Source organism: Loktanella atrilutea (assembly GCF_900128995.1).
Taxonomy (GTDB): Bacteria; Pseudomonadota; Alphaproteobacteria; order Rhodobacterales; family Rhodobacteraceae; genus Loktanella; species Loktanella atrilutea.
Window position 1 is genome coordinate 1 of sequence record NZ_FQUE01000014.1, and the last position, 52095, is coordinate 52095.

Genomic DNA, 52095 nt, shown 5'->3' on the forward strand with positions numbered 1-52095 from the left:
GAACCTCCGGTGAATAGCGGTTGGCCATCTTGCTCTTTTCCATGACTCTCATCCTTCTCAGGTTTCAAGTCTCTGGCAAACCCGGCGCGGTTCAGCAGCGCAAGCTGGCACGCAAGAAGGCGGAGCGCGAAGGCCTCCTTTAAGCGCAAAAATAGACCGCGCAATGCGCAGAATGATTTGCACAACATAGCGCTCATTATATGCGACGTAGGGGCTCTATCGTGAGCAAAATCTACCCCGTACGTCAGTAATGCTGACTTATCGCATAAGGGAAATTATGTAATATATGTTCAAGTCTATCGGTCAGCTAGTTTCGCAACCGCAGCATTGTACGGGTTAACTTATCTATAATAGACTGCCGCCTACGAGTTGACGAAATGGTGGTTCCACGGTCAGCTAGAAAAGAGTGCCGAGAACTTTCCAAGTTTGTTCGACGATTGGTATCCTTGGACTGAGCGGCTGGCCGCGTACCGGAAACTGTATAAACTCTCCTTCGCCAGCCTGACCAACGTTTTCAAGATAGTAGATGGTTTCAGACCCTGGCATCGGTTTTCCTAGTCGCTTGAGATAGGCGAAATACTCCCCAGAAAACTCGTCGGCCTTGGTGACAATCGCTAGGATACGCCCATCGAGTAGCGCAAGGTTGGGCGCGGGACCCAAGAGGATATGCCCCGCGTCCAGCGCCACAGGGAAAGCACTGTCGCCCACGACGCGAGCCGCAGCGACGACCTGTCTGAGGATCGGCGAACAATCAGTCTCAATTGCCTCGTCCTGCGATTTCGTGGCCTTGCTTTCATCGAATAGCACGCCAATCACCTTGCTAAGGTTTGCGCTGCTACGCTGAATAAAGTGGGTCTGCGGGACGCGGGGGTTTGTCGATGGCATCGACTCCAGGGCGATCCGCGAGCGATCTGACTTATCAAGTCCAATTCTCCTTGCATAGGTTTTGCTATGAGTGCGAACAATCGCTAGATCGCCATTTTTCACCTCCGCTGTCGCTGACACTATTAGTGTTTGACCAGGAAAAGCTATCATTCCCAGTGTAGGTGCCCTCAAAGCGAACAGTGAAATGTCACCAAGCGATAACAGGTCTAGATGGTCCTCTGCTTGATCGATGTTGGTAAGCGGAGCTCCGGCAGCACGTGCGGCCAGTCTGCCAACGACTGGTATCGTGTCAGTTCGCAGCGGCACGAGAGTAAGAGCGGGGACAGCCATCTGAGCTTCAGCGACAGCTTCCTCTGGCGGCAACCTTCCCATGAATCTTGCGTAAGCGAGCCAACAGGCATCAATCGCAGAGAATACATCATTATAGCCTAGATTGACAATTTCGGCCTCGGCTGGCGTAATCTGATCAGCGCGCCCGTGGTGTGCTTTGTTGATGACATCTCGATAGGGAGCCCCAGGCTTCAGCGGCTGCAGTTCTAACAGCCGTCGAAATGGCTCTTCGTTAAACGGTTTTTCACCACGATTGCAGGCGTTCGCAATTTTACCAAGCAGATCACCCATCGTCGGGTCATGGAGGACTGCTGGATCAGAAGCGAGCAAGTCCCATAGCTTAATCTCTGTGCGCACCCGCACTGGATGGACAAACTCTCGGGCAAGACCCGTGTCGTTTGGGTCGGTGTTCTGCCATTTTTCGCACCGACCTCGCACCTCGTCCGCAACCGGAGCAAGACTTACTGTGCATTTTGATGTCGAGATGGCAGAGAATTCCCACGTTTCAGTCCGTGCCAAACCAGCCGCTCGCTTGTCTGCAGCTACAAACGCCTCGACGGTCGGAATGAAACCAAAATCGTTGCTGACGATCAATGGATTAATGCCTTCGGCCATCAACGATGGCACTGTGGCAGCTAAGTTCGCGACATTACCGGGATCTAGTAGGTCCTGGGGGTCATCCATCAAAAAGGTCGAAATGCCGCCAGATCTGGACCAGACTTGTTGCCAAAGAGCCAGTACAAATGCAGAGAGGAAGGCGCGAAGTGCCGAGGCATTCATAACGTGATGTGCCTCCACCAAATGCTTTCCTTGAGCTGCCAAGAACGTGAAACCGTCACTCTTGGCGGAGTCCAGCCCGGCATATTCCGGTGCTTGGACAAAATGTGCCCGATACATGCGCTGCGACCACAACGTCGCCTTCTCTTGGAGGTTCGAAATCAGCCCGGCGACTTGGTTGTGAACAAGATCTGGAAAGTCCTTAAATGGTTCGACGGCTTCGGCCGCCCGCGCTAACTTCTCAAGTCGTGTCCGGGCCTTGGCCCACCGCTCACAGGTTTCTTGGATTTGACTCAGTTGCCGGCGAATACCAGCAAAGACAGTGGCTGCATCGAGGTAAGCCTTAAGGACACTCAATTGTCCTTGGATACTCCTGTCGTTGGCCGGAACTGCGATTTCATTCAATTCGGCGCGCAGAACTTTTACAACAGCGCTTCTCACAAAATCGGCATTGGTGGCGCGATATCTTGAAAGCGAGATCGCTCGTCGAATGCGTCGTATCGCAGCGCGCAGCTTCTCTTCGTCAGGAATCTCAACAGGCAGATTGACTCCAGGTAATGGTTCGCGATCGGGAGCATCTCTCCAAGCCGAGGTGCAAAGGGCAGCGACCCCCTTGGCCATTGGCTTCAGTAGCTCCGGAAACTCGGCAAGCTGGAAGACTTCCTTCGACAAGGCTGCCCCGTAAACCGAGGCCAGATCGTCAGGGACGTCGTCATCAACGAACCGGCGGAGCATCTCGGGCAATTGATCACGCAGGCCCTTCTTCATGTCGCGCTCCCACTCCGCCGCCGTTTTCAGCATCGTGGTATCGGCTTTGCGGGCTTCTTCCAGCGCCTGAGCCACCGATTTGTCTAGCATGGCGTCAATGGGGATTGCCCCGGGTTTAAGGAGGTCGCGCTCGCAAACTGGGCAGGCCGTGAAAGCATGGCCCGGATGAGCTGTATCGTGCCACTTCGCCACCAAGCCATACAGACGAACGCGATCAGCACGTTCTGCATGCGAAAGATGCTCGACGAGAGTCGCGGCCTCCTGCTCGATGTCCCGCATCACAGTCTCAGCGTTGCTTAGGTCGTCATCGCTCATCTCGCCAAGCCTATGCGCGAGCTGCATTGACGGCAGTCCCTTCAACGCGGCGTTGCCAAAGCAACTCTCCGCAGCCTTAATAGCCCCGTCGAAGCGTCTGATCTCGCTATCGTTTGTGAGCTGCGGCAGTTTACCTAGAACTAGTCGGGCATCAGCAGCAGCTTGATCTTCGGCCGCCCGTAGAAGATCCTCGGCTTGCTTTAGACCGTCCTTCCAATTATCGGGGGCGGTCTCTTTGGGGGCGGAGACGCAAGACAGATCCGGCAGTCCTTCGCCTTCCTTTAAAAGATCCCATAACGTAGTCACCTGCTTGGCGGCATCGCCCTCGCATCGCTCTTTCTCCTCGGTTGCAAGCTTAGGATACTTTCCAGTCAGGCGATCGTGGAGGCGGATGCTGCGGCTCCCGAAGTGGGCTAATGGCCGCAAGCCAGTCAAAGTCGATATTGCCTGCGATAAAGTCGTCTTGTCATCAAACCGGGTCGCCGCAGCAACCCCCGGCATCAGGGTACCAACCTGCAGCGCCAGTTCCGGCAGTCCAAGTTTGGCGAGTCCAACAGCTGTGGTCTTGAAGTTCTTTTTGCCGTCTCGCTCAAGACGGCGCTCGACCTCGACTTCGCTGTTGTTGACTAGGGACCGAAACTTTAATCGCACCCAAGTATCGACCCGGGGCAGCCCATCGACGGCGAGTAGTTCTTTTTCTGTGGGGATCGGCACGATTGGCGGTAGCTCAAATGTTGCGTTGGGCTCAGCGCTCGAATTTCCGTTTTTGATCTGGACAGTGATTGGGACATGCAATGGCGAGGGGAGTCCCTGTGAACGATGGCCATATCCCGTCAAACACCAGCAAATAGCGCTGATCATTGAGGTCTTACCCGCGCCGTTGAAACCCCGAAACAAATTGGCCTGCTGAGACAATTCAAGCGTAAAGGGCTTTGGGTCGCCGCCCCTGTCATCGCAATGGCGATGTAGTCCGCGGAAACGGTGTGCTGTAATCCCGACTAACTTCCAGCGTTGTTGTTGGCCCGTCGGTCGCGTCGCCGGAGCGATTGCGTGGGCGGGTCTATCAAGCGCTTCTAGTAAGCGATCAATTTCTCCATCTAGGATACTGGTATCCTTTTCGGGGTTCCAATAGGCCTTCCGATTCTGATCGTAGAACACAAGCAAGTTACGGCTGTCTTGCATGGGAAGGGAAAAATCGACACCATCAGAAACCTGCAGAGCATTACCGGCTGCTAAATGTTGAACGACCTCGTCCAGGGTTAGATCTACAATCTCTATCGACACGGGCAAAGTCTCCGAAAATTGATGAGCTACGCTCACATTTCATATAGCTTTTACGACACGACCGTGTGGGTCGTGGTGCTGGAATTACCGCTTTGGCGAGTGCGGCCAAACTGATCGAAAGTTTGCAAAGGCCTAAATTTGACTACCTTATGTGAATTAATTTGGCTTGTTGCGGATCGTAGGTGTAATTTGAAATTGTCCCGTCTTTGATCTTCTCAACAGCGTCGTTGATCACTAATAAGGGTACCAAAAACCATTCTCGCGGCATCACAGGTCGCCCAAAACGATCCATGATTTCAACATCGAGCCGCGCAGGTTCAAAGATTCGGTGGATCAGATTTTCGAGTTTGGTCCGATTGATGTTGTACAGCTCATAGGTCGCGATGATCTCTACATTTGCCATGAGAAATGTCGGCTGAAGCTGTGCGCCGGCGATCCGTTTCTCCACGCTCATGTTAGTCACGCCGATCTTGTGAACCAGGTTGCGGTTCTCTGCTACCAGCGGGTGATCGGATTTACTCCGCAGGACGTAGATTGTACCACTTGCCTCATCGCCGTCGATGGTCTGGTCTGAAAACAATGGTCCCGCCGTGGGATCGGTGATCCTCCGTCCGGCTTCGTCCTTATTCAGCGCGCGCTGAAGTGAGCGCATGAGCATGCTGCTCTCTGTGCCGTTGTCGAAGATCACACGCAGCCGGGCGTCTGTGCGGCCTTGATCGGTGATGATCGTCTCACCTTTATCGGCGACATAGGCTTTCTGGCCACTCACGATGAAGAACCGTCCTTTTTCGATTTCAGCCTTCATCTCGAACGGACGTGTCTCCCTCAATCCGGAAGCCAGCTCCTTTTGGACCTGCTCAAAGAGCGGCTTAAAGGTCGCAAAATCTTCACATCTGTCTCGGTTTGCGATTTCATCGGCAGCTTTCTTTTCGGCCGTCGAGCGCACGTGTTTCAGTTCGGTGATCGGTAGTGCAGCGACTTCGATCCCCAGCGCGTTGAGCAGGGCGTCGTCGTCAAGATCATCTGTTTCCATGGCCTTAGTTTTTGGGACGTTGGCCAGGAGGCCCTGATTGTCCAGCGGCGCAACCAGTTCGCGGCAATTCTGTATGTCGCGGATCCGATCCAGCCGCACAGCATAAAGCCTTTCGAAGATATCGCGGTCTTCACCATGCTGCGGTGCCCGGCCATGTTCTTCGGTGAAACTCAATATCTCTTCAAACCCAGCAATGATGCGTTCTTCGCGTGGTGTACGGCTGACGTTCTTCTTGACCTCGACCTCAACACCAAGCTCTGCAAGTAGGGCGTCGTCGTCGTCTGTGAATCCCTTAGACATTGGCGGCCTCCTGCTTCATGCGGACGAGATATGCCACGCCTTCAGCCATTTTCTTTTCCCATGGGTCCGGTGACAAGATCGAAGGCAACCTGCCCCGCTCTTGCTGAAACTTGACGGCGCGACGGGCAAGGTCGCGCGCCTCTTCGGGGGAGAGCTGGACCTTCTTGGCAGAGATGATGACAGCGACCTGCTTCAGGCTTTCTTCGCTCATGCTCTTGGCCAGGATCGCGTAGGCTTCGCCGAAAGGGTTGATCCGATCAATCAGATCAATATCGAGCTCGCGCACGTCCATCGCAAATTTTCGCACCCCGTCGATCAGGGCGGTGTTCCCGCTCGCTTGGGAATCATCCTTGCTGGTAACTGCAATCTCTTTCGCTTTTTGGGTAAGGTTCAAAGCGGCCACCGCATGCTGGCGTATCGCCTCTTGATCCTCGGCCGCAAGTTCGGGGAACTTTGCGGCGACGATCTTTCCCATCCGCACTTGCGTCAGCTCTTCCGGCACAAGCTCTTCATCGAACAGGCCGCGTTCGATGGTGGTCTTATCCTGGACGAAGGCGGTAATCACCTCATTCAGATCCTCTTGGCAAATGCGCTTGGCTTCTTTGCTTTTCGGTTCCACCAGTCCTTTGATCTCGATCTGGAACTGGCCGCTTGTCTCGTTGAACCCAACATTTGTTTTGGTGGGGTCATAGCCATCTTCGCCGTAGTCAAACCCTTCGACCGGCCCGCTCTTTGGGCTTTTGGGTGTGAAATTGAACCGCGGGGCCAGTACCTGCTCCATGAGCAAGCTAGCCGCAATCGCTTTGAGCGTGTCGTTGACTGCCTCGGTGACATTTTCCGCAGACGCATCGGGTTCGGCAATCAGATTGGTAAACCGCGCAGTGGTCTTGCCTACCGCGTCGCGGGTCGCCCGGCCGATAATCTGCACAATCTCGGTCAGGCTGGCACGGTAACCAACCGTCAAGGCATGTTCACACCAGATCCAGTCAAATCCCTCTTTTGCCATGCCAAGTGCGATGATGATGTCCACATGGTTGCGGTTATTCTTCTGCGCCGGATCCTTCAACGCAGCAGATACTCTGTCTCGTTTAGCAGCTTCATCGTCGACCAGATCGGCAATCCTTAACACCCGCCCTTCTGGCGTTTTGACAAGCTGAAAGCCCGTCACCGGGTCTGCCCCCTGCCAGTCGCCTAAGGCGTCAATGATATGTTCGACCTCGCGATGCTTGTCCTTGGTGCTTTCACGGGAGTTCACATTGGGTATGTGGAGGATCGTCTTTTCGTTCGGATCGAGGACTTTCAGGATGTCGTCCGCGTAGGAGCCAGAGTAGAAGAAATATCCGATGTCGAGGGTCTTCAGATATTTGTAGCCGTTCAGCTGTTCGTAGTAGGTGTAGGTGACAGTGTCGAACTTCGCCTCATCCTCTGGCGACAGGACCGCAGCGGCATCGCCGCGGAAATACGATCCGGTCATGGCGACCACATGTACTTTGTCGCGGGCGACCAGTGCGCCCAGGTGTGCCCCCAGCTTATTTTCGGGGTTAGCGCTGACGTGGTGAAACTCGTCAACCGCAATCAGCCGGCCGTCGAAGGCTTCAATCCCGAACTTGTCTACGGCGAAGCGAAAGCTGGCATGGGTACAGACCAGAACCTTGTCAGCACTAGAAAGAAATTTGCCAACTGCTCCAACCTTGCCATCATCACCGCCGGGCGCATTACACAGGTTCCAGTGTGGCTGGACCACCCAATCGGCCCAGAATCCGAACTTGCTCAAGGGCTCATCGTTAAAGCTCGATCCAATAGATTTTTCCGGCACCACCACGATCGCCTGCTCCACGCCCTGATTTTGGAGCTTGTCCAACGCTATGAACATAAGCGCCCGAGACTTTCCCGAAGCCGGAGGCGATTTGATCAGCAAATACTGTTCACCACGCTTCTCGTAAGCGCGCTCCTGCATCGCTCGCATGCCCATCTCATTGGGCGCTTGGTCTCTGCCAGTCGTGGCGTAAGTGACGGAGACGGATGGGATTGCCTGTCTCGGTTGGCTGCTTTCTGATTGAGTTTCCATCAGAATACCCCCCATTCTCGACCACTCGTCATTTTGAAATTTGCACCGATAGCTTTGCTTTTCTTCAGCCACTTTAACTGATCTGTTTTAGTGCCAATTGTAAGATCAAACATATGAGCGCTGACCTCTTTAAATAGTAAAAACTGTGTGTCATATGCGGCGGGGCCGATAGTGCCCGGCATGGGAAGGTTTAATTTATCCATTTTGTTATCACTGTATGATAGTGTATATGAGGCGAATGGACCTCCGCTGTAGGATATATCTACGCTTCCTATTACAGTATTTTCTTGTAAGGCAGTCGGATCGTACCCAAAGAACACACGAGAAAGACGTTTCATCATAAGTTGATTGCCAGGCAAGTGGAGGCCGCGGTTCCTAGTGATGTTTCCCGCTTCAACCCAGAAATGAGTGCAAACTCTAAGCTTTTGCAGATCTTTACTGGTGAGAGCACCTTTAGTAATTTCGCCTCTAGCAAGGTCATCTTCAGTCGCGGAAGGCTGTGCGAGGTTCGGCACACTTTCAAAAAGCTTAACGTATTTTTTCAATAGTGCTGCATCCAATGGCACAGCATCATCCCAGGTGGCTTTGAACCATTGGTTTAAAGCATTTATAGAAGTCGCAGAAGTCTTCTCCACTGGTTTATCACGGCTGACTGCAAGTGTAAGACCCACCTCCACCCCTTTGGACAATCCAGATCGAGACAAATTACCGGAGCCAGCAAGGGCATAATCTATGTCTGCACCCCTAAAGAGGAAAGTTTTAGGATGGAAAGGTACCTGCGGCATTCCATCGTGCGCGAGGCAGAAATGCGCATCATATACTCGTACTAACGATGCAGGTAATGACAATAATGTTTCTAGAGCGACTGGCTGCGTACGGCAATAATCAAATGACGTAATCCATCGTTTCTTTACTTTACTCCAATCCTTCCCGAGCGTCGCATCAAGACATTTCAAAAGATCCCGGGTCCCACTGGATGTTATATAGGCAGCTGCTACATCAAGTTTAGTTGGCGAACTTATTCTTGAAATTTCCTCAATGGCGTCAAGCGTAGTTCGCGCGGCGGGCTGTGCGATAAAATTAATTTTGCTCATGTTTTTGCCTTTCCACCCGAAGAGGCATTATTAAAAAGATGGTTGCCTCTATTTACGTCAGCGTATAGACTAAATAATATTTCGAGACGTTCGGTATCATTTTTAAATTTCCTTCCGATATAAATACGTTCGAGGATTTCATCATTTTGGCTGTGTGCTTTCTGAACCAGGGGAAACTTTGTTTCGAAGTTGGATGGATCATATATTTCTCCGATTGTAGCCGGATAATAATGCTCCCTAGTCAATATAATTCGATTTGCCGCTTCGCTTAAGTCAGCTTTATTTTTCTCAGTGAGTATCGGTAGAGGAAATGTGTTCCAGCCTAAGGTGTTTGAGTAACGGTAATCAGTTTTCAACTTTCCGCAAACGGCTGCAATCCAGACTAAGTGAAGGCGTGAAGCGATCAGCGCCATATTCCAAAGTGGTGCATCATAAATAGCAAAAGCGCTATCGGCTATAACGGAACTTTTATTTAGCAAGCCAACAGGCAAGTAATAACGACGTTCGGAACTAACCCGAGGAATAATAAATGTGTATTTGTTAGCACTTCCCTGTATTTGTACAAACCGATATGGAGTTTTTGCAAAGTCGCGAGTAGAGCTGGCTTTACTCTCTGAGCGCATATGGGTCACCTCTTTCAAGCGCCGCGCGATCAGGGGAGATTCTAATGATGTTGAATATTGGTCTTTTTCTATCCATAAACAGTAACGTATTTTTCCCTGAATAAAGTCTTCGGACCCAACGAACGGCCTCAAATATGACTGAAAGATTGGATCCGTTTTGCCATCTTCTGTTCTCTGCTCGTGTGACACAATCAGATTGCCACCATCGCGCGGCATATTGCCAAATAACATATTAGCGGCGTCTTTGGGTGGTTCACGTCGACTTTGCACTACCAAATTTGGCCCATCGACAAGGTAAGGGTTGATATTGGTGCAAGTTTTTTCAAGTACCGCGCCTTTGGAGTCGGGCGAATATAGACGTTTCAGCCCTGAGCTTGTGTTTGAAATGCCGACAACAATCACGATTACGCCCGCATTGTAGCTGGCAAGATTTGCCCACTTGAATGAAGTATAAGCAAATATGATTTGTTGTCCGGCACTAAAGATTGCGGGCCAAAGTATCGGAACCTGCTGACCCTGGCAGAGGGAGTTGGTTGTTACAAAAGCGGAAACTGCTTTCGTTCGGGTACCGTAATCAGCAGCCTTCATGAACCACGCAGCTACATAATCAAGCGATTTCCATCCATCTATCCGACCTTCAAAAACTGCTTTAAGATCTTCCTTTTGTTCCGATGATTGCAGTTTGTTACCAAGATACGGTGGGTTTCCGCAGATATATGTTTCACCGCCCTCGTTCGCGAAGTCAATCTGAGCTTGATCCAGTGGCGACATGAAGAGGTCATCTGCCTGAAACTTCACGCCTGTCCCCGTAGGGGGGCAAACCGACAGCCAGTCAAGCCGCAGAGCGTTGCCACACGTGATCCAGTTATGCGCATCTAACGGCAGGAATTCGGCCAGAGCCTCCTTCTGGCCGCGGTAGGTGACGTCGCATTGGTATTCCGCGATGATCAGCGCCAAGCGTGCGATCTCTGCTGAGAAACTCCGAAGTTCGATCCCCCGGTAATTCGTTAACGGTATGTCGGTGCGACGGTCGGCCTCACCTCGGCGGCGGTTCACCTCTGCCTCTATCGCGCGCATTTCTTTGTAGGCGATGACAAGGAAGTTGCCCGATCCACAGGCGGGATCAAAGACGCGAACCTTGGCCATACGTGCTCGCAGATTGGCCAATTTCCGCGAGTTGTCTCCTGCCGCCGCAAGTTCAGTTGTCAATTCGTCGAGGAATAGCGGGTTCAGCACCTTTAGGATGTTTGGCACCGACGTGTAGTGCATGCCTAAGGCGGAACGTTCTTCATCATCAGCGACGGCCTGGATCATTGAGCCGAAAATGTCTGGGTTAATCTGAGTCCAGTCGAGGCCCCCGATATGCGACAAGTAGCGCTGTGCAATTTTGGAGAACTGCGGTGCATCAGTGTTTCCGGAGAAGAGACCGCCGTTCACATAGGGGAAAGCATCAGCCCAACGAGGCAACGTAGTCTCACCTCTTTTTGCGAGGGGTGTGTTCATTGCGCGGAAGATTTCGCCAATGACTTCGTGCGTGTTGGACCCGTCACGGTTCGACATCTTGTCGACCGTCGCGGTAAAGAGGTGATCGCTGGCAAAAATATCGGTGTCTTCTGCAAAGAAGCAGAAAATCAGCCGCGCCATGAAGTGGTTCATGTCCTGGCTTTTGTCCGCCTTTCCCCAAACGGGATTGTCCTTGATCAGCTCGACATAGAGCCGGTTGAGACGGCTCGTCGCGCGGATATCGAAGGCGCTTTCACGGATCTGCTTGACGGTCGAAATGCCCGCGAGCGGCAGGAAAAAGCCGAAGTGATCGGGGAAATCCGTATAGTTGCAGGCAATGGTTTCGCCGGTGGTAATGTCCTCGGCCTCCAAGTCGATGCCATCGGTGGCGAGGATGAATTTCGCCTTGGCCCGGGTGGTGGTGGGACTGGACTTGAGAGCGTCCAGCGTCGCGGCAACTTTTCCTACGGTGCAGGTCGCAAGGTGAATGTTGTTGGTTTGAAGAACGCCGCCCATGTCTGACTTATTCGACGCGCCGGTGCGCAGGCGCTTGATGGTCGTGTCCTTGTTTCCGAACGCCAATAGGAAGGCATAAGGAAACTCTTCAGCGTCGAAGGGCTGGTCCGCAAGTTCAGAAATAGCTTGCTCGATTTCGACAGCGTTCATGACTGTTGTTCCTTGGTTTGCCGGAAGTCATAACTGTCGCAGCAGTGTCGGCCTTGCGGGTTTTCTACCTGCGCAGGCCACGAGATTGTTGAATAGTTAGATGCTATTAAGGCGATATTTTGCAATGCTGATCAGGCGTGAAAACCGCTTCCTTGGGTTACTGTAAACGTTACGCCCTCACGTTGCTTGAGACGCGCCACCATTGCCAGCAGATTGTCCGCCCGAGGATTGCCCTTGGTGCTCAGCATGCGCATCAGGCTCTTCGGATCCATCTGCATGTCTTGAGCCAGGGCGTTGAAGCCAACGGTCGCGTTTACGTAGTCCCGCAGCAGCAGCTTGCCGGTTTCCAGATCATTACTCAGCAGCGCTTCGATAGCTTCCTTAAACAACCCCACGCGAAACACAGGGTCCCGATCGGCGCGGGCCCTGATCGTCTCTTTGAAACTTCTGGTGAGTGCCATGTCAGTCTCCTTTTGATTTTCGGGATTTGTAGTCGTCCCAATGGCCTTCGCCTGCTTAATGTCTTGTGGTTGGCGCCGCTTGGTGCCGCCGCACTGCAGGATTACAAGCTTATCTCCATCCTGTCCAAAGTAGACCCGATACCCTCGGCCAAAGGTGATGCGCCGCTCCGATACACCTTCTCCGACAGGCTTCACGTCTCCGAGGTTTCCAGTCTCGATCCGTGCCAAGGCTATTTTAACCTTCAAGGCGGCGGCCGTGTCCAGTCGGTCGACCAATCGGCGAACGGCGCCTTACCCGCTTCGGTGACGTAGATAACGAGTTCGTTCATAAGAAGTACTGGTGACATATGTGTTACTATATGTCAATTTGTACCACGTCTCACTTTAACGCATTGCGTTTGGTTGTGACCCTCCCCTGCCCCGCCCATTGTGTGGCTGTAGACAATTTACATCGCGTCTTTTTTCAAGGCTGCATAGAGTGCGGACTTACTGATCTTTATGCGTGCGGCCGCCTCGCGCACGTTTAGACCTGACGCCATGAGCTCGCGGGCGCGAAGAATTTTGTCGGTTGTGACTGCGATAGGCCTACCACCTTTGCGCCCTCTCGCAGCTGCGGCAGCTAGCCCAGCATTCGTTCTTTCGCGGATCAGATCGCGCTCAAACTGGCCAAGCGCCCCGAAGATGTGAAAAACGAGACGTCCAGTCGGCGTGGTGGTGTCAATATTTTCCGTTAGCGACTTGAAGCCAACACCGCGACCTTCAAGTTCTGCAACGGTTTGCAGCAGATGTGTCATCGACCGACCTAGACGATCAAGTTTCCAGACAACCATTGTGTCGCCTTCTCGCAGAAACGAAAGTGCGGCGGTAAGCCCCGGTCGCTCAGTCTTGGCACCGGAGATACCGCGGTCCTCGAAGATGCGGGAAGCCCCGGCGGCATTCAAAGCGTCGAGCTGAAGGGCAAGATCTTGTTCAGCGGTCGAGACCCGGGCGTATCCAATGAGCGACATGACAATCCGTTGGGCTTGAGGGCGCTATAATCAGCCCCTCCAGATCCATCTGTCCGCAAACTCATCCAAAAATCAAGTTGTCCAGTTACCCGTTGTAGGGACGTTGTCGGACTGGCCTAGTATTTGTCCATTAAACGCAAATTTTACGGAACTAACACCTTTGTGAGTAGCCCGAATTGACGGTCCCGGCAGCGATAAGTCAATATGCGGCCCACATCCGCAACAGATTGGACCTGGTTTTCAGCAGGGTCTCGCGCAGCTCGCCCGCGTCGAGCGCGACTATGCTGCGGTCCAGATCGAACAGAATCTCGCGCTGTTCTGCCGATCTGACCCAGCTTTGCGCCCAGCCGACCACCGCAAGGCGCGTGCCGCGTGTGACCGGGGCAACCCGGTGCAGCGAGCTCGAGGGATAAATCACAAGGCCGCCCGGTGTCAGGCGGATCGCCCGATCCTCCAAAGTGTCTTGAACAACCAGTTCGCCGCCATCGTAGGTGTCGGGGTCCGACAAGAACAAGGTAAAGGACACGTCGGTCCGCAGGCCCTGCATCAGCGCATCGTCGACATGACTGCCGTAGGTCTGGCCTTGGCCATAGCGCGACAGGATCAGCCGGGTCATGACCCGGGGCCGTACAGCGCTGGCAAAGACTGAATGCCTAGTTAGCGCACCGCTGACCTTTTCGTTCAAGGCATCCAAGGCGGGTGAAGGGCTCGCTTGGTCGTTGGCTTTGACCGCTTGCGCATAGCGCCCCGCGGTGGCCCGCCCGTCGCCAAAGGGCATTGAGCGGGCCGCTTGCTGGATCGCCGCAACCTCTGCCGCCGTCAGAAGATCAGGGATGGTCAGGAACATAGCTTACTTCACCGTCAGGGCGGCGAATTCGACCTGTGCGGCGGCGGCGGGCAGAAGCGCAGCGTCCAGCAGTTGCGGTGCGGCGTCGACATAGACGAAAGCGTCAAGCGCGGGCTGGATCGCGGCGAGCGCGGTTTCAGCCGCCGGGGTCACCCCGCCGTCGGCCAAGCGCCGGGCAATGTCAGCGGCGACAAGGGTGAAGCCATGCGCCTCTTCCCATGCGATCGGGTTGACGATCTTGCCGTCTGTCACGCTGTCATCGTATTCTTCCGCTGCGGCGGTCAGCAGTTCATAGACAGCGGTCAACTGACCCTTAGCGCTGACGGCATGATGCGCCATCGCCTCAGCGATCGCGGTCTGCGCAGTGGCATAAGCGGCTTCGACATCGGCCACAGGTTCCGCGTCAGTGATGGCTTTGGTCAGACCGTCGGTGGGCGTCATTACATCGGTATCACTGTCCGCGCCCAAGTCGTCGGAGATCTTTTTGCGGGCCTCTGCTACAAGAGATGCAGCCTTGTCGACATGGCCTTGGCGGTACACTTCTACTCCGGCCCGCAAGTAGCCGTCGACCTTTGCCAGCGTGTTCAGGTTGCTCTGCGCGTCGGTCGTGGACTGCGCGGCACCGCTTTCTCCTCCTTCGCCCCCTTCACCACCTTCGATACCGGGAGTGGTCGTCACAGACGGTACAGCAGTTTGTGCGGGCAGTGCCGTCGCATGGGTCAACGCAACCGTGGTCAGCATCAGCGCACCCCATTGGCGCGGCTTGACAGGACGGGGAATAGTCATGGAACTCTCCTTCAACGTTTTAACATCGTTAATCTGACAGAAACTGTCGGTCAATATCTATGATGAAAACATCAGGTCGGCGCTTGGTGGCCAGCAAGTTATGCGCGGGCGACGTGGTCTCACACTGTCTGCGCTGTGCTCATGGCATCAGTCATACCGGGGTTAAAATCTACCCCTTCCTGCCGTAAGGCATGACGGGCAAAAGCGGATCCTGAATATCTACGCATTCAACGCCGACGGCGTTTCTGTCGATTCAAATGAGTGAGTTTTAAATGACTGATATGATGAATGGTCCAATGACCGGCTTGATGATGGCAGGGTGCGGCGTCCTTATGCTCGTGGTAGGGGCGGTGTTGGTCCTGAGCGTAATGGCATTGATCAAATATCTGCGGCGGCCTGCATGAAGCCGGCCCTTTGATCAGTGGCGACACGCACGGCCATAGCACTTACGGGATCGCAGCTCTGGCACAGACCCAGAACGACGGGGTGACGTCGGATGATGAGATGCAGTCTGCGCAGCCTATCGCAGACTGGATCGTACAGGGAAAAGCCGTCTAGGAGAAGAACTGCGCCACTTGTCACGACACTAACCTTGAAGGTCAGCTTGACTGGCGTCGTCATCTGGACACCGGCCGCATGCCCGCGCCCCCGCACGATGAAAGCGGCCTTGGCACCCCACTGATCCAAAACGCCGCCTAGGTCTGGGTGTGCTGCATCTGAGTTCAGCACAACGTGTCTTGTCGCATCGCAGGGTTTCCCCCATAGGATGCTTCATGTGGCAAAATCTGCGCCTTTTCCTGTTGGTACTGATGATCGGTCTGGGCTTGGCGCAGTCCAATCAGGCGTCGATTTCAGCTGACAGTTCGTCTCATATGATGGCGATGCAGGAAGACTGCTGCCCTGACGACTGCCCGGACATGCCGGAGTGCAACGCGATCTGCGTCTCCTCGATACAGTGTCGTGCCATGCCATACGTTGCGGAGCCGACCCTCGCGCTTTCGCAAAGTTATCTGTTGTCAGAGCCTGCCAGCTTTCGGGCGGTGAGGCAGAACGATCGCCAGCAGTATGCCATGGAAGGCTTGCGTAAACCGCCAAAGATTTGATGGGACGGGTGCTTCAGGCACCCTGAACCTGCGCTTTTTCGTATCGTCATGACCAGTTCCGGTCGCGATGCAAAAGTGTGTCACTGCTGCCCGTCAATACAGGCCTTTCATGCCCCATTTCATCTTGCGCATCCTTGCGGCCCTTGTGGTTGCAACCCCGTTGTCCGTGCCGATGGCACAGGCTGCCGCATCCGATTACAGCCTCGTTCTTGTCGAGACGACCTACCCGTTCGGCAGCGGTGCGCTCCTCGATCTGCGCCTGACCGACAGACGCACCGATATGCCCATCGAAGGTGCCGTCATCTTTGCCACTCGTCTGGATATGGAGCCGGACGGGATGGAGACGATGACAACCCCGGTGGTGGCAGTGCCGACCGAAGAGCCGGGTCACTATCGCTTTTCTGCCGATCTGACGATGGACGGCAACTGGCAGTTTTCGGTTGCGGCCAAGGTGCAGGGCGAAGCGGAAACAGTGCAGGTGCAGATCGTGATCGAGGTGCAGCCATGAGCGTCCTTGGAAAAGTCGTGCTGATTGGCGCCGTCGGCGGAGCCGCGGGGTGGGCCGGTCTTGCGGCCGGCGACAAAGGCTGGACACCGGCGACACTTGCGGACGGAGTAAGGACACAGATCGCAGCCGTGGCGGGAACAAAAGCCGAAGCGATGACTGCCGCGGCCCCGGAGGCAACAGGTCCTGTCATCTATTACCGACACCCGGATGGTGTGGCGGACTGGTCTGCCACACCTGCAACGACGCCCGATGGCCGGTCCTTTATACCGGTTTTCGCCAGCGAGGATGTGTCGTTCGACCCGGCCGCGGCCGAAACGGTTGCGGCGGACGACGGCGAGCGCACCGTCCTTTACTATCGGCATCCCATGGGTCTGCCCGACACGTCACCCGTGCCGAAACTGGACTCGATGGGCATGGACTATCTTCCCGTCTTCGCCGATGAGGCCAGCGACACCGGAACGGTCACCGTCTCACCGGGAAAACTGCAGCGTACCGGTGTGCGCACGACGCTTGCGGTGCTCGCCCCCATGGCTACGACCATCCGCGCCCCGGGTATCGTAGCGCTGGATGATCGCACAGTCAGTGTCATCGCGTTGCGCGCCGATGCCTTCATCGAAACCGTGGAGGATGTGACGACTGGATCGCATGTCGTCGCGGGCGCACCGCTGGCGACGCTCTATTCGCCCGACGTTGCGGCCGCTGCGGCGCTTTACGTATCGGACCTGCGTAACGGAGAGGCACGCGCCGACGGCAGCCGCCAGCGACTGGCCAACCTGGGGGTGCCAGCTATCGTGATTGACAAGATTGCGGCAGACCGGCGCGCACCGGTGAGCATGCCTCTGACGGCTCCGCGATCTGGCGTCGTGTTGGAAAGGATGGCTGTCGAAGGTATGATGTCCGGCGCGGGCGAGACGCTGTTTCGGATTGCCGATACATCCATGGTCTGGATCATGGCCGATGTTCCTGAACGTGCGGTGATGGGGCTGGTCCGCGGCGATGCGGCAACGATCACCTTTCCGGGCCTGCCGGGCGAGACTTTTGTCGGCGTCGTCGGCGAGATCTACCCACAGGTGGATATGCAGACCCGGACGGCGCGGGTCCGTATCGATCTGGCCAACCCTGACGGACGGCTGTTGGTGAACATGTTTGCCGATGTGGCGCTGGCGAGCGGTGACGGGACGCCCGTGGTGCAGGTGCCGGAAACGGCGGTGATCGACACCGGTGACAGACAAGTGGTGATACGCGATCTTGGCGATGGCAAGTTTGCTCCGCAGGATGTCGTCGTGGGCCGGCAGGACGCCGGGATGATCGAGGTCCAGGACGGCATCGCGGCCGGTGACCGCGTCGTGACCACCTCGACGTTTCTGATCGACGCGGAAAGCAATCTGAATGCGGCGCTCGCGGCATTGACCGCACCGGAGGCGGACCAATGATCGGCCGCATCATCGCCTGGTCGGCCCGCAATCTGGTCCTCGTGTTCTTTGCCACGGCACTGATCGTGGCCGCCGGCGTCTGGTCGCTCCGGTCCCTGCCCATCGACGCCATTCCAGACCTGTCCGATGTACAGGTCATCGTTCTGACGGATTATCCGGGGCAGGCCCCGCAGGTGGTCGAAGATCAGGTCACCTATCCGCTGACGTCGGCCATGCTCACGGTGCCGCGGTCCCGCGTCGTGCGGGGGTTTTCGTTCTTTGGCATTTCCTTTGTCTACATCATCTTCGAGGATGGTGTGGATCCTTACTGGGCGCGCAGCAGGGTGTTGGAATACCTCAACGCCGCCGCTGCCCGCCTCCCTGACGGGGTGACACCCGCCCTGGGGCCCGACGCCACCGGGGTAGGATGGGTTTACCAGTATGCGATCACAGGGAAAGTCCTGTCACTGGCGGAGTTGCGGTCGTTGCAGGACTGGGTCGTCCGCTACGGTGCCAGCCGGGCTGACGGCGTGTCAGAGGTGGCCAGCGTCGGTGGTTTCGTCAAGCAGTACTCTGTGACGGTCGATCCGGTGCGGATGCGCGCACAGGGTGTGACCCTGTCTGATATCGGTAGCGCTATCGCCTCCAGCAACATGGACACAGGCGGTCGGACGGTGGAGTTGTCCGAATTCGAGTTCATGGTGCGCGGACGGGGATATTTGGCTGGGACAGAGGATATCGGTAATATCACCTTGCGAAGCGTCGCGGGGGTGCCGATCAGCCTGAAGGATGTGGCCCGCGTCGAAATCGTGCCCAACGAACGCCGCGGCATCGCCGAACTGAACGGCGACGGAGAGGTCGCAAGCGGCATTGTCTTACAGCGGGTGGGTGCGAATGCGCTCGATGTGATCGACAATGCCAAGGCTGAACTGGAAACTGTGGCCCAAAGCCTGCCGGAGGGTGTTGAGATCGTCCCCGTGTACGACCGATCCGAATTGATCCTCTCGGCGATCGAAACGCTCAAGAGTACCTTGCTGGAAGAAAGCTTGGTGGTGGCGGGGGTGACGATCCTATTCCTGCTGCACGTCCGCTCCGCGCTGGTTGCCATCATCATGTTGCCTGTTGGGCTGCTCATGGCCTTCACGGCGATGAAGTTTCTGGGAATCGGGGCGAATATCATGAGCCTTGGCGGTATCGCCATCGCCATTGGAGCCATGATCGACGCCGCCATCGTAATGATCGAGAACGCGCACAAACATCTGGAACGTGCAGATCCCGACACGCCACGCATTGAAGTCCTGATCAGGGCCGCGACGGAAGTCGGCCCGGCGCTGTTCTTCAGCCTGCTGATCATCACCGTATCGTTCCTGCCGATCTTTGCGCTGGAGGGCCAGGAGGGACGCATGTTCGGACCGTTGGCCTATACCAAGACATTTTCCATGGCGGCAGCAGCGTTCCTGTCGGTCACGCTGGTGCCTGCACTCATGGTGGTCTTCGTACGGGGGCGGATCATACCAGAACACCAAAACCCGGTGAACCGGGCGCTGATTGCCGTCTACCGCCCGATCATCTGTGCCGTGCTGAAGGCCAAGACGCTGACGATCATCGTGGCGCTTGCGGCACTGGCCGTCACGATCTGGCCCGCGCGGCAACTGGGGTCGGAATTCATGCCGGTCCTCAACGAGGGCACCTTGATGTACATGCCGACCACGTTGCCGGGACTGTCGGTGACAAAGGCGGCTGAACTGATGCAGACCCAGGACCGCATCATCAAGTCCTTCCCGGAAGTCTTGTCCGTCTTCGGCAAGGCGGGCCGCGCCCTGACGGCCACCGATCCCGCACCGACGGAGATGTTCGAGACGATCATCCAGCTCCGCCCTGAGGCGGAATGGCGCCCCGGTGTGACGACCGAAAGCCTGCGGCAGGAGATGGATGCCGCACTGCAGTTTCCCGGCGTCTCCAACGCCTGGACCATGCCGATCCGCGCCCGGATCGACATGCTGTCGACAGGCATCCGTACACCTGTCGGTATCAAGGTGTTTGGCACCAGCCTGACGGAGATGGAAAAGGTCGCCCGTGAGGTCGAGGCCGTCGTGCGCACAGTCCCGGGTACGACCAGCGCCTACGCCGAACGCGTGATCGGAGGCTACTATCTCGACATCACGCCGGACCGCGCGGCTCTTGGGCGTTATGGCCTGTCGGTTCAGGACGTCCAGGATGTGATTGGCATGGCGCTTGGCGCCAAAGCGATCACGCAGACCGTCGAGGGACGGGAGCGCTATGACGTCGCCGTCCGATATCCGGCGGCACTGCGATCGGATCCGGCCGCCATCGGACGCGAAGTGCAGGTCGCATTGCCGGGCGGCGGCACGGTGCCCTTGGGCGATGTGGCAAAGATCGAACGCACACGCGGCGCCACCTCGATCCGCACGGAAAACGGCCAGTTGGCGGTCTATATTTTCGTGGACATCGCAGGCCGTGATCTGGGTGGTTACGTGGCCGAGGCGCAGGCGGCGGTTGCGGCGTCCGTGACGCTTCCACCGGGGTATTCACTGGGCTGGAGCGGTCAGTTCGAGTACCTTGAGCGGGCCAAGGCGCGACTGGCGACGGTCGTACCGCTGACACTGGGGTTGATCTTCCTGCTCCTCTACCTGAACTTCCGCCGTTTGACCGAAACCCTGATCGTGATGCTGTCACTGCCCTTCGCCCTTGTGGGTGGTATCTGGCTGATGTGGTTCATGGGTTTCAACATGTCGGTCGCCGTGGCCGTTGGGTTCATCGCACTGGCGGGTGTCGCGGCGGAAACCGGGGTCATCATGCTGATCTACCTCGATCATGCACTCAATGAGGCCCGCGTTCGCAAAGGTGGTCGTGATCTGACCCGTGACGAGCTTTACGCCGCGATCATGGTCGGCGCGGTGGACCGTGTTCGCCCTAAGATGATGACTGTGGTCGCAATCATGGCGGGCCTGATGCCGATCCTCTGGGCTCATGGCACCGGATCGGAAATCATGCAGCGTATTGCCGTGCCGATGATTGGGGGAATGGTTTCATCGACGCTACTAACCCTGATCGTCATTCCGGCGGTATATGGCATCGTCAAGGGATGGAGACTCGAGAAAGCGAGCGAGGTCACGCCTCAGACGACAGAGCAACCGGCAGAATTATACTCGTGGGACAGGGAAAATGCCGCGGATATCGAACGCGATTTAGAGGTCAGCTCCGGACGAAAGATGGATGGGGGCTGCATCTGATCTCGACATCGCCGCAACACGTCCATCCGCGTGGTGGGGTCTGGCTCCTATGAGCCGCATACAAAAGGGAAAACGGGACATGAAAGATTGCGTTATCGTTGGTGGCGGTCCGGCGGGTCTGACCGCCGCACTTTACCTCGCGCGATTTCTGCGCAGCGTCACGGTTTTTGATGCGCGCGAGGGCCGGGCCAGAGTGATCCCGAAGACGCATAACTTTGCACCTTTTCCGGACGGCATTTCCGGGCCCGACCTACTGGACCGGATGCAATCGCATGCCGAGCGTTACGGTGCTGTCATCGAGACCTGTACCGTTGAAGCCGTCGAAAGGCAGGATGATGGCTTTTGCGTCACGACCGACCGGGGGCGTGAGACCGCACGATATGTCATATTTGCAGCGGGCGTTGTGAACCACAGGCCACCCCTGCCCGACACCGTTCATGATCGCGGCGTGGCCAGAGGATTGATCCGTTATTGCCCGGTCTGCGATGCGTACGAGGTCCGCGATAAACGCGTCGCGGTTCTGGGAAGTGGCACACACGGTCTCGCAGAGGCCCGCTTCATCCGTGATTATTCATCCACGGTCACACTCATTCGGCCGACTGGAAATCGTCCTCATGCGGCGGACAAAATTCATGTTCCGGATTCACCGATGAGCAGCATGTCGCTGTCGGAATCGGAGGTCATCGTCACGCTGGAAGACAGCACCATCGCGCATTTTGACACGCTCTACGTCGCTCTTGGCACATCCGCTTGTTCCAAGCTCGCGGAAACACTGGGCGCGACAATCGCTGAGGATGGGTGCATTGTGACTGATGTCCAACGGAAAACCAGTATCGACGGGTTATATGCGATCGGTGATATAACCGACGGGCTCGATCAGATCGCGCATGCGATGGGTCAGGCCGCCATCGCGGCCACGGCAATTCACAATGACATGTCGGGAAAAGATCAATCCTGATCGCAATCGCAGTCGGTTATTTATCTCTCGACGGCCCTCCTTGCGACCTGAGGGACTGGCCATTGTGCGCGGCAACTGTGCCCAAGCCAGTACGCGAAGCCGCGGGGGATGAGCTGCGGTGCGCGGCCGGAACTGCACCTGACAACAAAGTCCGGGTATCGGTTCGGTTTTCAGGGACGATTTTTGACGCCGACGCGAGGCGGGTTTCCTGACATGACCTGAAGCACGTAGCTGCCTGACGCGGTGATCATCAGAAACCCGACGAAAGCTTCAATGCCACCGATGAACCTCAGATGTCCCAAAGGTGTAATATCGCCACGTCCCAGCGTGGTGAAGTTTACCAAAGAGAAGTAAAAATAGTCCATCCACGACATCGGCTGATCGGTATCGAAAGAACCGATGTGGCTGATTTTGTCTGCGAACCAGAACCCGACCGCAAAGGCACCGGCCTCGAATATGTGCGCCACAGTGATGCAAACGACTGCCAGCGTGAGCCCGCGATAGCAGGGGCATCCCCACTGGAACAATTTCGCGCTCACCTTCCGAAGGACCACGTAGTGAACCGTCAGCGTTAAAAGTATGAGAGCTGCGCTTATCAACATGGCCGTCAGCATTGTTTTCTGCTCCCGTTATTTCGTGCTGTAACCTCATCAGGGTTTCGCGCTGCACCGATGTTAACCGGAGTATCTGCGACCCTGTGCTGCGGTACAATCGTGACAACACTTCGGTTTTGTCGATCATGTGCGCCTTGTGCAGCGTCTGAACTGCGAAGCTGTAACCCCGGGCCGTTCAGGCATTGGCCGATGACGAGAACGCGCGGAATTCGCCAGACGTATCTTTCGCGTGATCGAACCGACGTCACGCGGCGGACGCATTGGCTTCAATCCGGTATGGTGCTGCTTTGACGTTCTGAAGTGCCGTGATCGATGATCGGGGCGTGAAGAAATCCATGATTTCTGCGTAGCGAATCCTAGTGTCCTCGAGCGCCTGATAGTACGCAAATAGCTCCTTCAGAGGTGCAGAAAAGTCTTTGTGTGCCGCGAGTACGGCGACGAGGGCGCCGAGGCTGATACGCCCCTCGATCACGAAGTAGCCGCCAAGGGAATAGAAGAGAAACGGTGTCAGTGACGTCAGAAAGTTGTTCAGCGCCTTGATGAAAAACTTGAGCCTGAAGATGCGCCGGCGGATGCGTTCCAGATCCCGCAGGCTTGCCGCAATGCGTGAGATGTCGCCCTTGCCCTTCATATCGGACAAAAGCTGATCGCCTAGGGTGCGTCCAAGACAGCGCACTTCCTTGATCCTGGTCCGCGACAGAGCGTTCACGCGCCTTTGGAGTTTCGGCAGAAGGATCAACTGCAGCGGCAGGATCGTCAGTGCGGCGGCTCCGAGAAGCGGATCCTGAACGAACATAAAGAGCAGGATCGTTGCCATTGTCCCACCCTGGAGAATGGGGAGCGCCAGAACATCGGCTGCAAAGCCACCGATCGGTTCGACTTCCTGCGCCAGGATTGGGATGATCTCGCTTTGTCGCGCGGTTGTCGGGTCGCTCCGCCATTGCCGGTAAATCAGAAGTCGCAACCGGCGCAATACGCGTTCGGCCACGAACCCTTTGAAGACGTTCAGAACGTATTTGTTGGCCCCGTTCAGGACGATGGCAACAAGGTATAGCCCGCAGAGCATCAACAGGAATTCGACCTGATTCAGCGACAGGCCCATGAAGTTTGCGGGGAAGTTACTGGAGTTGAGGGCGTTGTTGACGATCTTTTTCGGCAACTCCAGCGTGACATAGAGAATGGGCATGGACAGCAAGCTCAGGCCAATCATCGCAGCCTGCTGGAGTCTCGAGTAGCGCAGCACGGTGGCGACCAAACTTGAATCGAGCCCGCGGACATGTTGGCGTAACGGCCCGGTCGTTCCGCGACGTCGCCAGATCCGCACGACTGACAGGATCAAGAAATAGATCAGGACGACGCTGAGCAGCGCCGGGGCCAGGACGAGGATCAGGTGGATGAACGGATGAATCCAGTCCGGGGCGCTGTCATCATATTGAAATCCGAACACGACGGCCACATCGTGCACGATCTGGTGGTAACTGGTCACGCCTGCCTCTTTTCTTGTCGTGCGGCATTATGGTGCTGCCGTTTCGGACAAATGGGTCCCGCCGTGTCTCTTCAGACTGGAGTAGATTTCAACCTCCGGAAGAGAGGGCGCCCACGGTACGCAGACGCCCCACACTCTTCCGTCAACGACGTTCAGTCGTTGCGACTTGGAGCGTCAACGATGCCGGTTGTGTGGATATTGGTCACTTCAATGACGTCATCCGGCGCCAGGTTCTTGCGAACCAGTTCCTTGTGGGGGAACAGATCACCCGCTCTGATCTGATGCGTGTGCTCGGCCACGACGCCTGAGACTGGGATATGGGACCCGTCATGGCTGCTTTCGGCGTTGGCGGCACCGGACAGACCGGCGATCAGTGCCGCGGCCGTGAGAGTAGACGTAAAGATCGTTTTCATGGTAAGTCGACTTTCATGTGAGTATTGCCGGAGCCCGATGTGGTGAGACGCTGAGGACTCCGTGCAGGAAAATAGATGAATTGAGCCCCGCTCTGCAAAGCGGGGCTCAATTTTTATGCAGTAGTTCAGTCTTTCAGCTCGACAACCGTCAGTTTGCCTTCGACGCGGTCGGCGACGAACTCGATGTCCTGACCTTCGGACAACTTGGCCATCATGTCTTTATCGGCGCGGAACACCATCGTCATGGCGGGCATGCCAAGGTTGACCAGTTCTTCGTGAACGATGGTGACTTTGCCCGCTTCGGCGTCCAGCGCCTTGACGGACCCTTTGGTAAAGGCCGCGTCCTGCGCGAACAGGGCGGTCGAGGTGCCGATGACAAGTGTTGCTGCGGCAAGGGCCGAGAGAATGATCTTTTTCATGTTGTTTTCCTTGTGTGAGATTTGGGTGTTGCGAGTGTTCAGTTGACGACGACCGGGCTGAACATGCCGGATTCGTAGTGGCCCAGGATCAGGCAGGCATATTCGAATGTGCCTGCGTTGGCGAAAGTCCAGATGACCTCTCCAGACGCGCCCGGAGCTAGTCGGATCGCGTTCGGATCAGCGTGTTCCATTTCAGGAAACTCTTCCATCAGGACCTTATGTTCCTGATTTTTTTCGGGCGTATCGAGTACGAATTCATGCTCCTGTTCGCCCGCATTGGTGATGACGAATTTGACAGTTTCACCTTTTGTGAACGACACGTCGCGCGGCGCGTACAGCATCTGGCCGTCGTCCGTTTCGGTCATCGTCACTTCGACCGTGCGGTCGATGTGGCTTGTATCGCCGGGTTTACCGACGGCCATCTCGTCGCCGTGGCCACCTTCGTGGCTGCCGGACGCAAAGGCGGGTGCCGCTAGCAAGAGTGTGATTGTCGAAAGAATAGTCAGTCTGCTCATGGTTTCTCCAGTGTGTGTCGGGGTCGCGGGGTTTAGCGGTCTTTTAGCCGCCTGTCCGGGCCTTTCGGGCCCGGATCTCTGAATGATCTGCCGTGTGTGATCGCGGGCCCGGTCAGCCGCGCGATACCGGCGGATCGGTATATCGGGTCGTGGCATCCGCAACCTGCATGGGTTCCGGTATCTCGCCGGTCCATTCGGCGGCTTGTGTGCCCGGCGGGTTGTCATACCAACCGGGGTCCGCATAATCGTCTGACGCGATGCCGGGGCGGACCTTTACGACGGAAAACATACCCCCCATCTCGATGGGGCCGTACTTGCCCCAACCGGACATCATCGGTGCAGTATTCTTGGGGATCGGCATCTCCATCTCGCCCATGTCGGCCATGCCGGCGGTCCCCATCGGCATGTATTCCGGCTGCACGCGCCGGATTTTCTGCGTCACGTTGGTCTTGTCGGCCCCGATGAACGTCGGGACGTCGTGGCCCATGGCGTTCATCGTGTGGTGCGACTTGTGACAATGGATTGCCCAGTCGCCCTCGTGTTCGGCTTTGAAATCGAACGCACGCATGGCACCCACGGGGATGTCGATCGACACCTCGGACCACGCCACGTCGGGGTTCACCCAGCCACCGTCAGTGCAGGAGACTTTGAAGTCGTAGCCGTGCATGTGGATCGGGTGATTGGTCATTGTCAGGTTCCCAACACGCACGCGCACGTCATCGCCCTTGTTCACGACCAGTGGATCGATGCCCGGAAAAATACGGCTGTTCCAGGTCCACAGGTTGAAGTCGGTCATCTCCATGATGCGCGGAATGTAGGTGCCCGGATCGATGTCGAAGGCGTTCAGCATGATCAGGAAATCGCGCTCGACACGACGGAACGTGGGATCTTTTGGGTGGACAATAAACATACCCATCATGCCCATGGCCATCTGCACCATTTCGTCGGCGTGCGGATGGTACATGAACGTGCCCGATTTGATCAGATCGAACTCATAGGCAAAGGTCTTGCCCGGCGGAATTCCCGGGTGGCTCAGTCCCTGTACGCCGTCCATGCCGGACGGCAGGATCAGCCCGTGCCAGTGGACGGTCGTGTGCTCCGGCAGGCGGTTGGTGACAAAGATCCGGACCCGGTCGCCCTCGACCGCTTCGATTGTCGGGCCGATGGATGTGCCGTTGTAGCCCCACAGGTAGGCCGTGGTACCTTCGGTCAGTTCCCGTTCGACAGGTTCGGCAACAAGGTGGAATTCCTTGACCCCGTCCTTCATCCGGTGCGGCAGCGTCCAGCCGTTCAGCGTGACGACCGGGTTGTAGTCGGGACCGGAGGAGGGCGCGACAGGCGGCTGCGTTCCCGCCGCATCTGTCAGGGCCGCCTCTGGCAGGCTGCGGTTGTCGGTCTGGGACCACGCCTTGGTCGATACCAAGGTTGCCCCTGCCACTCCGGTTCCCAAAAGTTGACGTCTGTTCATCATCTGTCTTTTTCCTTTTGTGAGATTTCAGGGTTAGTGTCCGGCCCCGCCACCGGCGGCCAGTTCGACGCCGCCGGCATCGCCGCCCCCTGCCCCGCCACCGCCACCGTAAATGGCTGCGTCAAGGCCGGCTGCGGCGAGCCAGAACTGGTGTTTGGCCTCGGCCGCATTGAGCTTGCTGGCCAGTCCTTCGCGGACATCGACAAGCAGTTCGAATGTGCTGGTGATCATGCCGTTGTTGGCCAGAAGGGATTCCTCATCGATGATCCTGCGCAGCGGCAGGACGACGTCGCGGTACTGCTTCGCGATGGCGTAGGTGCCGCGATACCTGGTCTCGGCAACCCGCGCCTCCGAGCGCACCGCAACGGCTATTTCTGCCAGACTGTTCGCCGCCTGCAGATAAGACAGTTCCGCCTTACGCATGCGGGCCTTGCCGCTGTCGTAGATCGGGATCTGAAACTCCAGCTCGGCTTGCGGCAGGATCTTTGTCTCTACATCGCCGTCTTCGCCCACTTCGCGTTCCAGCTCCGCACCGGCAATCACCTCAAGATCCGTCAGGACGCGGGTCGCGTCCGTCAGCCCGTAAGCCTGTGCCGTCGCCGCAAGGCTCAGCCGTGCCACTTCCAGATCGACGCGGTTCTGCAAGGCCTGCGCCTCAATGGCGCCGGTACCACGAAGATTCCCCGGAAGTTGTGGCAAGGCATCGGGGACAAAATAGTCCACTTCTGTGCCCCACAATCCCATCAGGCGTGTCAGCTGCTCCTTGGCCACGGATGCGTCCAGACGGGCTTCCGCCGTCTGGGCGGCAATTTCCGCGTCAAAGACCTGCTCACGCGCCTGACCCGCGCGGTTCAAGGCACCGGTCTGACCCAACTGCTGCGCCAGTTCAGACGACGCGTCAGCCGCCTGCGACGCTTGATTGAGAAACGTCACCGTCTCGAACGCGGCAACGGCATCGATCCAGGCGGTACGCGTTTCCGCCGCCAGTGTTAGCGTGTCAACGACGGCCTGCATCTGGGCACGCTGGAAATCGGCCTGCGCCACGGCAACGCGGCGCTTTCGGGTTGGCGCATCGAGGAGATTGACCCTGGCAAGGGATTCCAGAGCCCTGAACAGTCCAAGTTCCGGTGCGCCGATTCCGAGCAGGCCAACAGAGACAATCGGATTCTCCGGTGTCGACTCCTGCCAGATGTCGGCCGCCGACAGGCCCACGGCGGCATAGGACGCCTGCAGGCCGCGATTGTTCAGCAAGGCAACCTGCACCGCCGTATCGGCCGTGATCGTCTTGCGATGCGTCAGAGCGTGGATCTCCTTCGCAACCTGTTGCGACTGGGCGCTGGTCTGCAACCAGACGGACTTACGACCCGTCGCGGCCCGGGTCTTGTCCGCAACAAGGGAAAATCCGGCGTCAGGTGCCGTGATCCCGGGTGGGAGTGTCGTGGCACAGGCCCCGAGGGCCAGAGGGAATGCGATGACCGTCATCTTGAGCACCCGCATCACAGATCCGCCTGTGATGAGTTGGACTCGCGCCAGTCGGCAGGATCCATAACGGGGCGGACGGTATAATTCTGGATAGGGTTGACGTACCCGGTCTGCCGGGCAGCCACCGTGGCCGTCGCAGGCGCGGCAATATAGGCCGTGTCTGGCAAGGGTGTCGGCGGCGGCATGCACGCTGCCAGCGTCAGGGGCAAGGCCCCGACGAATAGTAATCTGAATGTCACGAAGTATCCTGCTCTGCTGAATGCGGTCCCTCTCGTTCGAGGGACCGATATCTGAAGTCAGGCCCGCCTGCGGGCCGCGATCAGAATGTCAGAGAGGGCGGACGGATGAAGCTGATAGCAGCGTGACGCGGTACCATCGCGAGATAGAACGGATCGATCGAAGTCAAACGACCCGTGGGGCCATTGATGCGTGATGGACCGCCCAGAATCGTCGCGCAGGCCTGAACGCAACAATTGCCATCCTCGTTGCCGTGCATATCGGAGCCATGATTGGCAGGGCATGCCGCACGGGCTTCGTGCACTTCATGCTCGGCGATCTCATCAGATGACATCGTCGTTTCATGGTCGTGCTGCTGCTGCTGCTGCGCTGACAACGGCCCCGCCAACGCGCCGAACGCCAGAACCGCGGCCACGGCAATCACCATGGCACAGCGCAGGAGTTTCAGAAGGGTGTCGAGAGTTGTCATGAAAGCCTACGTAAATTTGGATCTGGCACCCGTCAATTGCTACTTTGACATTTGGCGTCGCACTGCAGCATTTTGCCGATGGTCTGATGCATCGAAACACCTACGCCAGCGGGTCTCTCCGGCTAAAATCCCGCAATATTCTTTAATCGTTCACGTTTTAGTAGAGATCGGGAAGATCGTCCGACAGGCGAACGACGCTTACCTTATTTGTTCACGGCAAGATCAAACCGACTGTCGGTGTCGCAGGCTACGGCCACGTGTGCGGTCGCACCCTCTCCAAGCGGGGCAGAAGGGGCCAGACTTTTGCACATTCGACGGCCTCGATCTCATCGGGTCAGGTCATTCAGACAGGTCGACCGTTCCGCGCGCGACATGAATGGCGGTCCCATCATCCGGTCGGCCCGCTGCATCGACGGACGGTGCGGTCCAGGCGATGTAGACGTCGTCCCCTGCCAGCGTCATGCGGGGAAAACCCATCGCGTTCCCCGTGCGATTGACCGCGATGGCGACCGGGTCTCCGCAGCCGTCCGCCGCGGTCGCTCGGCAAGTCAGCAGCACTTCTCCGGCCGCCGTCCATTCGACCCAACTGACAAGTGCCGATCCGTCCTCAAGTTGCAGCAGGTCGACCCGGCCCGCGGGTCCGCCCAGATCAATCTGTATTGCCGGACCAAAGCTGGCCCCCCGATCATCCGAGAAGGCCATCTTGACCGCTGGCACGCCGCCGGCGCCGGTGAACCAGACCAAGGCCGCATGATCGCCACGGGCTGCGATGGCGGGGCCGTTCACCGGGCATCCGTCGATTTCCCAGCCATCGCCGCTGACGGGCTGGGGATCGGTCCATGTCCCGTCCACGCGCCGCACCACCGAAATGTCCCTAACCTCGTCCACGGTCCGGTCACGGTAAGCCAGAAGCACTGTGCCATCTGTAGTTATGGCCGCACTCGTCTGGCAACAGGTGCAGGTCCGGTCATCCAGCAGCAGCTCGTCAGAAAGGGTCCGGTCGGCCTCTAAAGTCGTCGCCCGCAGTTGCATGGCACCGGCATCCGCGCCATCGCTGCCGAACGTATCGCCGGTCTCGTATTCCCGCCCGTCGAGCCACATAGCAAGCAGACCGTCATTTGCATCGGGCAGCAGCGTGACGAAACCGTGTTGGCGGCTCAGGCCATCCCGGTGGGGCACGATGGGGGAGTCCCACGTCTTGCCGTCATCATCCGACATCGCAATGTTGATGTCGTAATCATAGTACGAGTCCCCGTTCATCCGGAGCCAGCTGATGGCGATACGGCCGTCCGGCAGGCCCACCGCAGAGGAAAAGTCCGCGTAGCTGATAAAGAGGTCATCGCCTTCAGCGACCGTGACAGGGGCCGACCAGGTTGCACCGTCATATATCGCGGTTTCGACTTTGGCGAAGGTGTCACCGGAGACTTCGGTCCAGGACATCAGAACGCGACCGTCGGCCAGCGTCACAAGAGACGGCTCCTCGACGACACCGGTGCTGGGCACGTCGATTTCGGCCAGCGAGGAAAAGACCTGCGCGGCACCCGGACTGCCGGTCAGGCCGAGCGAGAGGCCCGCGATGAGAAAAACCAGAGAGCCGCGTGTCATGGCAAAAACCCTTTACACAAAAAACACGACTGCGCCGGTGCGCGGCGCAGTCGTCAAAATGAGACCAACTTCGGCGTGACGGCTTGGGTCACACCGTTGACGCCGGATAACCGGCGTCTTTCAGGGCCGCACGCAGCAGTGCGTCGTCGCGCCCGCTGTCGATGACGACCGTGCGGGCCGGCATATCGAACGACAGGGTCGCGGCGGGGTCGAGAGCCAGGACCGTTTTCTCAACGGTTGCCTTGCAGTGGCCGCAGCTCATGGCAGGAATGGAATATGTGGTCATCGCAGTCTCCTATGCTGTTGTAGACATATGGGGCCTTCCTCCGCTGGAAGGTCAAATGCAATTCTGTGGGAATGCACTCTTTACCTTCCCCCGACTGGAACCCTTACGAAAGGCGCTGAACCAGAGCGTGAGGCACTTGTCATGTCCGATATGTCCCCGATCACATTGTCCGTCACCGGCACGTCTTGTGCGCCCTGGGGCAGGTTCAGCGCGCTCTTGTGGCGGAACCGGGCGTCACGTCGGCGGTGCACAGCGTCACGGCGGCCGCGGTCGATCTGGCGACGGAAGCGGTGCATGTCATGTCCGTCAATCGTGCGACGATGCGCAGTATCCGCCAGATCCTGTTCTGGGCCTTTGGCTACAATGTGGCGCTGATCCCGGTGGCGGCACCCGTCATCGCCCCGCCAGCCGCACCGCAATCCCGGCCCATCCTGACCGGAGCGGTGCCGCTTAACGGATATTGCATTTTCGGTTCAGGCTCGGTCTAGTGATGCTGCTTGGTGTTCCATACGCACAAAGTGCAGGAACCGAACAGGGAATCTGGTCAGGATCGATCCGGTATGGAGATCCGATGCCAGAGCCGCCCCCGCGACTGTAAGCGGTGAGCGACTGCCGATTTGTCCACTCACATCCCATGATGTGGGGAAGGCCTGCAGATCGTCACGACCCGCGAGCCAGGAGACCTGCCAGGCACAATGCAAACCGACCGTCGGGTGTGACGGCAAGGAGAATGACCTATGAAAACCCTTGTTCAATCGCAGGTGCGCGATGCAAGCGGCACAAGCGCAATTTTCATGGCCCTGGCGATCGGCCTGGCTTTGATCGCATCCGTTGGCTTTGCCTCGGCCGGTGCCATTCACGACGCGGCCCACGATGCGCGCCACGCGACCGGCTTTCCCTGCCACTGATATGCTGCGTCCCATTCTGACGACCGCGCTGCTGACCGGCGCTGCCGCTGGCGTGACAGCCGGCGTTCTTCATCTTGTCTTCGTTCAGGACATTCTTCTCTCGGCCGAAGCATTCGAAACTGGATCCGCACAAGGGCCAGCCGCATTTCTGACGATGCGCAATGCGCTGACAATCATGGTCATGGTTTTGCTTTACTGCGGCTATGGCCTGATCCTCGTCTCACTGATGGCGTTTCGCGGGCAGGCAGGCGACCGGATCGATGCGCGGTCCGGTCTTCTGTGGGGAATCGCCGGTTTTGCCGTCGTCATCCTCGCTCCGGCGTTTTCGCTGCCTGCACAATTACCGGGGGCGACGGAGACTGATCTTGCCATGCGTCAGATCTGGTGGGTGATATTGGTGCTGTCAGCCGCGGGGGCTGTCTGGATCCTGGCGTACGGCAAGACGCCTGGCCAATGGGCCGTTGCTGCCCTGCTGCTGGTGGGTCCTCATCTGGTCAGTCCGCGCTTACCGGATGTCCTGACGGGCCGCGCCCCAATGGAACTGGCGGCACTCTTCACCGCGCGATCGCTTGGCGTCGGATTGCTGACCTGGATCGTCTTGGGAATGGTCGCGGGTGCCGTCTGGCGGCGCGAACAAGCTGGACCGGCCTGAACGACCGAGGAGTCAGCTCTCCTTCGCAGGCATGACGGGGATGCGGGCCCGCAGGCAGGACCGCAGTCTGCCACACGGCCGCGCGTCCTCGATCCACCCGTCCGGAGCCTCCAGATACGTACGGCACGTCGCGATCAGATCTTCGATATCCGTATCGAAGGACACACCCGAGAACAGGTACGTGGCGCGACCCTGACCCTGGAGTGCCACAGACGACGGGGTCTGACACGCGCCGAGGCAGGCGGCCGTCGACACGCTCACGGTGTCGTTCAGACCTGCAGCACCGATGGCCGCCATCAGCCGCAGCCTGGACCCCGTCACAGATGCAGCCAGCGCGCAGGTGTTGCAGATGCAGATGTTCATCGTCACGGCATTCCCTCTTAATTCTGCCCGGATGGATTGAGGATGGCCATGGCATCGCCGGATTTCAGGTGCCCACGGTTCGCTGAACTCGCTTTCATCCCGACCTGATGCCTTTCAGCAAAGGTGACGGTTTGCCCAGGTCCGCCTCGGATCTCGGGGTGCTGCATTAAAAATACTAATATTATGGGAACATTCCAGCGCCGGAACTTGGTTGCACCTGCAAAGCCGTACTCAAGAAGGATACCCCATGCATTATGTCCGTTTCTTCGCGATGATCGCCACCTCCACTGTGGTCATGTTCGGACTGATGTATCTGAACTCCTATTCCCTCGAGCATGTCTATTATTCGCAGACCCGCATGTGGATGGCGCTCTACATGGGTGCGATCATGGCGATCATCATGCTCGCGTTCATGCTGGGCATGTACAAGAACCGCACGGTCAATATGGCAATCTTCGGCGGATCGGCGGTCGTGTTTGCGCTGGCGCTCTGGCTGGTGCGGTCGCAAGAGACGATCGGTGACGTCGCGTGGATGAAGGCGATGATCCCGCACCACTCCATCGCAATCCTGACGTCGTCGCGCGCTAACATTACAGACCCCCGCGTGCGCAAGCTGGCCGATGAGATCGTCGAGGCTCAGGACCGCGAGATCGCGGAAATGCGCTGGATGATCGCCGATATCGAAGCCAACGGCGAACAGACGACGTTTCCGTTGGGCGAAGCCGATGCTCAGGCTGAGGTGGCTCCGCTGACCGATGCGTTGTCGTCCGCCGTCATCGCCTCTGTCGATCTCGCACCGCTGAGCGAAGACGAGATCACCCGCGCCCTGCCCGCCGGAGCGGTTTGCAACTTCCGCCGTGGCGTCGATGCGGACCCGGTGTTCGCCGTTGCCGCCGACGGCGCATCGGTGACGAAGGTGTCCGGCCAGCTGGTCATGCTGACGGCTGATGGCGCCCCGGGAGATGCTGGCGTTGCAGCCCAAACGGAGGGTCTGCGGGTGACGGTTACGCCCAATGCCGCTGAGGACGAAGCCACCCTGCTGTTCGATCTGACCACCGGGCAACCTTTGACCGTCGGTTACGATGGTTACTGGGCCTGTGCGTCCTGAACGGCATCACACAAGATAAGGAAACTGCCCCATGCCCAAAGACAACAGTGCGGACGCCAAAACGGCCGTCCTTTATCGGATGGTCATGCCAGAGCATACATGCCCCTACGGCCTGAAGTCCAAGGACCTGCTGGAACGGCAAGGTTACACCGTCGAGGATCATCACCTGAAGACCCAGGAAGAGACCGAGGCCTTCAAGTCGGAGCACGACGTCAAGACGACGCCGCAGATCTTCATCGACGGTCAGCGGATCGGCGGGCATGACGATCTGCAGGTCCATTTCGGCAAGGTCGACCCGGACGACGCCGGATTGTCATATACCCCGGTCATCGCGTTGTTCTCGGTCGCGGCGCTGACGGCGGTGGCCTTCACTTGGTATGCGTTTCAGACGCTGCTGAACTGGCAGACGCTGGGCTGGTTCGTGTCGCTGTCGATGATCCTGCTGGGCCTGCAAAAGCTGAAGGACATAGAGAGCTTCTCGACCATGTTCCTGAACTACGACCTGCTGGCCAAGCGCTGGGTGCGGTACGGCTACATCTACCCCTTCATCGAGACCGGGGCTGGCATCCTGATGACGGCGATGGTCGCGACATGGCTGTCGGCCCCGCTGGCGCTGTTGATTGGCAGCATAGGCGCGGTGAGCGTCTTCAAAGCAGTCTACATCGATAAGCGCGAACTGAAATGCGCCTGTGTTGGCGGAGACAGCAATGTGCCTCTGGGCTTCGTGTCGTTGACAGAAAACCTCGGCATGGTGGCGATGTCGATTGTCATGCTCATCCTGTTGCTTGCATGAGCATGTCCGAGCCGAGAGCGTTAAAAAACGACGAAGCGGCGGCGCCGGGACGACGTCAGTCATGAGTGTCTGGAAACGACGCGCTCTATTGGCAGGTGGCGCACTGGCTGTAGGCGCCTGGGTGAAAGGGGCGCCGCACTTGCTGTCCTTGCGCACGCCGTCTCTCGACTTGCGAGACCTCGACGACCTGCCGCCGTTCCGGGAACTGGCGGCCGCCGGCACCATCACGACAAACCAGCCAATGTTCGCTGGACTTCTCCCGGCAGACGACGTGTCGGCCGCGGCGCGCGTTCTCGCTCAGGACGTTCGCGACCACCCTTGTGATGCTCTCTACGGCGATCCTGTTCCGGGCCGCGTTCCTGTCGCCGTCTTTTCGGACTTCAGATGTCCCAACTGCCGCGTCATGGATGCGCGGTTGTCAGAGATCGAACGGGATATGCCCGATCGCTTTTATATCGTCCGTCATGAACTGCCGATCCTCGGCGATGCGTCGATCATTGCCAGCCGGGCTGTGCTGGCAGCGCAGAGGCAAGGTGCCTATAGCGAGATGTACGCCCGGTTGATCCGCACGCCTGCGGTCACGGATCTGGCCTATGTGTCTCAGGTCGCGTCCGGCATTGGGCTCGATATCGAAGCGTTCCAATCGGATATGCAATCATCCCGCACCACCGATCAGCTCCTCAAGAGCAAGGCTGTTGCAAGTCTCTTTCACTTCATCGGCACGCCGGCCTTTGTCGTGGGGCGAACTGCATTTCTGGGAACCGTCACGGTCTCTCTGTTCAAAGCCTTGATCGGAGTAGAAACGGACCGGCCTTGCGATGCGACCGTCACATGACGATGGACGGTCCAGCAATAGCAAACTGACCGGACGCCCAATATTCGCAAGCATCAAGGAGATCAGCTGCTCGCAAGTGTGCCAGATGCAGAAGACCTCAGTGAGCAAGGTGCACATTGAGGATCCAGAGTGGTACTTTGGCGGAGGACCGCATCAGAAAGCGTTTGACCCTCCAGCGCTGGAACCTGTTCCAAGTCGTGGCAATAATAACTGTTCAAACACGGCGTGCAGGCGACTTGACCAGTTTTTACCCAACGCAGACCACGACGACGCCGGCGCGCTTCCGCAGCGGCAATGCGTTCGGCTGGCAAAGGGCCTGGGTGACTGACACTTGCAAGCTGCTGATGAGCGGTCTTTTCTCGCGATGTCCGCGTGGACGCCCCTTACGGGTGGCGTCTTGTCTCATGTCACTTCTCATCGCGCTGTTTGTCCTGGACGGTGGACATGTACGATCCGCGTCCGAGAGCCACGTTCGCCCGCACGCTGTTGTACAGTCCGTGACGGTGGCGACACCCAGCCATTCCGCTGCAACGGGGTGTCATACCCTGATGGCCTGTGGATTGGCCATCGGAGTCACAACCGCCATTCCGCCCAGACCCACGCCCGCCGCAGCACTGCATGCGAGGCCAGCGATTTCAACTGCGGCCGATCAGCTGGGCCGCGGGTCCGATGTGCCGCCACCGCGCGTCTGAAGCCATGTCCCTGACCGGGACCGCTTCGCCACATCGCCACATTCGAGAAGAAGACAGATATGAAACGATCGACAACGATCGGCGCGATCATTGCATCGTCGCTGGGTGCCGCCGCGTTTGCCCATAATGGTGCCACAGGCGTCGTGCTTGAGCGCATGAACGGCATGTCCGCCATGAAGAAGGTCATGGGTGAGCTTGCGCCGATGATGCGCGGGGAGGCTCCCTATGATGTCGCCGCGGCTCAGAAGGGTGCCGCGACGATCATGGCACACGCGGGCGGTAACATGGTCAAGCTATTCCCAGAAGAGGCCATTCCCGCGACATCCTACGCAGTGCCGGCGCTATGGGAGCGGTGGAATGACTTTTCCGATCTGGCCGATTTGCTCGCGAGTCAGGCCTTCGGATTGGCGATGGCCGTTCCCAATGGGCTGACAGCGCCACGACCGGCAAGCCCGCTTCACGACATGGGGACAATGGACGGCATGGCCGACATGTCCGGCATGGCCGATACCGACGCGCTACCATCGCAGGAACTGACAGTGGCGCAACTGATGGGTGTCGAACCGACGGCTGACGCGCGCGCAAGCGCAACAGTCCTGCCGGAGGAGCGCGACAATGGCGTCCTCGATTATACCGCTATGGCAGCACCGGCCGCCTTTGAAATGGTCAGCCAGACATGTGCCGCCTGCCATAGCAAATTTCGGCGGGGCAGCTGAGATGCGATGGCTTGTCGTGCCGCTGGTCCTGGGAGGAGTCCTTGCAAGTGCGGGCATCTTTACCGTATCTCGCTGGACCATCGTGGAACCTGTCACCCTTGGCATGATGGAAGGCGACGCACAGCGCGGGGCCTATCTCGCGCGATCCGCTGGCTGCGTCGCATGTCACACGGACGTTCAGAAAGGCGGAGCCGCGCTGGCCGGCGGGGCACCGCTGGACACGCCGTTCGGTCGCTTCGTCCCGCCGAACCTGACGCCGGACCCGGTCCATGGCATCGGAAACTGGACGCTCGACCAGTTTGCTGTCGCCGTGCGACAGGGCGTCAGACCCGATGGCAAGGCCTACTATCCTGCGTTTACTTACGAGTTCTACAACCGCTTTACCGATCAGGACATTGCGGATCTCTGGACGGCGTTCCGCACGGTCCCCCCCGTCCCTGTCGCCGCGGCGCGCCATGATCTGAACTTTCCGTTCAACCTCAGATGGGGTCTCCAGCTATGGCGGGCCCGGTACATGACACCGTCCGAAATGACACCGGTCATGGCGCAGTCGGATGCCTGGAACCGCGGACAACAGCTGGTGAACGGTGCTTCGCATTGTGCAGCCTGCCACACAGCCCGCGGACTGTTCGGTGGACTGGACACCAGTGAGAGCCTCGCTGGCAATGCCAACTTGCCTGGCGGGAACAAGGCCCCATCCATCAGGACGGAGGCCCTGTTGACGCGGGGCTGGACCGTTGCAAACATGGCCTACGCCCTGCGGACAGGGATTATGCCAGACGGAGACGTCCTGGGCGGCAGTATGGCCGAAGCGATTGCGCAAGGCACTGGAATGCTGACCGGTCGCGACCGGGAAGCGATCGCGACTTATCTCCTCACTCCGGCGGGTCAGACGAGCGTTGGACTGCCGACGCCTGTAACCGATCCAACGATGGGCGGCATGGCGGGTATGGAAGGAATGGCCGGTATGAAAAGCGGAGGAAACTGACGTGGAATATCATTATCGCCCATGGACCGGTTTGGTATGGGGGCTGATCACCTTCGCGAGTGTCGGCACGATCACCGCAGTTTGGTCCAACCCCTGGTTCGTCCGGATGACATCCGTTGCTGCCTGGGAATTTCCAGCGGTGCTTCTGTTGGCTGTTCTGACAGGGGTATTCTTTGCAGTGCGCTTTACGGCCTGTGGCGCACGCAGGGCCGGGATCGGGGGCGTCCTGTCCTTCATCGGCATCGCCTGCCCTGTCTGCAACAAGATCCTCATGCTGATCTTCGGCGGTCCCATGTTGCTGGCATATTTCGATCCTGTCCGACCTTACGTCGCTCTGGCCGGGTTGATCCTTCTGGCCGTCGGTATCTGTCGCAACATCGCAGCCCGGCGCACGGCCCTCGCCACAGGATGGGTCGTGCCATGACCAAACCGCAAACAGACCCGAAGGCACATCCCCGGCTGACGCGCCGCAGTATGATCTTGGGAGGGGCCCAACTGACGGTCGCAGGCGCGCTCGGTTTGCGGATGCACAGGATGCAGATCGATGAGGCAGACACGTATCGCATGATGGCCGAGGAAAACCGGATCAGCATGCAACTTGTGGCACCGCCCCGTGGGCGCATTCTGGATCGGTTCGGTGCCGTGCTGGCTGATAACCGGCCGACCTATCAGGTAACCATCGTACGCGAGCGGGCCGGCGATCCCCAAAAGGTCCTGGCGGACGTGCAGACGATTTTGGGACTTTCCGACGATGACCTGAAACAGATTCTGGACGAGATGGCGGATCGCAGCAGTTTCGTACCGATCACGGTTGCCAGGGACATTACCTGGGATGAACTGTCACAGATCTCGCTGAATGCTCCTGCTTTGCCGGGCATTTCGGCAGACGTTGTGCTTCAGCGGGTGTATCCCTTCGGGACCGATTTTGCCCATCTCATTGGCTATGTTGGTCGTGCCAATGCGCAGGACGTCGCAGACAACGACGGCAACAATGCCCTCCTCGCCATGCCCGGGTTTCATATTGGCAAGATCAGTATCGAAAAGGCGCAGGAGGCGTCCCTGCGCGGCAAAGCGGGTCGCCTGTCGGTCGAGGTCAACGCTGCGGGCCGTGTCATGCAGAGCCTGGACCGGGTGCCACCTGTGCCGGGCGCGGACCTGCAGCTGACGATCGATCATCATCTTCAGAACTTCGCGCTTGCACGACTGGCTGGCCAAAGTGCGGCAGCGGTGGTCATCGACGTGCAGAACGGTGACCTGCTGGCCTGTGCTTCGGCCCCGACATTCGATCCGAATCTCTTCGTCGATGGCATCTCGTCGAAGGATTACAATGCGCTGCGCGACGATCCTTACAGGCCTCTGTCGGACAAGGTCGTTCAGGGGGCCTATCCGCCAGGTTCCGTGCTGAAGATGTCTTTGGCACTTGCAGCATTGGAGGGTGCCGAGGTCGGTCCCGAAGAGACCGTCTATTGCCCCGGGTTTGTCGAAATCGGCGGTCGGCGGTTTCACTGCTGGAAGCGCGGCGGGCATGGCCACATTAGTTTGCGCGGTGCCCTGCGCGAGTCCTGCGATGTGTTCTTCTACGAGATGGCGAGACGGGTGGGGATCGACAATCTGCACGCCATGAGCGCACGACTGGGTCTCGGTCAGCGGCCCGACCTACCCCTCTCGGGCATTGCATCGGGTCTGAACCCCTCCCGGGACTGGAAGTTGGAACGCTACGGGACGGAATGGCTGATCGGCGATACAATCAACGCGTCCATCGGTCAGGGCTTCGTGCTGGCAACACCGATGCAACTTGCCATCATGGCGGCACGGGTTGCGTCGGGAAAGAACGTCGAGCCCCGCTTGTTCAAACCTCAGATGGCAGGCGACACCCAGAATTTCGAGGACATGGGACTGTCTCCTGCGGCCCTTGCACTTGTCCACGCGGGCATGACGGATGTCGTCAATGCAGCACGTGGCACGGCAAGATCATCGCGGATTGTGGCCGAAGGGCAGACCATGGCAGGTAAAACCGGGTCCAGTCAGGTGTTCAGCATCACGGCGGCGGAACGGGCCGCAGGCGTGCGCAGTCAGGCGGACCTTCCATGGAATCGCCGGGACCATGCGCTGTTCACCGCTTTTGCGCCGGCAGCGCAACCCCGCATCGCGGTATCTGTCCTCGTGGAGCACGGTGGTGGCGGCTCGCTTGCTGCAGCCCCCATCGCGCGTGATCTGGTTCTGTTTTATCTGAATGGTGGGCTGCCGCCCGTTGAGGCCTACCCGGCAGACCAACGCGGTCGCATGCAGACCAGCCTCGAGGAGTTGAGCGCAGCGATCCTGCCAACTGACGGCCATACTCAAAAAAGACGGACGTAGATCCCTGCATCGTCTTCGTTCAAGAAAGTGAGCCGCGTTTTGGACAGTTGTCCATACCTATCGTCACCGGAAGAACGACAGATGTGGACGTTCCGGTGACGCCCTTCAGACTGAACGCAGCGTCTACGTGTGATATCAGAAGATACCATTTTCTTTTTGAAGTTCGCGAATGTAGCGCGCGATCAACATGACATCGGCGTTGGTCAGGCCATCGACTGGGGGCATGTTTCCAAACCGCCAATGATGCGCCCGTACGCCATTTTTTGCCGCCAGTACGAATGCCACGTCAGAATGGTGGTTGGGCTCGTAGATCTTGTGGACCAGCGGTGGCGCCACGCCAGTCTGCCCTGCAGCATGTGTGCCGTGACACGATGCGCATTTCGCCTCGAACCCACGCTGCCCCATCCGGGCGTCGGCCGAGAGTTCGGCCGGAACTGCAACGTCGACGATCGGCGCATTGCTGGCCAGCGCGCTCGGCGCAGCAGGTTGCATGGACGCAGGCATATCTTCGGGTAAAGCCTGTCGGGCGGCCCAGTAGAAGCCGAAACTGCCAAGCACAAAAACCGCGATGATTGCCTTATACGTGTTGTTCATCTTGTGCCTTGTCTCTCGCGTGGGAGGCAGGTTTCACACGCGCAATGCGATGCAGGACACGGATCAAGCACGACGACCGGAGTCAGGCTCGACCTTCAATGCATCGAGGCCCGGCCTGCAAGGCGTAGCACATATGGCCTGAGATGGGTGCACCCCCTGCGCTGCGCGTTCTAGATGTATTTCACCGTCGTCATCATGCCCGCCGCCATGTGGTAAAGGTTGTGGCAGTGCAACGGCCATTCACCGGGGTTGTCAGCGTCGAACTGGATCGTGACCATCCCCATCGCCGGGACCAGAACCGTGTCCCGCATCGCGCCGGATATTTTCTGCCCGTCGATGCCGACGACCTGAAAGTGGTGTCCGTGCAAGTGCATGGGATGCGACATCATGGTCATGTTGTGCATCGTGATCTCGACGCGGTCGCCCAGAGAGACCTCCAGCGGTTGACGGTTGTCGAAGGTCCGCCCGTCGATTCCCCAGACATAAGTCTGCATGTCACCCGTCAGCATCGCCATGATCTGCAGCGTCACAGGTTTGGCCGAAAGCGGCGATGCGGCCACAAGCTGACGTTCCAGTTCCAAAAGGACGGGGGCGGATTTTGTATCGGCGGCCGCGGCGATCTTCGTGACTGTCGCACCGGACGGTGCCAGCACGATCCCCGTGCGGGCGATGTCCCCTTCGCGCTGCGCCAGCACAGGAACGGCGGCACCGTCGGTCGGCATCGTGACCTCGATATCGATGCGTTGCGCAATGGCGAGGCCGAACCGGCTGCCGCGCAGGGGTTGGACGGGCATGCCATCGACGGCTTTGACCGTACCCTCGATCTGGCCAAGGTCGATCCAGAAGTTTGTCGATGCCGCCCCGTTGATGATCCGCAGCAGGACAGTATCGCCCTTGTCGACACCGACGATTTCAGGATCGGTCAGCGTGCGGTCATTGGCGAGATAGGCATCGAAGGTGATATCGTTCAGGTCCATGTCCATGTTGTCCATGGCACCCATCGCCATGCCACCCATGTTCATCCCCGGCGTTGCCGTGGCACCATCGTTCCCGTTCATGGTCATGCCGGAATGGTCCATCCCCGCCATGCCGCCCATGGCCATCCCCGGCATCGCGCTCCCGCTGCCGGCGGTACCCATGTCCATCGCTGCCGTACCGGATCCGACGACTGCGGTGCCTTTCCCTTTCAGGGTCGCAAGGATCTCTTCTGGAGGCGTGAATGAGAAATCGTGCAGCAGGACGACGACCTCCTGCATCTGCGGCTCGCCTTCGCGGACAATAAGGGAGGCGGCCATAAGTTGCGTCTCTTGCAGGCCAAAGTGCGAATGCATCCAGTTGGTCCCGCCGCGCGGTAGATCGAAGCTGTAAGCCATGGACGCACCGGGTGCGATGGGCTGCTGGGACAGCGGGTTGCCGTCCATGCCGAACGGGGGCGTCAGCCCGTGCCAGTGCATGATCGTGGCCACGTCGGTCGCGTTGGTCAACGACACGTTGAACCCGCCCGCCGCGTCAAGGATCAAACCGGATCGTCCATTGGTATCCGTGATTCCGAAGACGGTCGCAGCCTTGCCGTTCACCTCGATGGTGCGCGTGCCGACCGTCAAGGATTGACGGGGCGTCGCAGCCCGCGCTGCCGGGCTGAAGCCAAGACCTGCAGCGAGCGTGGTGGACCCGGCGAGAGTCAGAAATTGACGACGGTCAAAGGCGTACTGGTCGCGCATGGGGAGAACTCCGATGTGACTGGTCTGAAAACAGATTTTATCGATGTTTTCCGCTACCTACCTTCCTGCAGGGGAAGGCAAGTTGCTTTTAAGGCCGCCGGCCTCAACTCGCGGTTCTGTGATTGCTGTCACATGATTGCAGGGAGCGTGGTGGCAGCACGTCTGTCGGGATTATCATGCGCTACAGTTCCACTCGGCGCAGCCGCAACGCGTCGGCGATGACCGCGACGGAGGAGAGGCTTATCGCCGCTGCTGCAATCATCGCAGATAGAAGCCGTCGCGTAACGGGATAGAGCAGCCCTGCCGCGCTCGGAACGCCAAGCGCGCTGTGTGCGAGATGACCAAGACGTTCTGCTTGGTATCGTGCAACCTCGCAGGGCTGCTTTGCGAGCCCGCGTTGCCAAATCGGCTGCATGGAATCGATATCGGTTCGGAAAACCTAGCACTTCTGAAAAACGTCAACGTTATGAGCGCGGCATATGCAGGAAAAACTGCTTCAACTATGTAGGAAAATTAAAACAATCCTATTAGGACGGAACCCTCCTGCGCGGGAGGTCCGTTGATTTAGAAGTTGTGCTAGAACCCACATGGCACATCATGTCCGACGACCCCAAGGGAGGGCTCTTCGCATTTCCATGGAAACAATTTTAACTCTTGCCGGAATTTTTGCCTTAACGCTCGTGTTTGTCGTCGGTCTTCGCGCGGCCGGCTGGTCTGATTTTGCCGGCCCGTCCACGGCACCACAGCAGCGCCCGGTATTGGGCGGTGGCGACCCGCAAACCCATGCATGGCAGCGTTTCCACGCCCGCTATTACACCATGACCCTGCTTTTCGTCGCCTTCGAGATGGAAATGATGTTCATGTATCCGTGGGCTGTCATCTATGTCGCAGAAGGCGGCAAGGCCTTGGCCGAGATGGGCATGTTTCTTGCGATCCTGTCCGTGGGTATCCTTTATGGATGGCGTGAAGGCATTTTCAAATGGGAATGACGTGGATCACGCGCCTCGCGGCGGGCGCACGGGTGCCTGTGTTCATCGCGATGGGGGACGGTGCCCCAGCCGCGGCATTGACGCTCTCTCGGCACCCCGGTCTGTCAGTCGTTGATACGCCACGCGCCGCCAGCATTCTGCTTGTAGCTGGCCAGATGCCTGACGCTCTCATTCCCTATCTGCATCGTCTGCACGACCAGCTGCCGCATCCCAGAGCGACGCTTTTGTGGCAGTCCCCTCCCATCCCCTCGTTGCCGGACGCCATTGCAGTCGACGCTGATGATGACATCGGCCGGGCGGTGGCAGACGTTTTCGCCGCGGTGCTGGAAGGCAAGCGTGCCTCCGCGCCCGATATCCTGCCTGACGCGCCCCCTTCGGAATGGCGCGGTGTCGGCCCTCACGGGCAAGGCGGCAAGGGCATGATGGGTGGCACACCTTACGGTCGGCCGATGGCCATGACCGACGACGACATCCGCGACAGGTTGGCGCTGGACAGTTACACAGCTGCTTTCGGACCGTTCCTGCCGTTCTTTCCGCCCGGTCTGGTCCTGACACTGACGCTGCAGGGCGATGTGATCCAGAAGGTCGTGGTGACGCATCCGCCGTTCGACCATGACGGGTCACCGCTTGCCACGCTGTTAAACCTGCTCGGTTTGCCAGCACTCGCCACCAGATCATTGGGCGACCGTGCCGACGATCCCGTCCTGCGGCGGTTGATCCAGCTGTCCGGTGCGCGGTTTGCGATCCCATCCGGGCTGGGTCGATTGCCTGACGGATCGGACGTGCGGACCCGGTTCGATCGCATGACCGGGGCAGCGCCGGATGCTGCCTCGCAGGATGCGGGCGACACGACGCTTGAACATTTATTAGTCGGTCTGGAATGGCATGCGGCCATGCTGGTGTTGTGCAGCCTCGATCCCGCCACATTGCGCGATATCTGCAAAAACAGCGACACGGGTGATCAGGACGAGACGCAGGGCGAATCCGAAAGTGAGATGCACGCGGGGCATATGTCATGACGCTGCTGACGGTGCTTGGCATGCTCGTTTTCCTGTGCACCAGCGTTTGGCTGGCGGTTGCTCTTGATACCGCGTGTCGCGGCTGGATCTCGGGACAGGGTGCCGATCGCGCGGACGGACCGCTCCGGACGGCAGCCCTGTGGCTGACACAACAGCGGCTGACCACTGAGGCCCCTGACCGGATGAACGCGCTATTGTCCATTGCCGGATACATGGCGCTGGCCCTGACCGGGCTCGCGCTGGTGCCGTTGGGACCCGACACGGCGCTGATCGCCCTCCCGACCAGCGTTGTCCTGTGGGGCGCGTGCGAAGCACTGGTCGTTGTCGTCGTCTTTCTGCATGGCTGGTCCCCGAATGCGCCGCTGGCGATGATCGGGGCCTACCGTTATGTCGCGATTGGCCTGCCGATCATGCTGCTCAGCATGTTCGTCCTGATCGCCGCCGCCCTGCCCGCCCAGTCGCTGGACCTGCGCGACATCGTAACGTCGCAAGCCGATGTCTGGAACCTGATCCGCCAGCCGCTGGGCCTGCCGCTGTTCCTGCTGCTTGGCCTGTCGCTGACCCTGCGCGGCCCGTTCGACTATGCGGACAGCGCCGATCTGGCGGGCGGAACCTCTGTCGAGGCGTCTGGACCGGACCGCCTGGGCTGGCAGATCGCGCGGCTGGCGATGCTGACGGAGTTTTCGGCCATGGCGGCGACCGTCTTTCTGGGCGGCTACCTGGGGCCGGTACTGCCGGGGCCGCTCTGGATCGCTTTGAAGACCCTTCTCGTCATGACCCTCGTGATCGGCCTGTCGCATCTGGCAGCGCGCATGCCCGTGTCCCGCATGATGAGCCTGATCTGGATGATCCTGTTGCCGCTGTCGTTCGCTGACCTGATCTGGGCAGGACTGGTGGCGCTATGACAAAGGATATCTTGTTCTACGCCCTCTCCGCACTCGCGATCTGGAGCGGTTGGCGCGTCTTTCGGGTCGATTCCATGATCCGCGCGACGTTTGCGCTGATGGTGTCCTTTATCGCTGTGGGTGGCATCGCGCTGCTGATGTCAGCGGATTATATTGGCGTCGCCACCGTCTTCATGATGGCGGTCGAGATGATGGTCATGGGCCTGTTCATGGTCATGTTCATGATGAACCCCGCCGGCCTGAACCCGATGCAGATGGTCCACCAGTATCGCTTCTCCATCGGGGCCGGGATCGCCGCCTTCGTGGGCCTGACCGTCGCCATCCTGACGACACCGCTGCCCGATAACCCGTTGCCGCCGGGCGGCGACACGCTGCGCGATCTGGGGTTCGAACTTCTGGGCAACTCCATGCTGATTTTTGAGACGGCGGGCGTGACCCTTCTGGCAACGATGGTCGGTGCCGTCGTGCTGTCGAGCGCGAGTGGACGCTTCGGGTCGGCCGGGCAAGGGTCCGTCCCGCCCGGCCTGACCGCAGGCGGTCCCCCGGCGGGTCGCACGGCCGAAGACGGCAAGGGTCATGGTGGCCACGCCGGCCACGGCATGAGCATGCAGAAAAAGCCCGCGATGCAGGCCCATGACGATCACGGAAAGGGCCACTGACATGACCCTGACGGCCATTCTGATTGTCGCCGCGGCATTGTTCGGCATTGGCCTGTTCGGCGCGCTGTCTCAGAAATCCTTTGTCATGCTGATGATGGGGCTGGAGCTGATGCTGAACGGGACCCTTCTGGCGACCGTCGGATTCTGGGCCTATAGCCTTGGCGGTTTGCCAAAGGGGCAGTTGCTGGCGATCCTGATCATGGCCGTGATGGCGGTCGAACTGGCCATTGGCTTTGCGCTGGTCGTGGCGGTCTACCGCAAGCGGCAGGCGGACGTCATCGAATCCATCAAGACGTTGAAGAACTGATGCTTTGGCTGATCCCCCTTTTACCGATCGTCACCGGCGCTGTGATCGCAGCGATGGGCGACCGGTCGCGGCGCTGGCTGGGCACGGTTGCTGTCATGGTCTTGGGCGCGACGCTGTGTCTGACGCTGCTGGCCGCCGCACAGGGCTGGACCGCGACACTGATCTGGAGCGATGCGATCCGTCTGTCCGCCGAACTCACGCCGCTGTCGGCCGCCATCGCGCTGATGGTGCCGACGGTGGCGCTCGCGGTGGTGTTTCATGCGACCCAGCACGAGTCGCCGCAGGGTATCGGACGTCTGACCGGACTGATGATCCTGTTCACCGGCGGGATGCAGCTGGTCGTCGTCGCGGGCGATCTTTTGACGTTGTTGATCGGATGGGAATTGATCGGTGCCTGTTCTTGGGCGCTGATCGCGCACAAGTGGCGCGCCATCGAAAACCCTCGGTCTGGTCTTTACGCCTTTGTCGTCACCCGGTTTGGCGATCTGGGCCTTTTCGCCGCCGCCATAGCCCTGTTCGCAGGGACCGGATCGTTTGATTATGCCGGGATCGCGACGCTGTCAGGGCCATTGTCGTTCATCGTCGCCTACGGGATTTTGCTGTCCGCCGCATCGAAGGCGGGACAGGTGCCGTTCGCGCCCTGGCTGTTTCGCGCGATGGCCGGGCCAAGCTCTGTATCCGCCCTGCTGCACGCGGCAACGCTGGTGGCGGCCGGGGCCTACATCATTGCGCTCCTGCATCCGTCCCTGTCGGTTGTCCCGGGGTGGCAGGCAACGACCATCGCGATCGGCCTGACGACGGCTTTGGCAGGCGGCGTCACCGGCGTCCTGCAAAACCACGCCAAGCGCCTTCTGGCGGCTTCGACCTCTGCCCAGATGGGATTCATGTTTGTCGCTATCGGTGCGGGCTACCCCGGTGTGGCGGCGCTTCACCTGATCGTTCATGCGACCTTCAAGGCCCCGCTGTTTCTTGTCGCCGGCGCAGCTGGCGATGCGACAGGCAGCTACCGGCTGGACCGGATGCGGCTGGGGCGGATCATGCCGCTGATTGCGGGGCTTGCGGTCATCGCCGCAGCCGGTCTGGCGGGCCTGCCACTGACCGGCGGCGGCTGGAGCAAGGAAGAAATCGTCAAGGCCGCAGAACACGCAGACTTCTGGCTCTCGATCGGCGTCATGATCGGCGGTGCCCTTAGTGCCGCCTATGCGACCCGGTTCGTGCTGCTGGCGTTTGGCCGTCGCAGTGAAGACGACCGCGACATCGCGGCACCGGGTTGGGCGGAAACCGCGGGTATTGCCGGACTTGGCGCCCTGACGCTGGCGACAGGTCTGCTGTGGGTGTCGCCCCTGTCCGACGCGCTGGCGGCAGCAACCGGGTTCACCCTGCCCGAAGGCAGCACGCTGGGCCTCGTCCTCTCGCTGATCTGCGTGGCTGTGGGGGTCGCCTCCGGCATCTACGTCGTGCGCCACAACCCCGCCCTTGGCCGCACCGGCGCTGCGGCGGCCGCGTCGGATTGGCTCGGCCTGCCGACGCTGATCACACGGGGCGTGGTGCTGCCGTTCGATGCGCTGGCGCGCGCTGCGGCACGTTTTGACGACGACATACTGGATGCCGGACCCCGTAGCGTTGCCGCGCTGGCCCGACGCGGTTCAATGGCGATTGCGGCCATGGACAACCAGGTCGTCGACAAGGGCGTCCGCGCCACCGCCGCCTTTGGCGACTGGCTAGCCCGGGTCGCCGACCGTTTCGGAGAAGCGCTGTCGGACGGCATACCCGAGGGCACGGCCGGTATCACCGGCATGCTGGGGCGTGAGGCACGACGCCTGCAATCCGGCCTGTCACATCACTACTACGCCTACATCGTCTGCGGCATCTTTGCCGTCGTCGCCATACTCGCTGCAGGAGCCTGACATGCTGACACTCGCCATCCTGATCCCGATGCTGGGGGCACTGGCGCTGGTCCTTTCACCGGGCCTTGGACATGAAAAGGCCCGGTGGCTGTCCATCGGCGCATCGGTCCTGTCCTTTGCCTGCCTGATCATCGTTTGGGCGCTATTCAGAATCGGAGAAGAGGCACCGGCATTTCAATCCGTGGCCGAGGTGCCGTGGATCCCGTCACTGGGTGTTGCGTGGCGCGTGGGCGTGGACGGCATGTCACTGGCCCTGTCACTGATGAGCGGCGTGCTGTTCATTGCCTGCATTGCCTGGCCGATGGAACACCCGGACCGGCCTATCGCCTATTACGCGTGGTTCCTGTTTCTGGAATCCGTGTCGCTGGGCCTGTTCCTCGTGCTGGACCTTCTGCTGTTCTACGTCTTCTTCGATCTGAGCCTTGTCGGCATGTTCTTCCTCATCGGGCGATGGGGCCACGACGGCGCAGAGCGGGCAGCGTTGAAGTTCTTCATCTACACACTGGCCGGATCGCTCGCGATCCTGCTGGCGATCATCGGGCTGGTCCTGTCGGTCGACCCGATCACGTTCGACATGCGCACGCTGATCGCGGCGCAGCCACTGGCGGGCATGGACCTGCGCGGCGGGCTGATCCTGCTGGGCTTCATGGTGGGCTTTGCCGTCAAAACCCCGCTCTTTCCGGTGCACACCTGGTTGCCGCCGGCGCACGTCATGGCCCCGGGCCCGGTGTCGGCGATCCTTGCCGGCGTGTTACTGAAGATGGGGACCTACGGCATGGTCCGTATCCCATTGCAGATGCTGCGCGAAAGCTTTGCCGCCTATGCCTTCCCCATCGCGCTGTTCGCGCTGGCCTCAATCCTGTGGGGGGCCGTCGTGGCCCTGGGACAGACCAACCTGAAGCGCCGCATCGCCTACACCTCGGTCAATCACATGGGCTATACCGTGCTGGGGATCGCCGCCGCCGGGGCCATGCTGGCCGGCGCAGAGAATGCGCGGTCCCTTGCCCTGACCGGTGCCGTGGTCGAAATGGTGGCCCATGGCCTGATTACCGGAGCCTTGTTTCTGATCGCAGGCGGGTTCTGGGCGCGCAGCCAGACCTACGATCTTGACGCCTTTGGCGGGTTGGCGGGCGTTGCGCCGAAACTGACCGTCGCCGCCGTCATTGCGGCCTTCGCAAGCCTTGGCCTGCCGGGACTGGCGGGTTTCGTGGCCGAGGTGCAGATCTTCGTCGGCGCCTTTGCCGTGTTCCCCGTGATCGCGGCCATCGGCCTTCTCGGTATTCTGATCACGGCCGCGCTGTTCCTGCGGCTCTTGCAGCAGGTCTTTTTCGGCGATCTGCCGACCGCGCGGAAAGGCTTTCCCGACCTCAGCCGCCGCGAGGGGGCAATCCTGTCGGTCCTGCTGTTCCTCGTCGTGCTGATCGGCATCTATCCGCGCTGGCTGCTGGATCTGATCGGCAGTGCAACCCGTGCGATCGTCGGAGGATCGTGATGCCAATCGGCGACTTGTCCCCAGAGATTGCGATCATCGTCGCCGCGGTGCTGGCCCTGCTGTTTGCGGCCTTTGCGCCACGCAGGTGGCAGGCGGGTGCGGCCTTGATCGCTCTGGCAGGTATTCTTGTCGCAGCCACCCTGCTGGTGCTGCAAATTGGTGAGACGCGGTTTACCTTTTCCGGCACCTGGGCCATCGACGGGGCCAGCATCTGGGCGCGGCTGATGATCCTGTTCGCAACCGCGTTCTGCATCCTGCTGTCGCCCGGCTGGTTTCGCACGGACCCCCGCCACGGCGAGTATTACACCATCCTGCTGCTGTCCGCTTTGGGTGCCATGGCCATGGCCGGGGCCGGCGATATGCTGCAACTGGTGATCGCGGTGCTGCTGTCGTCGGTCACCGGCTACACACTGGCCGCGTGGCACCGCGACTGGGCCCTGTCGGTCGAGGCGGGCATGAAATACTTTCTGATGGGGGCCCTGGCGAACGCATTGCTGGTGACGGGCGTCGCGCTGGTGCTGGGCCTGCTGGGCGACAGCGGCTACACCGCACTCTCGGCGACCTTCGCGGCGGGTGTTGCACCATCGCCCCTCTTGTTCGTGGGCTTCGCGCTGACGCTCGTCGGCGTGGCTTTCAAATTGGGGGCCGTGCCTGCGCAGGCGTGGTTGCCCGATGTCGCCGAAGGCGCGCCCGTCCCATCTGCCGGTTTTCTGACCGTCGTGCCAAAGATCGGGGCCGCGATCGCGATGGCCCGGCTGGTGCAACTTGTCCCGCCCGACGCGTTGGGACTGCGGCCTCTGCTCGCCGTCATGGCGGCTTTGACCATGACGGTCGGCAACCTCGCCGCACTCTGGCAAGACGACGTGCGTCGCATGATCGGCTGGTCCTCGGTCGCACAGGCCGGATACCTGCTGATGGCAGTCACGGTGCTCGGCCTCAGCCCCGATGCGCTGATGGCGGTGCTGGCCTTCGTCGCCAGCTACGCCATCGGCAATCTGGCGGCCTTCGCCGTCGTGGCGCACCTGCGTGGGCGCACTGCGATCGCGGACTATGCAGGGTTAGCGCGGCGACAACCCATCGCGGCCGCAGCGCTTGTCCTGGCATTCCTGTCGCTGGTCGGTATCCCGCCGACCGTCGGATTTCTGGGCAAGCTGACGCTGTTTCTGACAACGATGCAGGGCGGCTACCTGTGGTTGGCCTTGCTTGCCGCGGCGAATACCGCGGCGTCATTGTTCTATTATGCGCGCATCATGGGGACCATGTATTTTGGAACGCCGCCTGACACGGTAGAGGTTCTGGACCGTCTCAGCGGGGTTGCGATGTGGGCGGCTGCCATAGCGGTCCTGGGCGGTGCCGTCGTCGCACAATTCGCGTTCACCGCCTTCCGCTTCAGCACCCTATTGCCAATGTGATACGGTTGCGGCAACACCGCGGCATGACTGCGACCACGTCGCCTTTTTCGAGTGACTGATTGCGGGGCTGCTGACCGCAATGAGATCATCCGTCATTTCGGACTGCACGTCACACCCGAACGTTTGTGAAATCTCGCATCAGTCGTGCCGGAGTTTCGGTCGTTACCGTCATTTCTCGGCATGGCTGTTGATTTCCACCCAGAAGTGACCCGGGTAGCGGCATAATTTCCATTGAGAATTGACCCATGTGACCCTTCCTCTAGCGGCATGCGCAGCGGGGGACATTGGAGTGATACACATGGGACTTTTGAACATCATCCGACGTATGGCTTTGCGCGAGAAGTTGCCCCTGCGCGAGATCGCGCGTCGCACGGGCATGTCGCGTAACACGATCAAGAAGTATCTGAACGCAGGCACGATCGAGCCGCAGTTCGCGACGCCGGAACGGCATAGCAAGCTCGATCCCTTTGCTGAGAAGTTGGCTGGCTGGCTGAAGACGGAGGCCGGCAAGTCGCGCAAACAGCGGCGGACGCTGAAGCAGATGCATGCGGATCTGGTGGTTCTCGGATTTGACGGGTCCTACAATCGCGTTGCGGCTTTTGCCCGTGACCGCGTCGGCCGCGGGAAGGACCGGCAGGTCAACATGCGCTTCCTTGCGATGGCAAACCACTACGTGTTCGATCCGGCGTTCTGCAATCCTG

General features: G+C 59.2%; 48 protein-coding genes, 2 pseudogenes and 1 riboswitch. Of the genes and pseudogenes, 25 read left to right on the forward strand and 25 right to left on the reverse strand.

Going from position 1 to position 52095, the window contains the following annotated elements; all coding sequences use genetic code 11:
- The 11 genes and pseudogenes from BUA54_RS21415 to BUA54_RS18105 all read right to left on the reverse strand — a co-directional run.
- The coding region (locus BUA54_RS21415) for a hypothetical protein (protein ID WP_218588309.1) at positions 1 to 188 on the reverse strand (188 nt) is incomplete at its 3' end.
- Positions 189 to 396: 208 nt separating this feature from the next.
- Positions 397 to 4359: an ATP-binding protein gene (locus BUA54_RS18065; RefSeq protein WP_072858711.1), complete on the reverse strand. Its 3963-nt coding sequence runs from the start codon at positions 4357 to 4359 to the stop codon at positions 397 to 399.
- Positions 4360 to 4501: 142 nt separating this feature from the next.
- The gene (locus tag BUA54_RS18070; RefSeq protein ID WP_072858670.1) at positions 4502 to 5692 is read right to left on the reverse strand and encodes a GIY-YIG nuclease family protein; all 1191 of its coding nucleotides are present in this window, start codon (positions 5690 to 5692) and stop codon (positions 4502 to 4504) included.
- Positions 5685 to 7832: a DEAD/DEAH box helicase gene (locus BUA54_RS18075; protein ID WP_245810788.1), complete on the reverse strand. Its 2148-nt coding sequence runs from the start codon at positions 7830 to 7832 to the stop codon at positions 5685 to 5687. Before BUA54_RS18075 ends, BUA54_RS18070 begins: the two co-directional genes overlap by 8 nt.
- Positions 7760 to 8854 carry a hypothetical protein gene (locus BUA54_RS20970; RefSeq protein WP_143155507.1) on the reverse strand — a complete coding sequence of 365 codons (1095 nt, stop codon included), beginning with the start codon at positions 8852 to 8854 and terminating at the stop codon, positions 7760 to 7762. The genes BUA54_RS18075 and BUA54_RS20970 overlap by 73 nt, the downstream gene beginning before the upstream one ends.
- Positions 8851 to 11646, reverse strand: coding sequence for a class I SAM-dependent DNA methyltransferase (locus BUA54_RS18080; RefSeq protein ID WP_245810789.1), 2796 nt, complete (start codon positions 11644 to 11646; stop codon positions 8851 to 8853). The genes BUA54_RS20970 and BUA54_RS18080 overlap by 4 nt, the downstream gene beginning before the upstream one ends.
- 131 nt (positions 11647 to 11777) lie before the next feature.
- Positions 11778 to 12107 carry a helix-turn-helix domain-containing transcriptional regulator gene (locus BUA54_RS21600; RefSeq protein WP_072858712.1) on the reverse strand — a complete coding sequence of 110 codons (330 nt, stop codon included), beginning with the start codon at positions 12105 to 12107 and terminating at the stop codon, positions 11778 to 11780.
- A 99-nt stretch (positions 12108 to 12206) separates the two neighbouring features.
- A pseudogene (locus tag BUA54_RS21835) lies at positions 12207 to 12383 on the reverse strand (type II toxin-antitoxin system RelE/ParE family toxin); the annotation flags it as partial.
- A gap of 170 nt (positions 12384 to 12553) precedes the next feature.
- Entirely contained in the window at positions 12554 to 13114 is a 561-nt protein-coding gene (locus tag BUA54_RS18095; RefSeq protein WP_072858672.1) for a recombinase family protein, read from the reverse strand.
- Positions 13115 to 13313: 199 nt separating this feature from the next.
- Complete coding sequence (locus BUA54_RS18100; RefSeq protein WP_072858673.1) at positions 13314 to 13961, reverse strand: Fe2+-dependent dioxygenase; 648 nt, start codon at positions 13959 to 13961, stop codon at positions 13314 to 13316.
- Between the two features lie 3 nt (positions 13962 to 13964).
- Positions 13965 to 14801 carry a hypothetical protein gene (locus BUA54_RS18105; RefSeq protein ID WP_143155508.1) on the reverse strand — a complete coding sequence of 279 codons (837 nt, stop codon included), beginning with the start codon at positions 14799 to 14801 and terminating at the stop codon, positions 13965 to 13967.
- A gap of 507 nt (positions 14802 to 15308) precedes the next feature.
- Between BUA54_RS18105 and BUA54_RS21900 the strand changes: the two are divergent.
- From BUA54_RS21900 to BUA54_RS18130, 6 genes and pseudogenes are all read left to right on the forward strand, one after another.
- Positions 15309 to 15413, forward strand: a pseudogene (locus tag BUA54_RS21900) (c-type cytochrome); the annotation flags it as partial.
- Positions 15414 to 15520: 107 nt separating this feature from the next.
- Positions 15521 to 15850, forward strand: a complete 330-nt coding sequence (locus BUA54_RS18110) for a hypothetical protein (protein WP_072858675.1) — start codon at positions 15521 to 15523, stop codon at positions 15848 to 15850.
- A 109-nt stretch (positions 15851 to 15959) separates the two neighbouring features.
- Positions 15960 to 16358 (forward strand): FixH family protein, encoded by a 399-nt coding sequence (locus BUA54_RS18115; RefSeq protein WP_072858676.1) that lies wholly within the window; start codon positions 15960 to 15962, stop codon positions 16356 to 16358.
- A complete protein-coding gene (locus BUA54_RS18120) occupies positions 16355 to 17791 on the forward strand; it encodes an efflux RND transporter periplasmic adaptor subunit (protein WP_072858677.1) in 1437 nt (478 codons plus the stop codon). The genes BUA54_RS18115 and BUA54_RS18120 overlap by 4 nt, the downstream gene beginning before the upstream one ends.
- Positions 17788 to 21024 carry an efflux RND transporter permease subunit gene (locus BUA54_RS18125; protein ID WP_072858678.1) on the forward strand — a complete coding sequence of 1079 codons (3237 nt, stop codon included), beginning with the start codon at positions 17788 to 17790 and terminating at the stop codon, positions 21022 to 21024. Before BUA54_RS18120 ends, BUA54_RS18125 begins: the two co-directional genes overlap by 4 nt.
- Positions 21025 to 21103: 79 nt before the next feature.
- Positions 21104 to 21982: an NAD(P)/FAD-dependent oxidoreductase gene (locus tag BUA54_RS18130; RefSeq protein WP_072858679.1), complete on the forward strand. Its 879-nt coding sequence runs from the start codon at positions 21104 to 21106 to the stop codon at positions 21980 to 21982.
- A 170-nt stretch (positions 21983 to 22152) separates the two neighbouring features.
- On the opposite strand, the gene BUA54_RS18135 is transcribed toward BUA54_RS18130, so the two are convergent.
- The 10 genes from BUA54_RS18135 to BUA54_RS18185 all read right to left on the reverse strand — a co-directional run bounded on the left by BUA54_RS18135 (position 22153) and on the right by BUA54_RS18185 (position 30976).
- A complete protein-coding gene (locus tag BUA54_RS18135) occupies positions 22153 to 22596 on the reverse strand; it encodes a potassium channel family protein (protein ID WP_072858680.1) in 444 nt (147 codons plus the stop codon).
- Positions 22597 to 22840: 244 nt separating this feature from the next.
- The gene (locus BUA54_RS18140) at positions 22841 to 24082 is read right to left on the reverse strand and encodes an ABC transporter ATP-binding protein (protein WP_245810790.1); all 1242 of its coding nucleotides are present in this window, start codon (positions 24080 to 24082) and stop codon (positions 22841 to 22843) included.
- Positions 24083 to 24234: 152 nt separating this feature from the next.
- Positions 24235 to 24495 (reverse strand): hypothetical protein, encoded by a 261-nt coding sequence (locus tag BUA54_RS18145; RefSeq protein WP_072858681.1) that lies wholly within the window; start codon positions 24493 to 24495, stop codon positions 24235 to 24237.
- Between the two features lie 125 nt (positions 24496 to 24620).
- A complete protein-coding gene (locus BUA54_RS21905; RefSeq protein ID WP_072858682.1) occupies positions 24621 to 24914 on the reverse strand; it encodes a copper-binding protein in 294 nt (97 codons plus the stop codon).
- A gap of 38 nt (positions 24915 to 24952) precedes the next feature.
- Entirely contained in the window at positions 24953 to 25429 is a 477-nt protein-coding gene (locus BUA54_RS21910) for a cupredoxin domain-containing protein (RefSeq protein WP_072858683.1), read from the reverse strand.
- Positions 25430 to 25541: 112 nt separating this feature from the next.
- On the reverse strand, positions 25542 to 26900 hold the full coding sequence (locus BUA54_RS18160) for a multicopper oxidase family protein (RefSeq protein ID WP_072858684.1): 1359 nt from the start codon (positions 26898 to 26900) through the stop codon (positions 25542 to 25544).
- Between the two features lie 30 nt (positions 26901 to 26930).
- On the reverse strand, positions 26931 to 28394 hold the full coding sequence (locus BUA54_RS18165) for a TolC family protein (protein WP_072858685.1): 1464 nt from the start codon (positions 28392 to 28394) through the stop codon (positions 26931 to 26933).
- 304 nt (positions 28395 to 28698) lie between these two features.
- The gene (locus BUA54_RS18175) at positions 28699 to 29085 is read right to left on the reverse strand and encodes a hypothetical protein (protein ID WP_072858687.1); all 387 of its coding nucleotides are present in this window, start codon (positions 29083 to 29085) and stop codon (positions 28699 to 28701) included.
- 339 nt (positions 29086 to 29424) lie between these two features.
- Positions 29425 to 30690 carry a sialidase family protein gene (locus BUA54_RS18180; protein ID WP_072858688.1) on the reverse strand — a complete coding sequence of 422 codons (1266 nt, stop codon included), beginning with the start codon at positions 30688 to 30690 and terminating at the stop codon, positions 29425 to 29427.
- Between the two features lie 88 nt (positions 30691 to 30778).
- Positions 30779 to 30976 (reverse strand): heavy-metal-associated domain-containing protein, encoded by a 198-nt coding sequence (locus BUA54_RS18185; protein ID WP_072858689.1) that lies wholly within the window; start codon positions 30974 to 30976, stop codon positions 30779 to 30781.
- A 185-nt stretch (positions 30977 to 31161) separates the two neighbouring features.
- Between BUA54_RS18185 and BUA54_RS21840 the strand changes: the two genes are divergently transcribed.
- The 3 genes from BUA54_RS21840 to BUA54_RS18200 all read left to right on the forward strand — a co-directional run bounded on the left by BUA54_RS21840 (position 31162) and on the right by BUA54_RS18200 (position 32536).
- A complete protein-coding gene (locus BUA54_RS21840; protein WP_143155509.1) occupies positions 31162 to 31464 on the forward strand; it encodes a hypothetical protein in 303 nt (100 codons plus the stop codon).
- Positions 31458 to 31681, forward strand: a riboswitch (cobalamin riboswitch). It overlaps the preceding gene by 7 nt.
- Before the next feature lie 32 nt (positions 31682 to 31713).
- Positions 31714 to 31884 (forward strand): CbtB domain-containing protein, encoded by a 171-nt coding sequence (locus tag BUA54_RS18195; RefSeq protein WP_072858691.1) that lies wholly within the window; start codon positions 31714 to 31716, stop codon positions 31882 to 31884.
- Positions 31850 to 32536 (forward strand): CbtA family protein, encoded by a 687-nt coding sequence (locus tag BUA54_RS18200; protein WP_084114568.1) that lies wholly within the window; start codon positions 31850 to 31852, stop codon positions 32534 to 32536. Before BUA54_RS18195 ends, BUA54_RS18200 begins: the two co-directional genes overlap by 35 nt.
- A 12-nt stretch (positions 32537 to 32548) precedes the next feature.
- Here BUA54_RS18200 and BUA54_RS18205 read toward each other — a convergent pair whose 3' ends face one another.
- A complete protein-coding gene (locus BUA54_RS18205) occupies positions 32549 to 32899 on the reverse strand; it encodes a DUF1636 family protein (RefSeq protein WP_072858693.1) in 351 nt (116 codons plus the stop codon).
- 247 nt (positions 32900 to 33146) lie between these two features.
- On the opposite strand from BUA54_RS18205, the gene BUA54_RS18210 reads away from it, so the two are divergent.
- From BUA54_RS18210 to BUA54_RS18220, 3 genes are all read left to right on the forward strand, one after another.
- On the forward strand, positions 33147 to 34007 hold the full coding sequence (locus tag BUA54_RS18210) for a DUF6692 family protein (RefSeq protein WP_072858694.1): 861 nt from the start codon (positions 33147 to 33149) through the stop codon (positions 34005 to 34007).
- A 31-nt stretch (positions 34008 to 34038) separates the two neighbouring features.
- Entirely contained in the window at positions 34039 to 34800 is a 762-nt protein-coding gene (locus BUA54_RS18215; protein WP_072858695.1) for a MauE/DoxX family redox-associated membrane protein, read from the forward strand.
- 61 nt (positions 34801 to 34861) lie between these two features.
- Positions 34862 to 35635: a DsbA family protein gene (locus tag BUA54_RS18220; RefSeq protein WP_084114570.1), complete on the forward strand. Its 774-nt coding sequence runs from the start codon at positions 34862 to 34864 to the stop codon at positions 35633 to 35635.
- Positions 35636 to 36208: 573 nt separating this feature from the next.
- Here the strand turns inward: BUA54_RS18220 and BUA54_RS21295 are convergent.
- A complete protein-coding gene (locus tag BUA54_RS21295; protein WP_178352787.1) occupies positions 36209 to 36514 on the reverse strand; it encodes a hypothetical protein in 306 nt (101 codons plus the stop codon).
- Between BUA54_RS21295 and BUA54_RS18225 the strand changes: the two genes are divergently transcribed.
- Genes BUA54_RS18225 through mrdA form a run of 4 tightly spaced genes read left to right on the forward strand, consistent with a single transcriptional unit; the run spans position 36501 to position 40389 of the window.
- Complete coding sequence (locus BUA54_RS18225) at positions 36501 to 37043, forward strand: cytochrome c (protein ID WP_178352788.1); 543 nt, start codon at positions 36501 to 36503, stop codon at positions 37041 to 37043. The genes BUA54_RS21295 and BUA54_RS18225 overlap by 14 nt on opposite strands.
- A 1-nt stretch (position 37044) precedes the next feature.
- Positions 37045 to 38031 carry a c-type cytochrome gene (locus tag BUA54_RS18230; RefSeq protein WP_072858698.1) on the forward strand — a complete coding sequence of 329 codons (987 nt, stop codon included), beginning with the start codon at positions 37045 to 37047 and terminating at the stop codon, positions 38029 to 38031.
- A 1-nt stretch (position 38032) separates the two neighbouring features.
- Positions 38033 to 38455, forward strand: a complete 423-nt coding sequence (locus tag BUA54_RS18235) for a hypothetical protein (protein WP_072858699.1) — start codon at positions 38033 to 38035, stop codon at positions 38453 to 38455.
- The gene (gene mrdA / locus BUA54_RS18240; protein WP_072858700.1) at positions 38452 to 40389 is read left to right on the forward strand and encodes a penicillin-binding protein 2; all 1938 of its coding nucleotides are present in this window, start codon (positions 38452 to 38454) and stop codon (positions 40387 to 40389) included. Before BUA54_RS18235 ends, mrdA begins: the two co-directional genes overlap by 4 nt.
- Positions 40390 to 40524: 135 nt before the next feature.
- Here the strand turns inward: mrdA and BUA54_RS18245 are convergent, their stop codons facing one another.
- Together BUA54_RS18245 and BUA54_RS18250 are read right to left on the reverse strand one after the other, a co-directional pair.
- Positions 40525 to 40983, reverse strand: coding sequence for a c-type cytochrome (locus tag BUA54_RS18245; RefSeq protein WP_072858701.1), 459 nt, complete (start codon positions 40981 to 40983; stop codon positions 40525 to 40527).
- Positions 40984 to 41153: 170 nt separating this feature from the next.
- Complete coding sequence (locus tag BUA54_RS18250; protein ID WP_072858702.1) at positions 41154 to 42704, reverse strand: multicopper oxidase family protein; 1551 nt, start codon at positions 42702 to 42704, stop codon at positions 41154 to 41156.
- 635 nt (positions 42705 to 43339) lie between these two features.
- Here BUA54_RS18250 and BUA54_RS18260 point away from each other — a divergent pair.
- The 9 genes from BUA54_RS18260 to BUA54_RS18300 all read left to right on the forward strand — a co-directional run.
- Entirely contained in the window at positions 43340 to 43693 is a 354-nt protein-coding gene (locus BUA54_RS18260; protein ID WP_072858704.1) for an NADH-quinone oxidoreductase subunit A, read from the forward strand.
- Positions 43690 to 44712: a hypothetical protein gene (locus BUA54_RS18265; protein ID WP_143155510.1), complete on the forward strand. Its 1023-nt coding sequence runs from the start codon at positions 43690 to 43692 to the stop codon at positions 44710 to 44712. The genes BUA54_RS18260 and BUA54_RS18265 overlap by 4 nt, the downstream gene beginning before the upstream one ends.
- Complete coding sequence (locus tag BUA54_RS18270; protein ID WP_072858706.1) at positions 44709 to 45617, forward strand: NADH-quinone oxidoreductase subunit H; 909 nt, start codon at positions 44709 to 44711, stop codon at positions 45615 to 45617. Before BUA54_RS18265 ends, BUA54_RS18270 begins: the two co-directional genes overlap by 4 nt.
- Positions 45614 to 46276 carry an NADH-quinone oxidoreductase subunit J family protein gene (locus tag BUA54_RS18275; RefSeq protein WP_084114572.1) on the forward strand — a complete coding sequence of 221 codons (663 nt, stop codon included), beginning with the start codon at positions 45614 to 45616 and terminating at the stop codon, positions 46274 to 46276. Before BUA54_RS18270 ends, BUA54_RS18275 begins: the two co-directional genes overlap by 4 nt.
- A 1-nt stretch (position 46277) precedes the next feature.
- Positions 46278 to 46583 (forward strand): NADH-quinone oxidoreductase subunit NuoK, encoded by a 306-nt coding sequence (gene nuoK, locus BUA54_RS18280; RefSeq protein WP_072858707.1) that lies wholly within the window; start codon positions 46278 to 46280, stop codon positions 46581 to 46583.
- Positions 46583 to 48490 (forward strand): NADH-quinone oxidoreductase subunit 5 family protein, encoded by a 1908-nt coding sequence (locus BUA54_RS18285; RefSeq protein WP_072858708.1) that lies wholly within the window; start codon positions 46583 to 46585, stop codon positions 48488 to 48490. Before nuoK ends, BUA54_RS18285 begins: the two co-directional genes overlap by 1 nt.
- A 1-nt stretch (position 48491) precedes the next feature.
- Positions 48492 to 49982, forward strand: a complete 1491-nt coding sequence (locus BUA54_RS18290; protein ID WP_072858709.1) for a complex I subunit 4 family protein — start codon at positions 48492 to 48494, stop codon at positions 49980 to 49982.
- Positions 49982 to 51394 (forward strand): NADH-quinone oxidoreductase subunit N, encoded by a 1413-nt coding sequence (locus tag BUA54_RS18295; protein WP_072858710.1) that lies wholly within the window; start codon positions 49982 to 49984, stop codon positions 51392 to 51394. Before BUA54_RS18290 ends, BUA54_RS18295 begins: the two co-directional genes overlap by 1 nt.
- 298 nt (positions 51395 to 51692) lie before the next feature.
- The coding region (locus tag BUA54_RS18300; protein ID WP_483869216.1) for an IS21 family transposase at positions 51693 to 52095 on the forward strand (403 nt) is incomplete at its 3' end.

What these genes read in the sequence shown, in the direction of transcription:
- BUA54_RS21600 (WP_072858712.1), bottom strand. Translation starts at nt 12,107, where the DNA reads ATGGCACTCACCAGAAGTTTCAAAGAGACGATCAGGGCCCGCGCCGAT.
- BUA54_RS18250 (WP_072858702.1), bottom strand. Translation starts at nt 42,704, where the DNA reads ATGCGCGACCAGTACGCCTTTGACCGTCGTCAATTTCTGACTCTCGCC.
- BUA54_RS18160 (WP_072858684.1), bottom strand. Translation starts at nt 26,900, where the DNA reads ATGATGAACAGACGTCAACTTTTGGGAACCGGAGTGGCAGGGGCAACC.
- BUA54_RS18110 (WP_072858675.1), top strand. Translation starts at nt 15,521, where the DNA reads ATGTGGCAAAATCTGCGCCTTTTCCTGTTGGTACTGATGATCGGTCTG.
- nuoK (WP_072858707.1), top strand. Translation starts at nt 46,278, where the DNA reads ATGACCCTGACGGCCATTCTGATTGTCGCCGCGGCATTGTTCGGCATT.
- BUA54_RS18135 (WP_072858680.1), bottom strand. Translation starts at nt 22,596, where the DNA reads ATGCTGACGGCCATGTTGATAAGCGCAGCTCTCATACTTTTAACGCTG.
- mrdA (WP_072858700.1), top strand. Translation starts at nt 38,452, where the DNA reads ATGACCAAACCGCAAACAGACCCGAAGGCACATCCCCGGCTGACGCGC.
- BUA54_RS18260 (WP_072858704.1), top strand. Translation starts at nt 43,340, where the DNA reads ATGGAAACAATTTTAACTCTTGCCGGAATTTTTGCCTTAACGCTCGTG.
- BUA54_RS18195 (WP_072858691.1), top strand. Translation starts at nt 31,714, where the DNA reads ATGAAAACCCTTGTTCAATCGCAGGTGCGCGATGCAAGCGGCACAAGC.
- BUA54_RS20970 (WP_143155507.1), bottom strand. Translation starts at nt 8,854, where the DNA reads ATGAGCAAAATTAATTTTATCGCACAGCCCGCCGCGCGAACTACGCTT.
- BUA54_RS21910 (WP_072858683.1), bottom strand. Translation starts at nt 25,429, where the DNA reads ATGAGCAGACTGACTATTCTTTCGACAATCACACTCTTGCTAGCGGCA.
- BUA54_RS18295 (WP_072858710.1), top strand. Translation starts at nt 49,982, where the DNA reads ATGCCAATCGGCGACTTGTCCCCAGAGATTGCGATCATCGTCGCCGCG.
- BUA54_RS18165 (WP_072858685.1), bottom strand. Translation starts at nt 28,394, where the DNA reads ATGCGGGTGCTCAAGATGACGGTCATCGCATTCCCTCTGGCCCTCGGG.
- BUA54_RS18290 (WP_072858709.1), top strand. Translation starts at nt 48,492, where the DNA reads ATGCTGACACTCGCCATCCTGATCCCGATGCTGGGGGCACTGGCGCTG.
- BUA54_RS18095 (WP_072858672.1), bottom strand. Translation starts at nt 13,114, where the DNA reads ATGTCGCTCATTGGATACGCCCGGGTCTCGACCGCTGAACAAGATCTT.
- BUA54_RS18100 (WP_072858673.1), bottom strand. Translation starts at nt 13,961, where the DNA reads ATGTTCCTGACCATCCCTGATCTTCTGACGGCGGCAGAGGTTGCGGCG.
- BUA54_RS18270 (WP_072858706.1), top strand. Translation starts at nt 44,709, where the DNA reads ATGACGCTGCTGACGGTGCTTGGCATGCTCGTTTTCCTGTGCACCAGC.
- BUA54_RS18230 (WP_072858698.1), top strand. Translation starts at nt 37,045, where the DNA reads ATGCGATGGCTTGTCGTGCCGCTGGTCCTGGGAGGAGTCCTTGCAAGT.
- BUA54_RS18210 (WP_072858694.1), top strand. Translation starts at nt 33,147, where the DNA reads ATGCATTATGTCCGTTTCTTCGCGATGATCGCCACCTCCACTGTGGTC.
- BUA54_RS21295 (WP_178352787.1), bottom strand. Translation starts at nt 36,514, where the DNA reads ATGACCTTCTTCATGGCGGACATGCCGTTCATGCGCTCAAGCACGACG.
- BUA54_RS18200 (WP_084114568.1), top strand. Translation starts at nt 31,850, where the DNA reads ATGCGCGCCACGCGACCGGCTTTCCCTGCCACTGATATGCTGCGTCCC.
- BUA54_RS18285 (WP_072858708.1), top strand. Translation starts at nt 46,583, where the DNA reads ATGCTTTGGCTGATCCCCCTTTTACCGATCGTCACCGGCGCTGTGATC.
- BUA54_RS18185 (WP_072858689.1), bottom strand. Translation starts at nt 30,976, where the DNA reads ATGACCACATATTCCATTCCTGCCATGAGCTGCGGCCACTGCAAGGCA.
- BUA54_RS18145 (WP_072858681.1), bottom strand. Translation starts at nt 24,495, where the DNA reads ATGAAAACGATCTTTACGTCTACTCTCACGGCCGCGGCACTGATCGCC.
- BUA54_RS18175 (WP_072858687.1), bottom strand. Translation starts at nt 29,085, where the DNA reads ATGACAACTCTCGACACCCTTCTGAAACTCCTGCGCTGTGCCATGGTG.
- BUA54_RS18245 (WP_072858701.1), bottom strand. Translation starts at nt 40,983, where the DNA reads ATGAACAACACGTATAAGGCAATCATCGCGGTTTTTGTGCTTGGCAGT.
- BUA54_RS18265 (WP_143155510.1), top strand. Translation starts at nt 43,690, where the DNA reads ATGACGTGGATCACGCGCCTCGCGGCGGGCGCACGGGTGCCTGTGTTC.
- BUA54_RS18275 (WP_084114572.1), top strand. Translation starts at nt 45,614, where the DNA reads ATGACAAAGGATATCTTGTTCTACGCCCTCTCCGCACTCGCGATCTGG.
- BUA54_RS18205 (WP_072858693.1), bottom strand. Translation starts at nt 32,899, where the DNA reads ATGAACATCTGCATCTGCAACACCTGCGCGCTGGCTGCATCTGTGACG.
- BUA54_RS18220 (WP_084114570.1), top strand. Translation starts at nt 34,862, where the DNA reads ATGAGTGTCTGGAAACGACGCGCTCTATTGGCAGGTGGCGCACTGGCT.
- BUA54_RS18130 (WP_072858679.1), top strand. Translation starts at nt 21,104, where the DNA reads ATGAAAGATTGCGTTATCGTTGGTGGCGGTCCGGCGGGTCTGACCGCC.
- BUA54_RS18115 (WP_072858676.1), top strand. Translation starts at nt 15,960, where the DNA reads ATGCCCCATTTCATCTTGCGCATCCTTGCGGCCCTTGTGGTTGCAACC.
- BUA54_RS18070 (WP_072858670.1), bottom strand. Translation starts at nt 5,692, where the DNA reads ATGTCTAAGGGATTCACAGACGACGACGACGCCCTACTTGCAGAGCTT.
- BUA54_RS18120 (WP_072858677.1), top strand. Translation starts at nt 16,355, where the DNA reads ATGAGCGTCCTTGGAAAAGTCGTGCTGATTGGCGCCGTCGGCGGAGCC.
- BUA54_RS18225 (WP_178352788.1), top strand. Translation starts at nt 36,501, where the DNA reads ATGAAGAAGGTCATGGGTGAGCTTGCGCCGATGATGCGCGGGGAGGCT.
- BUA54_RS18215 (WP_072858695.1), top strand. Translation starts at nt 34,039, where the DNA reads ATGCCCAAAGACAACAGTGCGGACGCCAAAACGGCCGTCCTTTATCGG.
- BUA54_RS18125 (WP_072858678.1), top strand. Translation starts at nt 17,788, where the DNA reads ATGATCGGCCGCATCATCGCCTGGTCGGCCCGCAATCTGGTCCTCGTG.
- BUA54_RS18080 (WP_245810789.1), bottom strand. Translation starts at nt 11,646, where the DNA reads ATGAACGCTGTCGAAATCGAGCAAGCTATTTCTGAACTTGCGGACCAG.
- BUA54_RS21905 (WP_072858682.1), bottom strand. Translation starts at nt 24,914, where the DNA reads ATGAAAAAGATCATTCTCTCGGCCCTTGCCGCAGCAACACTTGTCATC.
- BUA54_RS18180 (WP_072858688.1), bottom strand. Translation starts at nt 30,690, where the DNA reads ATGACACGCGGCTCTCTGGTTTTTCTCATCGCGGGCCTCTCGCTCGGC.